The organism is Aeromonas sp. QDB03 (assembly GCF_027707985.1).
Taxonomy (GTDB): domain Bacteria; phylum Pseudomonadota; class Gammaproteobacteria; order Enterobacterales; family Aeromonadaceae; genus Aeromonas; species Aeromonas hydrophila.
The window spans coordinates 1-57,671 of the sequence record NZ_JAPCJG010000001.1 but is presented as its reverse complement, the minus strand read 5'-3'; the positions used below and the strand labels follow the sequence as shown (position 1 = coordinate 57,671).

The following is a 57,671-nucleotide window of genomic DNA, read 5'->3' as shown; positions in this document are numbered from 1 at the left end:
CATGGTGGCCTCCAGCCAGTCGGGACCAAAGGCGGTATAGACGATGTCGAGGTGGGCCATCAGGGTGTTGCGAGAGCTGGCGTTGAGCCCTTCAAGGCTCATGGGCTTGCGCCAGATAGGGCTGCTTTCTTGACTCATGGTGCGCGGACTCCTTGCGTGATCAACGGGTTATCGCTGTGCCGTAGCGGCAAACCAGCAGTGTCGGCGAAAAAGGAGCAAAAAAAAAGATGCCCACGCTGGGGCATCTTGCATCGAGGTTGACTCTCACCAGGGATAGGTCACCCCTGGCCACTCGGCCCAGGGCTGGTCGCGCCCCGGCAGGCGCGGCGCGGGCCACTGCCATACCTTGCCGAGCCAGGCGCGCAGTTCGGCCTCCAGTTCGGCATCGGTGAGCGGCGCCTCGGCCACCTTCCAGAAGAAGAGCTCCACCACCACCTCCGGCAACACCGAGGGGTAGAGGTAAACCCCGCCCCAGAACTCGGGCTCCCGCGCCGGGCTCCAGAGGCCATAGGCAAAGGAGCGTTTGGCCAGAAATTCGGAGTGCTGCCACTCCAGATCGGCCTCGTGCTGGCTCAGGCTGAAATTGGCGGAGGGCCACACATCGTCCGGGCGAAACAGCTGATGAAGCTGCTCGCGCTCGCGCAGCATGGCGACGAACTCCACCACCGCCTGGGTCGGATTGACCGGCAGCAGCAGGAAGTGTGGGTGCCGATAGGCTTGCGGCACCCGAAACCGCTTGGGCAGGGTCAGCATCAGAGCAGTTCCAGCAGGGCCTGCAGCGGATGCTTGAGTTTCTCCCCCTCCATCCGCTTGACCTGGCTGCGGCACGAATATCCGGTGGCCAGACAACGGGCTTGCGGCAGGCGAGCCAGGGGCTCGGCCCAGCTCAGGCCATAGATGCCCTTGGAGTTCTCCACCTGTTTGGCATCGTGACCATAGGTACCGGCCATACCGCAGCAGCCCACCGACACCGGTTGCAGGGTGGCACCGAAGCGGCGGAACAGGGAACTCCAGTCACCGTGAGTCGACGGCTTGGCGGTCTTCTCGGTGCAGTGGGCGAACAGATACCAGGGCTCGGCGCCGGCGTGCGCTTCTCGCACCGGCAACACTTCTGCCGGCAAGGAGAGCAGCCACTCCTGGGGCAGCAGCACCTGGAAGTCACCGCGGGCGGGACCGAGCGCCTTCACGTATTCGTCCCGATAGCAGAGCACCAGGGAGGGATCGACCCCCACCATGGGGATGCCGAGCGCCGCCACCTTGTTGAGGAACTGGGCGCTGCTGGCGGCGGTACGGGCAAAGGCGCGCAGGAAGCCCTTCACGTGTTGGGGCTTGCCGTTGGGCTTGAACGGCAGCAGATAGGGCTGCAGGCCGAGCTTGCTGGCGAGCTTCACCAGGTCACGCACCACGGGGGCGTCGTAGTAGCTGGTGAAGGGATCCTGCACGATGAGCACCACTTTTTGACGCTGCTCGGGGCTCATGGCCTCCAGGCCCGGCAGATCGAAATAGCGGGCGCGATGGTCACGCAGCTCCTCGGCCAGGGTCGGCACGCTCAATAGCGGCACGTCCACCATGCCGATGCTCTTCTCGGTCGCCTTCTGGGCCCACTCCTTCTCGAGGAAGAAGTTGACCAGTTTCGGCGCCTTGGCCAGCAAGGGGGCATAGCTTTCCACCGTGCCGACGAAGTAATCCTTGGGTCCACGCAGATAGCGGCTGTGATAGAGCTGCATGAAGCGAGCGCGGAAGGTGGGCACATCCACCTTGATGGGGCACTGGCTAGTGCAGGCTTTACACGCCAGGCACCCCTCCATCGCCTCCATCACCTCGTGGGAGAAGTCATACTCGCCGCGGGCGCGGGCCACCGTGTTGCGAAACTTGTCGACAATCTGCTTGAAGCGCAGACCACCGCTTTGCAGCGCCACCTCCTCACTCAGCGGATCGAAGCCCTGCTCTGCCAGCTGGCGCAGCCATTCGCGCATCAGGCCGGCTCGCCCCTTGGGAGAGTGACGGCGATCGCGGCTGATCTTGACCGAGGGGCACATGGGGGAGTCGGTCTCGAAGGTGAAGCACAGACCGTTGCCGTTGCAATCGAGGGCCCGGGTATAGCTGGTGCGCACCGCCAGCGGGATCTGGCGGTCGAACTTGCCGCGCTTGGGCCCGTCCACCGACACCAGCTCGGCGCCGCTGCCATAAGGCATGCAGATCTTGCCCGGGTTGATACGGTTGGCCGGGTCGAACGCCCCCTTGACCCGTTGCAGCTCCTCCCACAGCTCGCCGAAGAAGGCGGGGCTGTATTCGGAGCGAAAACCCTTGCCGTGCTCGCCCCACATCAGGCCACCATATTTGGCGGTGAGCGCCACCACCTGATCGGAGATGCGCCGCAGCAGCACCTCCTGCTCGGGATCGCACAAGTCCAGCGCCGGGCGCACGTGCAGCACCCCGGCATCGACGTGGCCGAACATGCCATAGTCAAGGCCGTGGGCATCCAGCAAGGCACGAAACTCCATGATGAAGTCCGCCAGGGATTCCGGCGGCACGGCGGTGTCTTCGGTGAAGGCCACCGGCTTCTTGCGCCCTTCGGCGTTGCCAAGCAGCCCCACCGACTTCTTGCGCATGGCGTAGATGGTCTCGATGCTGGCCAGGTGGTTGCACACCTGATAGCCGATGATCCCCGCCTCCCCCTTGGCCAGCAGGGCGTCGATGCGCCGGCACAGCTCGGCCACCTTGGCCTTGTGCTCATCCTCGTCGGTATCGGCAAACTCGACGATGTTGAGCCCCTGCAGATCCTTGCCCGGCACCTCCTGAATGAACTCTTTGACCGAATGCCAGATGATGTCGGCGCGAGCCAGCCCCAGCACCCGGGAGTCCACCGTCTCTACCGACAGCGCCTGGGCCTCGACCATAAAGGGGGCATTGCGCAGGGCCGACGGGAAGCTGTCGTACTTGACGTTGACCAGGGTGCGGTAGCGCGGGATGGGAGTGATGTTGAGCCTGGCTTCGGTGATAAAGCCCAAGGAGCCTTCCGAGCCGCACAGCACCCGGCTGACGTCCAGGGTATCGGTATCGGGCTGATAGAGATGCTTGAGATCGTAACCGGTCAGAAAGCGGTTGAGCCTGGGGAAGGTGGCCTCGATGTCGGCGCGGCGCTCGCGGCCGATGCGATAGAGGGTGCGATAGATCTCCCCTTCACGGTTATCCAGCGCCAGCTTGTCCGCCAGACGCTGACCGGTCACCGGCTCGGTGGCCATGAGATCGCCGTTTTCCAGCACGGCCTTGAGGCCGAGCACATGATCCGAGGTCTTGCCGTACACCAGCGACCCCTGTCCCGAGGCGTCGGTGTTGACCATGCCGCCCAAGGTGGCGCGGTTGGAAGTGGAGAGATCCGGCGAGAAGAAGTAGCCGTGGGGCTTCAAATAGGCGTTGAGCTGATCTTTAACCACCCCGGCCTGGGCCCGCACCCACCCCTCTTCCAGATTAATTTCCATGATCTGGTTCATATGGCGCGAGAGATCGACGATAATGCCGCCGCCCAAGGATTGACCATTGGTGCCGGTACCGCCGCCGCGAGGGAAGAAACTCAAGGTCGCGTACTCGGGCCCCTGAGCCAGCTTGAGCATCACCGCAATATCGTCCGCACTGCGCGGATAGAGAACCGCCTGAGGTACTACCTGATAGACGCTGTTATCCGTCGCCATCGCCAACCGGCTTGCATAAGACTTTTCGATATCACCACGAAATGCTGATCGCGCCAGCAACTCAAGAAACTGCAGGGTTGTAGGTGACAAACTGTCCTGGTAATCGAGTCTCGGGATCATGAATCCTTGTTCCCTTCCTTTGCTTGATGCCGGAACTCCGGCGACAACGACCGTTCGGGCCAGCCTCTTCGCGGGCCCCCGAACCAGTCCGCTCACATGTGAGCGGGCAGTATATCAGCTAGAAAACCGCTTGCGCGCGCAATCTTCACCATTTGAAAGGAGGACTTTTATGGCTCATTACAGCCATGTTATCAGTACGCTTATTCGCACCGAAAAACAGGCGCTGACCCTGTCGCTGTTTGGTTGCATCACCTTTGCCATTTTCGGGATCGGCTATGGCCTGTTCGTCGGTTCCAACGCCATCATGCTGGACGGCATCTTCACCCTGTTCAGCATGGGCATGACGGGGCTGGGGCTCATCACCGCCTACCTGGTTACCCGCCCTTCCGATGCCCGCTTTCAATACGGCTACGCCCACTTCGAGCCCATCGCCAACGTCATCAACGGCACCATCATTCTGCTGCTCTGCCTGGCGGCACTCTACAACGGCCTAACCACCCTGCTGGCGGGCGGACGGGAGATCGATCTCGGCCACGCCCTCATCTATGCCGTCGTCTCCACCTTCTTCTGCGGCATCATCTACCGGGTCGAGGCCGACGTGGCCGAGCGGGTCAACTCCGAGCTGGTGCGGGTGGACTCCAAGGAGTGGCTGGTCGACACCCTGCTCAGCACCACCCTGCTCATCGGCTTCGTGGTCGCCATCGGCCTCGATGCCATCGGCTACGGCCACTACAACCGCTACATAGACCCGGTGCTGGTCTCGCTGCTGGCCCTGTGCGCCACCCTCATTCCCATCAAGGTGCTCGGTCGCAACCTGCGAGAAGTGCTGAAGATCGCCCCCAAGGGGGATGTCTCCCGGCTGGTGGCCAGCGAAGTCGAGGCCCTGCGCCTGCGCCATGGCATCGAGTGCTACAGCCATCTGGCGAAAAGCGGTCGCCGCTTCGATCTCGAACTCAACATTCTGGTAGCACCCGGCCAGGAGTGGCCCGTCGAGCGCCAGGATGCCCTGCGCCAGGAGCTCTGGTCTCGCCTCGGCGATACCCTGGGGGATGCCTGGCTCTCGGTCTGCTTCACCCGCGAGAAACGCTGGCTGTAAGCCGCACGGCGGGGCTTGCCTGGCAAGCTCCGCCCGCTCCTGTCGCCCCGCTGGGCGAGCGCGCCTTTCCCGGAGCTTCCCGCCCCCTCTTGCCAAATACGGGATTCCCGTTATCATCAGGGCTCACTTTTAACCCGAGGTTTTATTGCCCATCATGGACAATCCCCGAAGTTGCCCTTCGTTTCTTCCCGTCAAAGCCTATCTTTATCTGCTTAATCAGCGCCTCTGAATAACGCCATTGCCTTGCTGTCACTGCGGCCATCGTACGCCGTGCTCACTCTCTGCTCTGTCTGTTTTTATTGAGGTCACTACATGGAATTGCTGCTGGATCCCCACATCTGGATCGGTCTGTTTACTCTGATCGTCCTGGAAATCGTGCTGGGGATCGACAACCTGGTCTTCATCGCCATCCTGGTGAAAAAGCTGCCCCCCGCCCAGCGAGACAAGGCCCGCGTCATCGGTCTGTCACTGGCCTTGCTGATGCGCCTGGGGCTCTTGAGCGTGATGTCCTGGCTGGTCACCCTGACCACCCCCATTTTGCACCTGTGGGATCACCCCTTCTCCGGTCGGGACCTGATCCTGATGGGGGGCGGCCTGTTCCTGCTGTTCAAGGCCACCTCCGAGCTGCATGAGCGGCTGGAAGCCAAGCCGCCCGAAGACGGGCCGGTCGGCGTCTACGCCAGCTTCGGCGTGGTGATCACCCAGATCCTGGTGCTGGATGCCATCTTCTCGCTGGACTCCATCATCACCGCCGTCGGCATGGTGGAACACCTGGGCGTCATGATGGCGGCAGTGACCATCGCCATGGTGGTGATGGTGCTCGCCTCCAAGCCGCTGACCCGCTTCGTCAACGCCCACCCCACCGTCGTGGTGCTCTGTCTGAGCTTCCTGCTGATGATCGGTTTTAGCCTGGTGGCGGAAGGGTTCGGCTTCCATATTCCGAAGGGTTACCTCTACGCGGCCATCGGCTTCTCGGTGCTGATCGAATTCTTCAATCAGCTCTCCCAGCGCAGTGCCGAACGCCACGAAGCCAAGCAGCCCCTGCGCGAGCGCACCACCGCCGCCATCTTCAAGCTGATGGGCAGCAAGGCGTATCAGGACCGGCCGGACGACGATCTGGACGCCCCCGCCGCCGAGCCGGTGAGCTTTGGCGAGGAGGAGCGCTACATGGTGACCGGGGTGCTGTCGCTGGCCGAACGCTCCATCCGCACCATCATGACCCCGCGCTCCGAGATGGCCTGGATCGACGTCAACGACTCCAATGACGAGATCCGCGCCCTGCTGCAGCAGGAGCCCCACAGCCTGTTCCCGGTCTGTGACGGCGATCTGGACGAGGTGATCGGGGTGGTCAAGGCGCGCGACCTGCTGTTTGCCCTCAACGAAGGGCAATCCTTGAGCGAGCTGGCCAAACAGAACGACCCCATCATAGTGCCGCAGACCATCAACGTGATTAAGCTGCTGGCGGAGCTGCGCCAGGCCAAGGGCAGCCTCATCCTGGTGGCCGACGAGTTCGGCGTGATCCAGGGGCTGGTGACCACCCACGACCTGCTGGAGGCCATCGTCGGCGAACTGCCCGATGAAGATGAAACGCCGGACATCGTCCGCGATGGAGAAGGCTGGCTCATCAACGGCAGCACCAACATCCACCACGTGGAGCAGGTGCTGGAACACGAAGGGCTGGTGAGCGAGAGCGACGAGTACGTGACCCTGGCCGGCATGCTGCTCTCCCACTTCGGCACCCTGCCCGCCCCGGGCCAGCAGCTGCAACTGCAGCAGCTCGGCTTCGAAGTGGTCGAGGTGAGCGAGCGGCGCATCGAGCGGGTGCGCGTCATGCCGCTGGAGGCCTGACGCCATTGCTTGAACCATGCTGAAAAAGGGGGCCTTGCGGGCCCCCTTTTTTATTCAGGCGCCTCCCCCCTGCCCCTCTCTCTTTTCACCATTGCTGCCATCAGCGCAATTCTTTTGTGCAATTACCCCTCTTTTTCGCAAGGGATGCCGGCACTAGAGTGAGCCCATCATCACCATGAGGAATTCACCATGCACCACGATCACCTGTTCTGCCCCCTGCGCCTCGGCCAGTTGCACCTCAACAATCGCATCGTCATGCCCCCCATGACCCGCTCCCGCGCCAGCCAGCCCGGTGACGTGGCCAATGCCATGATGGCCACCTATTACGCCCAGCGCGCCGGGGCCGGTCTCATCATCAGTGAAGGCACCCAGATTGACCCCATGGGCAAGGGCTACGCCTGGACGCCGGGGATCCACAGCGCCGAACAAGTGGCCGGCTGGAAGCAGGTGACCGACGCCGTGCACGCCAAGGGCGGCACCATGTTCGCCCAGCTCTGGCACGTGGGCCGGGTCACTCACCCTGACAACCTCGGCGGTGCCCAGCCCATCTCCTCCTCCGCCATTCAGGCAAAAGGGGTGCGGGTATTCGTCGACAACGGCAGCGATGCCCCCGGGTTCGTCGAAACCGTCACCCCGCGCGCCATGACCCAGGCCGATATCGACGCGGTAGTGGAGCAGTTCCGTCAGGCGGCTCGCAACGCCATGCTGGCCGGCTTTGACGGCATCGAGCTGCACGCCGCCAACGGCTACCTCATCAACCAGTTCCTCGACTCCGAGTCCAATACCCGCACCGACGGCTACGGCGGTTCCTTGGAGAACCGGCTGCGTTTCCTCAAAGAGGTGACCGAGGCAGTCTGCAGCGAGATCGGGGCCGACCGGGTCGGGGTGCGCCTCGCGCCGCTCACCACCCTCAACGGCACCGTGGATGCCAACCCGCAGGAGACCTACCTGGCCGCCGCCCGCCTGCTGGGCCGGCTCGACGTGGTCTACCTGCACATCGCCGAGGCGGACTGGGACGATGCCCCGCTGATGGCGGAAGGCTTCAAGCAGGGGCTGCGCGACGCCTTCCCCAACACCCTCATCTATGCCGGCAAGTACGACGGCGAACGTGCCCGGGCGGCGCTCGAGGCGGGCTGGGCCGACATGATAGGCTTCGGCCGCCCCTTCGTGGCCAACCCCGACCTGCCCGAGCGGCTGCGTCACGGCTATCCACTGGCCCCTCACGATCCGGCCACCCTGTTCGGTGGCGGCGAAAAAGGCTTGATTGACTACCCGACCTATCAGGCGGCCCCCCAGCCCCACACGGCCTGAGTCAAACCCGCCTAGTCATAACGAGACGCGCCCACCATCACTGGTGGGCGCGTTTTTTTGCCTGTCATGCTTGCCGGCGCCGCAGGCTAATGGAGGCTGACCCCGTAGCAGGCGGCGTAGCTTCTGATCTCCCGGGTCAGCCGCGCCTTGTCGGCCAGGCTAAGCCAGCTCGCCTCCACCGCGTTCAGTGACAAGCGGCAGAGCTGGTTCATGCTGGCCCCCAGCTCATGGGCCAGGGCGTGGAAGTTGGCATTCATGTAGCCGCCGAAATAGGCGGGATCGTCGGAGTTGATGGTGACGCACAGCCCCTGCTCCAGCAGCGCCAGCACGTTGTGGTGGGCCATCTTGTCAAACACCTTGAGGCGGGTGTTGGAGAGGGGGCAGACGGTGAGCGGCAGCCGGGTATCGGCCAGATAGCGCAGCAGATCGGGATCGTCGACGCAGCGCACCCCGTGATCGATGCGTCGCACCTCAAGCTCCCGGATGGCCTGCCAGATATACTGCGCCGGCCCCTCTTCGCCGGCGTGGGCCACCACCGGCAACCCCAGCTCGCGGCAGCGGGCAAAGACCCGGGCAAACTTGCTGGGCGGGTTGCCCTTCTCCCCCGAGTCGAGGCCGATGCCGTGAATGCGCGACAGGAAGGGAGTGGCCTCTGCCAACGTGGCAAAGGCATCCTCCTCGCTCAGGTGGCGCAGGAAGCTCATGATGAGCCGCCAGCTGATGCCAAACTCCCGCTCTCCGCGCTGCAGCGCCCGCTCGATGCCGCCCAGCACGGTGGCAAAGGGCACGCCGCGGGCGGTGTGGGTCTGGGGGTCGAAGAAGATCTCCACGTGCACCACCTTGTCGGCGGCGCAGCGTTCCAGATAGGCCCAGGTGAGGTCGAAGAAATCCTGCTCGGTGATGAGCACGCTGGCCCCCAGGTAGTAGAGATCGAGGAAAGATTGCAGACAATCGAACTCATAGGCGGCGCGCACGCTGGCCACGTCGGGCCAGGGCAGGGCCACGCCGTTACGCTGGCCCAGGGCAAACATCAGTTCCGGCTCGAGCGAGCCTTCGATATGGAGGTGCAACTCCAGCTTGGGCAGACCGGCAATAAAGTTATCCATGATGATGGCTCCATCGGTTCACAGACAGCGGGACCAGCCAGTGGCGGAGCGGATCCCTCCCCTCTGTCGTTCATTGTGCACCTATCTCTGTTTATGGGGGAGACTTGTCATCAAACAGACTTATAATGGCGTCACAAAAACAACATAACTATTTGAAGATCTTGAGAGTTGGCGCAACTTTCCGCCGCCTCTTGCGCCTACACAAGGAGTCCCCATGAAGAAAAACGTCATCTGCGACATCGACGGCGTCATCCTGCACAACAACGATCTGGTGCCCGGTGCCGACCGCTTCGTCCACCGCCTGCTGGAGCAGGGCAGCAAGCTGCTGTTTCTGACCAACTACCCGGCCCAGACCCAGAAAGATCTGCAAAACCGCTTCCGCTCCGCCGGGATCGAGGTGCCGGAGGAGTGCTTCTACACCTCCGCCATGGGCACCGCCGACTTTCTCAAGCGCCAGGACGGCAAGAAGGCCTATGTGATCGGCGAAGGGGCGCTGACCCACGAGCTCTACAAGGCCGGCTTCACCATCACCGACATCGACCCCGACTTCGTGGTGGTGGGCGAGACCCGCAACTACAACTGGACCATGATGCAGCTGGGGGCCAAGTTCGTCGATCAGGGGGCCCGCTTCATCGCCACCAACCCCGATACCCACGGCCCCATGATGCACCCGGCCTGCGGCGCCCTGTGCGCCCCCATCGAGCGGATGACCGGCAAGAAGCCGTTCTACGTCGGCAAGCCGAGCGCCTGGATCATCCGCGCGGCGCTCAACCGGATGGAGGCCCACTCCGACGACACCATCATCATCGGCGACAACCTGCGCACCGACATTCTGGCGGGCTTCCAGGCTGGCCTCGAGACAGTGCTGGTGCTCTCCGGGGTGAGCAAGGTGGCCGACATCGACCGCATGCCGTTTCGGCCGAACCACATCTTCGACTCAGTGGTGGATATCGACATCGTCTGATCCCTGCCGGCTGACGGGCCGGCCTGGCGCACGGCCCAGGTCGGCCTCGTTACCCCTGAAGGACGCGCAATGGAACCTGTCATGATCGCCGTGGCCTTTGGCTGCGGCATGCTGGTCAACCTCATCGGCCTGCCGCCCCTGCTGGGCTTTCTGGCGGCCGGTTTTCTGCTCAACGGCATGGGCTATCAGAACACCCCGGCCCTGAACGAAATTGCCGATCTGGGCGTCACCCTGCTGCTGTTCACCATCGGCCTCAAGCTCAACGTCAAGATCCTGATGCGGCGCGACGTCTGGGGCACCACCAGTTTGCACCTGCTGCTCTCCACCCTGCTGTTCACCGTGGTGCTGCTGGTGTGCAAGGGGCTCGGGCTGGCGCTGGCCATGTCGCTGGACTGGCGGCTGGCGCTGCTGCTGGGTTTTGCCCTCTCCTTCTCCAGTACCGTGTTTGCGGTCAAGGTGCTGGAGGAGCGCAGCGACATGAACGCCCTCTATGCCCGCCTCGCCGTCGGCGTGCTGGTGATGCAGGATCTGTTCGCGGTGGCCTTCCTGGCGGCCTCCAGCGGCCAGTGGCCCAGCATCTGGGCGCTCTGGATCCTGGGCCTGCCCCTGCTGCGCCCCTTGCTGCTGAAACTGCTGGAGCGGGCCGGTCACGGCGAGTTGCAGGTGCTGTTCGGGATCTTCCTGGCGCTGGTGGTGGGGGCCGCCGGCTTCGAGGTAGTGGGGCTCAAGCCCGATCTCGGGGCGCTGGTCATCGGCATGCTGATCGCCTCCCACCCCGCCTCTGCGGGGCTGGCCAAGTCGCTGTTCAACCTCAAAGATCTGTTTCTCATCTGCTTTTTTCTTACCATCGGCCTCAACGGCCTGCCGACCCACGACACCATGCTGCTGGCGCTGGCGTTGGTGCTGGCCCTGCCGCTCAAAAGTGCGCTCTACTATCTGGTCTACAGCGGCGCCCACCTGCGGGTGCGCACCGCCCTGCTCTCCACCCTGGCGCTCACCAACTTCTCGGAGTTCGGTCTCATCGTCGCGGCCATCGCCGCCAAGGCGGGCTGGATCTCCCACGAGTGGCTGGTCGCGCTCTCCCTGGCGCTGGCAGCCAGCTTCATGATCTCGGCCCCCCTCAACGGCCAGAGCGAGCGCATTTACCATCGGCTCGGCAACTGGCTGCGCGGCATGCAGGCCACCACCCTGCACCCGGAGGACAGGCCCATCGAGCTCGGCGATGCCGAGGTGATCATCCTCGGCATGGGGCGGATCGGTCAAGGCGCCTACTTCGAGCTGGAGAACAAGTACGGCACCGTGATCCTCGGGGTGGAGAACGACAGCGAGAAGCTGCCCACCCTGCGCGCCCAGGGCATGAACGTTATCGAGGGGGATGCCACCGATACCGACTTCTGGGACAAGGTGCTGCTCTCCAACCAGGTCAACCTGGTGCTGCTGGCCATGCCTCACCACTCGGGCAACCTCTACGCCATCGAGAAACTGCGCAGCCACGGCTTTGCCGGCAAGATTGCCGCCATCGTCCGCTTCGAGGACGACATCGCCTCCCTGAAAGAGCAAGGGGTGGATGCGGTGTTCAACGTCTACGACGAAGCGGGCAGCGGCTTCGCCCGCCACGTCATCAAACGGCTGCAGCCACGCTGACGGGGGGCTGCGGTCCCCTTGGCAAGGGAGGCGCTATCGTTTACGTTATGCGCAACCTCGTTTAATAAAACGAACAATCAAGGGGCCTGGATGGCCCCGTTTTTTTACCCTTGTGTGGGATCTCATTCCAAATGAAATGACGTCTCATATAGGTGCAATGACGTCTCATTGAGACTGCAACTGCACTTTACTTGTAAGCCGTAAATAAGGGGGCATATTGCCCACCTTTCTTATCAACCAGCACTTATTCGTCTGCAGTGAGTAGTTCAGCTTTTATCCATGTGTCCAAAGCATTTACTCGAATAAATTTAGTTGGGATTGAGTAAGGTGGGTGAATCATCCAGTAATACACATCACGGCTCACGTAGAGCTCTACATCTCTTGATATTGGTTGCTTTGATTGAGGCCAGCCGAGTAGGTCAAGCAACTTAGTGCGATGTTTCTCTAGAAATTTCCTACGCCGCTGGATTTTACTGAACTGTCCTGCTTTGTCATTCTCAGCTTTGCCAAATATCCGATCTCTTAGGCGACGACCATCCTTGAGTGTATATGTTGGTTGATTGTATTTACACTCTATCGTCACAATTATATTTTTATCTGGCCAGTATGCAAAAACATCAAAGTCGCCTACATCCTCGAATTTTTCACCCTTAAAGCGCCTAAAGAAATCAATGCCACGTATGACGAATGGGGTATGGCGAAGAAATATTTCTTCAGTTCGAAGTTCGAGTCTTTTCTCAATACTCTCTTTGATCTTGCGGATAACTGGTTCAACATTTGGCCAATTAAAATCAGCAGGGAGGTAGCCATCTCGTACAGCCGACATCCACAAATTCATTGCCCGGCTAGCTGTTTCAGCTCCCCAACGTAAATTTATTCCATGGCATATTAGAGGTCTAATAGTATATCTATGAATTCGCTTATTACGTTCCCAATATGGTATATCACCCTCATCAACTTCTCGGCCGGAAAGCCTGCGTACACCGATTTCAGATAGTGTGAGAAAGGAAACAATTCTTTCCGCTTCTGTAAGCTCAATACCTTCTATATTGCTAGCTATACTTTTGGCAATATCAGCTGGCGTCGCTGTGTAAGATAATGAAAGTTTATCACTGAAACCATGTCGCTGAGCTTGCGATAAAAAGGCTAGTGATGTTAGCATATTATATAAATCAAATCCTAAATCTGTTTTGAAAGCATTTTTTAGCGTTTCTGAAGACAGTAAATAATCCGATTCTCCTTCTACAGCATCCTCATCATTATCATCCACACCTAACCTTGACTTAGCATATTCCCGTGCAAATAATGCGTTCTTCTCATCGAAATCTCCGGAGTAAAAAACCTCGGGAACATAGGTTTCATCTATCTCAACGCCGCCAACATCAATACCATTGTGCAGAATATCGCTTGCACCGGCCAGTACCATGTACCAATCAACTAAACCAATTAACTGACGTAAGATATTATCTGTGATTTCATCTGCACCATTCGTTTTTGAGTTAACGGTCTTTTCTAGTAGATATCGATAGTGACGAGCTGTAGTGCCGAACTCTTTACGGGCATCTTCAACCGCATCTAACCGATCATATTCGACAGAATGAGCAAGGCTTTGACGAGCTCGTTGGATTTTCATTCTTTCCGCGATTAACAGAGCATCATGTTGTTCTATCAAGACTTTAATAAGTTGATTTCTGTCGAGTGACCCGAGACGATTTTCTATATGAAGCCGGAGACGAGTAGCCGCAGGATCAATCCTGGCCTTGGCTTCTGATAATTCATAGCGTCCAGGGATTAACCCAAGAGCCATAATTTCTGTAGCTAATTGTTTACGAGCCAGCTTGTTATCGGTAGGTGAAGGAATAATTGGATCTACATGCTCAGGGACATCAACATTGCGAGCCATGACTCTTAAATGAAATCGAGCAGGTTTGGATTCTAAGTGAGACAACCGGTTAGGTAAATCTCTAGGTAGATCAAGGCCACAAGTGGCATGGCATATTGTTAGCGTCTCTAGTAAACAACGAACTTCAAATGACCCATTTTTAGCTGAATTTAACCCAGAGAGCAATGCCTGGGCATTAACTCTCAAATGAAATGCATTTTTTTCTAGTTTTTTTACCGCAGTTACTATATGCGGAAATCCATCTAATGGAAGTGGCTCACTTTCCATATCAATCGTGCTTGATGGATCTAAGCTGCATATAAAGAGAACATGTGACTTTAATAAAAGAGGTATGTCTAAAAATAAATCTCTACAACGATAACTACAATCTGCAATAATTTGAATGAAGAGATCAATAAGACGAGCATCTTCAACAGATAAATTTTTGGAAAGCGTCATCAAAGATTGAAATGTACAAGAACCAATGGATGTTGAATATGCAATGGTTTTAGAATGTCTGGATAAAAGTCTTATTACACCTTCTGTCGAAGGCTCCAATCTCCAGCCAGAAGAGTTATCTGGAAATATTTTAGGGGCTTTTGACCAGAAGTCTGATAGTGTTTTGAAGCGCCAAGATGTTCCCCAGTGTGGATCTAGTCCAATAATTGTAGGAGATATAGCTCCATCAATAAGCACACCATGTGTATCTTTGAATGATGCGAATAGATCTGCAGCTCCACGAGAAAAGGGTGTGATAGAGCGTCCTTGTGCATCAACAAACTTCCAGTAACGATTTAATTCTTCGAGATCATCTAGGCTATCAAAAATGGTGATGAAATCTGCTAATGGCAACAACCGAGTAGGTTTAGATGGTGTTAGAATTGAGCCAAATGCAGTTCCTGCTTGGGTAACAACAAATATGATGTGAATTTCATCTGCTCTTGGTCCAGCCTCACCGCCTGATCGTCTTAGTGTTGGGCCATTGAAAAGGCGAAAATTTATTGGTGCACCAAGCTTCATATTTGCGTATGCGCTGTCTGCAACATCTGATAAACGATCAATCGATTCGTGATCGCATGCACAGATAAGGTATATCCCTGACTCGGCAGAGATTATGCAACTTATCGGAAGATCTGTGTAATCGGTATTACCAACTAATAGAGTTAAAGGACCCATTATTGTGTATTCAAACCGCTCTGCAATATACTGAGCAAGCTTTTTATGTGTGTGGGTAGTTACTCCGGTAATATTCTTCTTTGCCCAATGATCAATTATTAGCCCAGGGGCGCTACGGATTGACATTGGGAGCCAGTAACCCTCACATTCGACAGCAAGGAAGGGAAGCGCTTCTCCTTGCATAACTTGATCTGTAAATGAATCCCATGTCGGTGAGTTTTTAAGAATACCAAAGTGGGCATCTAACTCATTTCCCGCTTTAGCTCGCCATTCCGCAATGTCTTCACCAATTTGTTGAGCTGTGGCACTGAAGGCTAACCAGAAGTCTTGGGGGGGTGTCTCGACATGAGCACACTGAGCTTCAGCTATAGTGGTTAGGCCAATGGTTGGCATTGATTTTATGAGCTGAGCTTGCTGAGCTACAGCGAGATCCATGTGAGCTTGAGCTTTAGAGGATTGAGCATAAGTGATACGAAATGCTTCCACAAAATCGGGGGTACGTTCAATGCAACTTCCATAAAACATTGGAACGAATTCTTGGGAAAGAAAAGTTTTGGTTTGACCCCAGTCAGCCTCAGGGTGGAAATCCTCAAGCATTGGGAATTCTGGCCATACAGCATAGAGTTCCTCTGTAAAGGACTTGAATGCTTTGTAATTTTCTATCGGGATTCCTTCTTGAGGATCTTTTTTTATCTCTAGCAGAACACGCCAAGCAAAAATATGCTTTATAGGGCTGCCTGTATTAGCCGGCCAATTTTCTGAAGTGCTCAATGCGATAGCGACATCAAGAAGCTTATATTTAAGAAATAGCTCCCGTGTGTCTTCAAGGCACTGATTGAACGAGCGTCCATTATCCATTTCACCAGCTATCATTCCATAGAGTTTGGGAATATCACGCAGAAATAAATTATTTTCATCAACAAGACGTGATAGTCTGCGCTCCTTCTTTTCCCTAGATTTTTTCCCCACTTAATTTATTCCTTCTATATGGTCGTTAATGCCATCTTGCCAAAAAGCGCATGTACTGGGCTTTTAACGTCTGGGAATGGCATGACTTCTGTATTCGTTGGAGATTGTGTCACACCTATTGAAACATATTTTCATGTGTTAGTTCATCTAACAGAGAGGTTTAAAACCAATAGGAATATCAATCAAAGCATGCAATATTGATTGTCGATTTGCATAACATTGATTTCATTGGTTTTACTTGAAAAATAGAGAATTTCTTGTTTTGTGAGGTTTTTTTAAGTTCATCCCAACGTCTACGAGATTTCTCGTGTACACCAGTCCTCTGTAAGTGACTGTTTTTGCTTAGATAAGTGATCTCAATAGTTGTGAGATCCGACACCTTGCCAAGGAGGCACCATGAAGACCCTCAACGACTGGATCCTGCTCGACCGCCACGAGGCGGCCCCCACCCCGCTGATGCCCGCCCCCGAGCTCCTGCGCGCCGGCAATCCGCGCCAGACGGTATGGAACCACTACTCCGACCCGAGCCAGCAGTTTCACGTCGGCTTCTGGGCTTGCGAGCCCGGCCGCTGGGCCATCCACTACACCGAGCACGAATACTGCCAGCTGCTGGAGGGCGAGGCGGTGATCCACGACGGCCAGGGCGGCAGGCTGCCCCTCAAGCCCGGCGATCAGTTCGTCATCCCGGCCGGCTTTGTCGGGGAGTGGGAGACTCTCACCCCCTGCCGCAAGCTCTACGTGATCTTCGAGCCCGCCGCGGCTTGACGTCTGCGTCAACCTGGGCCCCTGCAACCCTCTTTTTTCAGGCCGACCGGGTTGACGTATACGGCATGATTTTCTGCGGTTTTCCCGCTTGCAAAAGGTTTTTGCACTAGGCATTGTGATTGGCGAGGAATGTAAATGGAATTTCGAGCCCGAACGTGGGGGGCTCATATAAAAATCAAGAGGATTACCGCCAATGTGTTCTATTTTCGGCATTCTGGACATCAAATCCGATGCGGCCGCGCTGCGCAAATCGGCGCTGGAGATGTCCAAGCGATTGCGCCACCGCGGTCCTGACTGGTCCGGCGTCTACAGCTCCGACAAAGCCATTCTGGTGCACGAGCGCCTGGCCATCGTCGATCCGGGCAACGGCGCCCAGCCGCTCTACAACCCCGAGCGCACCCACGTGCTGGCCGTCAACGGCGAGATCTACAACCACAAGGAGCTGGAGAAGAACCTCAAGGTCGACTTCCAGTTCCAGACCCACTCCGACTGTGAGGTGCTGCTGGCCCTCTACAAGGAGAAGGGCCCGGCGTTTCTGGATGATCTGAACGGCATCTTCGCCTTCATCCTCTATGACGCCGAGCAGGATGCCTACCTGATTGGTCGCGACCACATGGGGATCATCCCCCTCTATACCGGCCGCGACGAGCACGGCAACTTCTACGTCGCCTCCGAGATGAAAGCGCTGGTACCGGTCTGCAAGAGCGTCGAAACCTTCCCACCGGGACACTACCTGTGGAGCAAGGATGGTGAGCTTAAAACTTGGTACAAACGCGACTGGATGGAGTACGGCGCGGTCGAGCACAACGTCAGCGACAAGGCCGAGCTCAAAGCCGCGCTGGAAGCGGCGGTCAAGCGCCAGCTGATGTGCGACGTGCCCTACGGCGTGCTGCTCTCCGGCGGGCTGGATTCGTCCGTCATCTCCGCCATCACCAAGCTCTATGCCGCCCGTCGGGTTGAAGACGATGGCAAGAGCGAAGCCTGGTGGCCCCAGCTGCACTCCTTCGCCGTCGGCCTGGAAGGCTCGCCGGATCTCGCCGCCGCCCGCAAGGTGGCCGATCACCTCGGCACCATCCACCACCAGATCCACTTCACCGTGCAGGAGGGACTGGATGCCCTGCGGGACGTCATCTATCACCTCGAGACCTATGACGTCACCACCATCCGCGCCTCCACGCCCATGTACCTGATGGCCCGCTACATCAAGGCAATGGGGATCAAGATGGTGCTCTCCGGCGAAGGCTCCGACGAGCTGTTCGGCGGCTACCTCTACTTCCACAAGGCACCCAACGCTCGCGAGTTCCACGAAGAGAACGTGCGCAAGCTCGCCTCTTTGCACCTCTATGACTGCCTGCGCGCCAACAAGTCGATGGCCGCCTGGGGGGTGGAGGGTCGTGTGCCCTTCCTCGACAAGGAGTTCATGGACGTGGCTATGCGCCTGCAGCCTGCCGACAAGATGTGCGGCAAGGGCAAGATCGAGAAGCACATCCTGCGCGAAGCGTTCGAGGATCTGCTGCCCCACGAAGTGGCGTGGCGCCAGAAGGAGCAGTTCTCCGACGGCGTGGGCTATTCGTGGATCGACAGCCTCAAAGCCATGGTCGAGGAAGAGGTGACGGATCAGATGTTCGAGGCGGCGGCCTTCCGCTTCCCCATCAACACCCCGCTCACCAAGGAGGCCTACTTCTACCGCGCCATCTTTGACGAGCACTTCCCGCTGGAGTCCGCCGCCCGCACCGTGCCCTACGGCAAGTCGGTCGCCTGCTCCACCCCGACCGCGCTGGAGTGGGATGCCAAGTTCAAGGAGATGGCCGACCCCTCCGGCCGCGCCGTGATGGACGTCCACCAGCAGGGTTACTGATCTGCCGGCGACCTTCCTTGCCTGAATACCAAGCCCCTCCTGCGAGGGGCTTGGTTTTTTCCCGCCGACCCATTCCCGCTTTTTGCATAACAAGGGCCCATCTCGCCCTTGGCGGCCAGGCTCGCTCGTGTCACATTGTTGCGGCTTGGAAGCAACCACAACAACACAAGGAGCACGTGATGAACCGACTGCTATTGCCGCTGGTGCTTGGCACCGCCCTGTTTCATGGCGAGGCGTACAGCGCCGGCCACCTCTGGAGCCAGACCCTGCCCGATTACAGCCAGGGCTATGACGAGCAGCGGGACCCGGCACGCGATCTCGCCGCCGCCACCGCCAAGGCCAGTGCCGAGGGCAAGAAAGTCCTGCTGCTGGTGGGCGGCGAGTGGTGCAGTTGGTGCCAGGAGATGAACCACTTTCTGGACCAAAAACCCGATCTTGCCGGCCAGCTCAACCGCACCTTCGTGGTAGTCAAGGTAAACGTCAGCAAGCAGAACAAGAACGAATCCTTCCTCAACGGTTATCCCGAGTATCTGGGGGTGCCCCACTTCTACGTGCTGGATGCCAAGGGCAAGCTGCTGGAATCCTTCAACACCGGGCTGCTGGAGAAGGGTGACAGCTACGACGGGGAGAAATTCGGCAAGTTCATTGCCTTCTTCCAGCCCAAGACCACCCACGGCTGACTCGCCAATCGATGCAATCAGGGCTCAGCACGGCGGTGACGGTGCTGGGCCTCGATGGCCGTGCAAGCAGGGGGTGTAGGCCTGCGGCAAGCCGGCCATCCCCCCGACAAGGACGACAAGATGTTACGGATACTGGGCAAAGCCTCCTCCATCAATGTGCGCAAGGTGCTGTGGACCTGCGCCGAGCTGGATCTCCCGTTCGAGCTGGAGGAGTGGGGTGCCGGCTTCAAGCCGACGGACACCCCGGCGTTTCTTGCGCTCAACCCCAATGCCATGGTGCCGGTCATTCAGGATGACGACTTCACCCTGTGGGAGTCGAACACCATCATCCGCTATCTGGCGGCGCGCTACGGCGACAACGCGCTCTATCCCGTCGAGGCGAGAGCAAGGGCCCGGGTCGATCAATGGATTGACTGGCAGGCATCGGACTTGAACAGCGCCTGGCGCTACGCCTTCCTGTCGCTGGTGCGGCGCTCCCCCCAGCATCAAGACCATCAGGCCCTTCACGCAACTTGCCTGCAGTGGTCTCACTGCATGGGGATCCTGGAGAGACAGCTTCAAGCAGCGGGGGGATATGTGGCCGGCCCCCACTTCTCGCTGGCTGACATTCCCATCGGGCTGTCGGTCAACCGCTGGCTGGAGACGCCCTATGATCGTCCGCTGCTGCCGGCCGTGAACGACTACTACCAGCGCCTGGGCGAGCGGCCCGGCTTTCGGCGCCATGGATGCAACGGAACGCCCTGAGGCGAACGGGAAGGGAGGGTGTTGGCAGAGTGAACACGGCAGGCCGGGCCGGGATGACCGGGCCCGACCTGCCGTATGTCAGGGCTGGGCGTCCGGCTGCTGCTCTGGCGCGGCCTTGATAAACGCCTGCAGCTGCTCGCAGTTGGCGACGATGCGATTGATGGTGGGGTAGTCTTCCAGCGACATGTCGTAGCGGCGAGCGTTGTAGACCTGGGGCACCAGCATGCAGTCCGCCAGGGTCACCTCGTTGCCGACGCAATAGATGCCGGCGGTGGTCATCAGCAGTTGCTCCAGCGCGGCGAAGGTCTCGTCAATCCAGTGGCGATACCACTCGTCGCGGTGTGCCTTGCCCTGCCCCAGCGACTGCTCCAGATAGTTGAGCACCCGCAGGTTGTTGAGGGGGTGGATGTCGCAGGCGATCATGTTGACGATCTGGCGTACCCGGGCCCGCTCCTGCGGGGCCGATGGCATCAGCGGGTGGGCGGGATAGGTTTCGTCGAGGTACTCCATGATGGCCACCGACTGACCCACCTGCACCTCGCCATCCACCAGAAACGGCACCAGCCCCTGGGGGTTGAGCCGACGGTAGGCCTTCTCGCGCTGCTCGCCCTGCCGCAGATTGACCGGATGCTGCTCATAATCGAGCCCCTTGAGCTGCATCACGATCCGTACCCGATAACTTGCCGATGAACGCCAATATCCAAACAACTGCAACATAATCTGTCCCTGTGTTGGCAGGTGCAAGGGCACCTGCCGCTCACCAGCCGGCCTCGTATCCATGCTGGCCCCTCACTTCGTCTGACTGGCCCCCGCCGGCGTGACCCGCTGCAAAATGGTGCCAAACAGACTCATCCCGTTGCGATCCTGCATCGCGATGGACACTGTATCACCAAAGCGCAGAAAGGGTGTAGTGGCTTGACCTGACTCGATAATTTCCAGCATTCGCAGCTCGGCGAGGCAGGATGAGCCGCGGCTTCTGTCGTAGTTGGAGACGGTACCCGAACCGATGATGCAGCCCGCCCCGAGCGGCCGGGTCTTGGCGGCGTGGGCGATCAGCTCATAAAAGTTGAAGGTCATGTCCACCCCGGCATCGGGGGCCCCGAACAGGGCGCCGTTGAGGTGGGTTTCGAGGGGCAGATGCACTTTGCCGTCGCGCCAGTCATCCCCCAGCTCGTCCGGGGTGATGGCCAGCGGCGAGAAGCTGCTGGAGGGCTTGGACTGGAAGAAGCCAAAGCCCTTGGCCAGCTCCCCCGGGATGAGGTTGCGCAGGCTCACGTCGTTGACCAGCATCAGCAGCTTGATGTGGCCAGCGGCCGCCTGCGGGCTGGTGCCCATCGGCACGTCGTCGGTGATGACGGCGATCTCCGACTCGAAATCGATGCCCCACTCCTCCGACCCCATCGGGATGGTGCCACGGGGCGGCAGGAAGCTGTCCGAGCCCCCCTGATAGATCAGGGGATCGTGCCAGAAGCTCTCTGGCATCTCGGCGCCGCGGGCCTTGCGCACCAGCTCCACGTGGTTGACATAGGCGCTGCCGTCGGCCCACTGGTAGGCGCGCGGCAGCGGGGAGAGACAGGCCGTCTCGTCGAACGGGAAGGCGTCGGCGCAGGCACCATCGTTGAGCTGCTGATAGACGGCGGTCAGTTTGGGCGCAAGCTCGGCCCACTCGTCGAGGGCCGCCTGCAGGGTGGCGGCCAGCTGCGGCACGCGCACCGCGCGGCTCAGATCGCGACTCACCACCACCAGGGCGCCGTCCCGTTTGCCATTGTTCAGGGTTGCCAGTTTCATAGGGATTCCTCTTATTTGCCGTTCGTGGCTGGCGTGAGTTCCGGGCGCAACCAGCTGGTGACGTAACGCGGGTTCTCCACCCCGTCACACAGGCTGCCGACGTTGAGCGCATCGCGGGTATCGAGCATCACCGCCACCTCGTCGGTGAACTTCTTGGCGTAGGCCTGACCCGCCGCAAACGCCTTGGGATGGGGGCCGTGGGTAAAACCGGCGGGGTGGAAGGTGACCATGCCCCGCTCGATGTTGTCCCGACTGAAGAAATCCCCGGCGTGGTAGAAGAGCACCTCGTCGTAGTCGTCGTTGCTGTGGTAGAAGGGCACCTTGAGGGCGCCGGGATCGCTCTCGATGGGGCGCGGCACGAAGGTGCAGACCACGAACCGGCTCGCCACAAAGGTGGAGTGCGCCGACGGCGGCAGGTGGTAGCGGTGGCTCATCAGCGGGCGGATATCCCGCCAGTTGAGGCGTACCACGCACAAGTCCCCGTGCCACCCTTGCGCATCCAGCGGGTTGAACGGCCAGGTGATGACCGACACCTGGTTGTGACGCTTGACCTGCAGCGACCAGGGATTCTCATCCTGCTGGGCCAGGAAGCGCTCGTTGATGGCCGGCACGTCCAACGCCGCCGGATCGAAGATGGCGTGATTGCCCACCAACCCCTTGTCCGGCAGCTGGTAGCTGTCGTTGGTCGCCTCGATCATCAGGATGAACAGGGGCGCCGTCGGCTCGATGCGCCACATGGTGCCGCGGGGGATCACCAGGTAGTCGCCATCGCGCAAGGTTAGGTGACCGTAATCGCAGTAGAACTCACCGCTTCCCTCGTGGATGAACAGGAGCTCGTCGCCATCGGCGTTGCGCACCAGAAACGGCATGGGCTCATGCAGGCGCCAGATGCGGTAGCGGCAGTGGGGGTTGCTGAGAATATCCGGCATCACCCAGGGGGAGAGGGAGCTCACCTCCTCGCCGAGGGCGTTGAGATCAAACAGGCGTGGGCGCAGCGGCCCCTCCCAGTTGACCCAGTCGGTGGGGGCATGCTTGTGGTGCATGTGAGTGGCCGGCCCGAAAAAGCCGGAGCGGCCCAGTTCGCGCTCATAGATGGCCTGCTCGGGCAGGTCGGCATGAGCCTGGCGGGAGTGTGTCCCCTCCCGGTGGGGAAAGTTAATCCAGTTGCGCATCACCAACCTCCCTTGCTTGACAACCAACCCGCCCGTGGCGGTTCCCGTTACGCATCATTGAGCACCCCGCGGCGGATCTGATCCAGCTCGATGGATTCGAAGAGTGCCTGGAAGTTGCCCTCACCAAAGCCTTCGTTGCCCTTGCGCTGGATGATCTCGAAGAACACCGGGCCAATGACGGTGTCGGTGAAGATCTGCAGCAGGATGCCGTCCTTGGTGGGGGAGCCGTCGATGAGGATGCGCAGCTCTTTGAGCGCCGCCAGATCCTCCTGGTGCCCCTCGACCCGGCTGTCCACCTTCTCGTAGTAGGTGTCCGGGGTCGGCATAAAGCCGGTGCCACGGCCACGCAGGGTACGGATGGTGTGGTAGATGTCGCTCGACGCCATGGCGATGTGCTGGATCCCCTCCCCCTTGTACTGACGCAGGTACTCCTCGATCTGGGACTTGTCGTCGGAGGATTCATTGATGGGAATGCGAATTTTGCCACAGGGGGCCGTCATGGCACGGGAATGGAGCCCGGTCAGCTTGCCCTCGATGTCGAAGTAGCGGATCTCGCGAAAGTTGCCGATCCGCTCGTAGAAATTGGACCAGACATCCATGTTGCCGCGCTGCACGTTGTGGGTCAGGTGGTCAATCTCGTACAGCCCGGCATCCACCTCGGCCATGCGTGCCTGCCAGTCGGGATAGAAGACGAAGTCCACGTCATAGATGGAGCCCTTGTCGCCGTAGCGATCGACAAAGGAGAGGGTGCTCTCGCCGATGCCGTAGATGGCGGGGATGTTGAGCTCCATGGGGCCAATCTTGCCGACGAAAGGCTTGGCACCCTTGCCGATGGCGTACTGCTGGGCCTTGCCTGCATCGCTCACCCGAAACGCCATGCCGCAGACGCTCGGCCCGTGCAGGCTGGCAAACTGCTCGGCCTGGGAGTGGGGCTCAGCATTGACCACGAAGTTGATGTCCCCCTGGCGGTAGAGCCAGCACTGCTTGTGTTTGTGCTGCGCCACCTCGGCAAAGCCCAGTGAGACGAACAGCGCCTTGAGGGCAGCAATCCCTTTGGCATCCGGCGCCGTGTACTCGACGAATTCGAAACCATCGGTGCCGAGCGGATTGATGGTGTGAGTACGGGCAGAAGAAGTGGTCGTCATGATGCGCTCCTTGCGATTGACTGATAACGAAGAGGGTCATACCGGGGGCTGCGGGCAGCCGCACCAGCATTGTTAACAACTTGTTTCATTAGAGGTGGCGGCGCGGCGGAAGAGAAGAGGCGGCGTTCAGATAGTTTGCCGGGGGGGATGGCCAAAAAATGTAAATAGATTGTGACATTCAGGCCGCAGCCTTGTGGCGCGCTCGGTGGCGCCCCGCAAGGCTGTCAGCTTTGCCTTACAGGGACCAGTATCTGGGCTCGATGCGGGGCAATGCCTGCCGCGCCTGTTGCAGCCGCGCCGGGGTGGGATTGATGAGCCAGGCCGCCTGCCCCTCTGCCAGCAGCGGCAAGTCGTGCAGGCTGTCGCTCAGGGCCAGGGTGGCGCCGAGGGCGTGGCTCCCGGGCAGGATCTTGTGGCGGCCGTGGCAGTAAAAACGCGGCATCAGGCCGCCGAGGCGATAGTGCATCCGCGACCCCAGAATGCGATGGGGCAGATGGCCGGGCAGTTGCTGATGCAGCTGGCCCCGCACCAGGGCGCGAGGGCTGGCGGAGAGCACCCAGCAGCGCTGCCCTTCGGCCAGCAGCAGGGCGCGCGCCTCACGAAACAGTCCAGGCCGGGTACGGCAATAGGCCCGCACCAGGCGTCGCCACCCCAGCGGCGACAGCCCGAGGGTGATGGCCCACCAGATCAGTGAAATGCCGCGCCGGCGCTGGCTTGGCAGCAGATAGACCAGCCCGCCCAGCGCCATCACCGGCCACAGCAGCAGCGGCCAGATGCGACGACGCAGGATGAAACGCAGCAGCCCGGCATGGCTGTCATCCGGCGCCAGGGTGTCGTCAAAATCCGCCAGGATCCAGCCGCTGGCGGGCAGATCCGGCACGCCTGGTACTGTTGCCCCCTTCATTCGGCCAGCCCCGCGATGGCGGCGTGCAACTCAGGCAGCACAAACAGCGTGCCTTCGTCCGGCGGGCAGACGAAGTCGAACGCCTCCCCCGCCAGGGTGAACGCGAGGCGCCAGGCGTGCAGATAGCCGCGATCGGCCGCCGTGCCGCCGTAGCGCTCATCGCCGAGGATCGGCGCCCCAACGCTTTTGAGGGCGACCCGGATCTGGTGGGTCTTGCCGGTTCTGGGCTTGATCCGGTAGAGCCGCAAGCCCTCGCGCACCGAGACGGAGTCGAACCAGCTGATGGCCGGGTTGTCCTGGCTGCGCGCCAGCATCCAGCTGCCACCCCGTCCCTTCTGCATGTCCCCCTTCACCCAACCCTGCTTCTTCTTGGGCTTGCGATCGGAGAGGGCCAGATACTGCTTGCTCACTTCCCGCGCGGCAAAGGCCATGCTGAGGGCCCGGTTGGCCTCGGTGGTGCGCGCCAAGAGCACCAGCCCGGAGGTCATCTTGTCGAGCCGATGCACCGGATAGAGCAGCAGACCGGTGTCGGCCTTGACCCGACTGACCAGGCCCGGATGGAGCAGGCCGGCCTCGTCGGTCTCGTCATGCATGCCGAGCCCGGGCCCCTTGTTGATAACCATGAAATCTTTGTGCTGCGCTAGTATCCGGTACATCAATAACCCTTTAGAATGTTTTTAATTACAAGAACATGACCCTGCGGGGTCGCACCCCATGAACACTCAAAACAAGACTCGCACGGATGAAGAGATACCTGCTTTGGCTGCTGCTGATTGGCATCAGTCATGCTGTTCCCCTGCGGGCCAGCGAATCCACCCTTGAAGCGCCGGAGCGGGTCGTACTCCAGCTGCGCTGGCTGCATCAGCCCCAGTTCGTTGGCTATCACATGGCCAAGGCCAAGGGCTTTTATGCCAGTGCCGGGCTGGACGTCGAGATACGGCCCGGCGGCAAGGACATCAGCCCGGTAGAAGAGGTGCTGAGCGGGCGGGCCGACTTCGGGGTCGGCAACACCGAGGTGCTCACCAGCTACGCCAGCGGCCAGCCGCTGTTGGCGCTTGCCAGCGTCTATCAGCACTCCCCGTCCATCTTTCTCGCTCGCCGTGACAGCGGCATTCTCACCGTTGACGACATGCGTGGCAAACGGATCATGATGTTTTCGGCCCATCAGGACGCCGAACTGCTGGCCACTCTCTTCTATCAGGGGCTCAATGAGCACCAGCTCATTCCGCTGCCCACCTCGGTCAACATCGAGGATCTCATCGAGGGCCGGGTCGATATCTTCAACGCCTACCTCAGCAACGAGCCCTTCTATCTGGAGGAGCGCGGCATCCCCGTCTCCGTCATCAATCCGCGCAACTACGGCATCGATTTCTACAGCGACATCCTGTTCACCACCCAGGCACAGGAGCGCGCCCATCCGGATCGAGTAGCCCGGTTTCGGGCCGCAAGCCTGGCGGGCTGGCGCTACGCCCTCGCCCACCCGCAGGAGGCCATCGCCCTGCTGCGCAAGGAGTATGGCGTCAACCGCAGTCAGGCCCACATGGAGTACGAGCTGCAGGTGAGCAAGGAGATGATCCAGCCGCTCTATGTGGAGATCGGGTATATGAATTCCGATCGCATGGCCCACATCATGCAACAGCTGGTCGAGATCGGGCTGGTGTCCAAACCGGTCTCCTTGCACGAGTTTCTCTATCAGGCCCCTTCCGAGCAGTGGATCTTCTGGCGTCCCTGGTTCCTGCTGAGCCTGGCGGCCTGCGTGCTGATCCTGCTGCTGGCCCTCTATCTATTGATGTGCAATCAGCGGCTCAATCGCGAAATCGCCCTGCGCCGCCAGCGGGAGGAGGAGATCTGGCAGCTCGCCCGCCGCGACCCCCTCACCGGCCTGCCCAACCGGCTGAGCCTGATGGAGCGGCTCGATGCCCAAATCAAGGGCCCGGCCCCCGGCTGCCTGCTGTTTTGCGATCTCGACGACTTCAAGCAGGTCAACGACAACTTCGGCCACAGCCACGGCGATGCCCTCCTCTGCCAGCTGGCTGAGCGGATCAGCCGCAGCCTCGGGCCACAGCACTTCTTCGCCAGGCTGGCCGGCGACGAATTCGTGCTGCTGTTGCCGGGCCATGATCAGGCGCAGGCCGACGCCATCGCCGAGCAGATCAGGGTCACCATGCAGTCGCCATTCGAGGTGGAAGGAGTTCCGCTGGCGGTCGGCATCAGCGTCGGCATCAGCCAGTACCAGCCGGGCTGGCGCCCCGAGCAGTGGCTGATCCAGGCCGATCGCGCCATGTACCAGGACAAGGGGGCTCCGCTGGCAGCGCCCCCAGGCTGACCCCAAGCCCCATACAACAACAAGGCCACCCGCGGGTGGCCTTGTTGTTGTATGGATGGCAGCGGCGACTAGCCGAAGGTCTGCCCCAGGGACTTGAGCTGTCTGGCCTTGGTCAGCAGGATCTCGCTCGACTCGTCCACATCGTGCATCTTGCTGCTGTTGGCATGGGAGTGCTGAGAGATGAGGTTGACGTTCTGGCTGATGTTCTCCACCACCGCCTGCTGCTCCTCCGCCGCCGCCGAGATCTGGGCCGAGAAGTCCATCACCAGCTCGATCTCCGTCAATACCTGATGCAGGCTGTCTGACCCCATCCGGGTCATCGCTACGCAGGCCTGAGTCTGTTGCAGGTTGTTCTGCATCATCCCCTTCCAGCCGTTCAGGGTGCGCTGGATCTGGCCGATGCTGCTCTGGATCTGTTCGGTCGCCTTGTGGGTGCGGGTAGACAGGGTGCGTACCTCGTCCGCCACCACCGCAAAGCCGCGCCCCTGTTCGCCGGCCCGGGCCGCCTCGATGGCGGCGTTGAGTGCCAGCAGGTTGGTCTGATCGGCAATGCCCTGAATTTCCCCCATCAACACCCCGATTCGATCCGACTCGCTGGCCAGCGCCACCGCCGAGGCAAAGGCGTGCTCCGCCTCCTTCGCCAGATCGGTGATCTTGTGCTCGGTCTCGATCAACTGCTGATCCGTGTGCTGGCAGTGGGCCTTGGCCTCGGCAATCTGGCTGTTGGTATCCTGGATGTTGCGGGCGATCTCCTGGGCCGTGCTCGCCATCTCGGTGATGGCGGCCGCCATCTGCTGGGTCTGGGCATCCTGCTCGGCGATGTCCGAGCTCGCCTCGCTGGAGGCGCTCTTCAGGTGCACCGCCAGATCCTGCAGGGCGTGAGTGGCATCATCCACCCGGCCGAGCACGGTGCGGATGCGGGCCTGCAGCAGCTTGATGTGAAAGTCGGCAATGGCACTTGGCTCCTGGCCAGAGTAGATGAGCCGGGTCAGGCTGTCGTACTCGCCGGCCAGTTGCTGCAGGTAACGGGGAGTGGTGATGAGCTCGTGGCGATAGAGCAGCCCCAGCAAGATCAGCGGCAGCGCCATGTAAAGCGCGGCCCAGCCACCCAGTTGCACGGTGCCGAGCCAGCCCAGCGCCAGCAACCCGGCCACCGCGACCCCGTGGCGCAGCCGCGCCAGCGAAATCCTGGGCTTGCCACCGCCCTGCTCCGCCGCCCGCAGCCGCGCATAGGTGCGGGCTGCGATCTGCTTCATCTGCGGATCGGCACGGCAGCGCACCGACTGATAGCCGCTGATCTTGCCCTGCTCGAAGATGGGGGTGACGTAGGCATCCACCCAGTAATAACGACCATCCTGGCAACGGTTCTTCACCATGCCGCGCCATGGCTGGCCCTGCTTGAGTTTGCCCCACAAGTCGGCAAATGCCGCCTTGGGCATGTCGGGATGGCGCACCATGTTGTGGTGCTGCCCCACCAGCTCGGCCTGGCTGTAACCGGCGACCCGGCAGAAGTTGTCATTGGCGTAGGTGATCACGCCCCGCAGATCCGTGGTGGACACCAGCTGTTCATCAGCTGCGAAATCCACTTCCTGATCAACAAGATGGCCTTTTTGTTCGCGCATGTAGCCCCCACTCTTACGTTGTTGCTCAGTAGAGTGTTGGGAAGCAATCAGCACCTGTAAAGGTCAATGCAAAAAGATTCTGACGGGGCGAAAACGGATCGGGTCGGCAGGAAATAATCATTGATTTAAATCAATATTTCCTGCCGACCCGCGATATTTATTACAGTGAAAGATGGCTGGCAATGGTCTTGAACAGCACCGGATAGTCATCCTCGAAATGGTGTGAACCGGGCAGGGTCACCGTGGTCACGTTGGGCTGCTGCAGACGGGGACAGAGCCGCACCGGTGAATCGTCATCCGCCCCCTGCACGCAGAGCATCGGCAGGGTGTGGATGGCGTTGACCTCGGGCTGGGTGGGATAGCTGCCCGCCTTGTCGTGGGTCACCATGTCGCTGACGTGGATCTCGAAGTCGGAGGCGGTCGAGGGTGAGAGCATCACGGCCCCGATCAGGCTCTTGCGATAAGGCTCGGGCAACCGGTTGATGACGAAGGGCACGATTTCGGCACCAAAGGAGAAGCCCACCAACAGCCAGCGCTGACGCCCCCAGCGGGACTGGTAATCATCCAGGATCCGCACCAGATCGGCGGTGACCTGCTGTGGATCCTTCTTCTTCCAGTAGTAGGTGAGCGAGCTCCAGCCCACCACCGGCATGCCGTGCTGCTGCAGCTGGGCGCTGAGCCCCTTGTCCAGCGCGGCCCAGCCGCCATCACCGCTCATGAACACCACCATGGGGGCACTTGAGGCTTGCGCCACCGGCAGCTCCACCAGCCCCAACTCCTCTTTCACCGGCGCGGCAGAGAGCGAAAAGGCGCAGCACGCCAGCAGCAATAACAGGATTTTCATGGCCGACTCCTATTTTTTGATGAGCCCGAACGGGCCTCGACTGATCAGAGATATCAGGTTGGTCAGCACCCTCGGCAGCACCAGCTTGCTGGTACAGAGCAGGTAGCGCGGCTCCCAGTCCGGCGAGAACTTCTCCTTGTAGCGTCTGAGCCCCTGGAAATTGTAGAAACGGCTGCCCCGGGTGAAGATGGTGTTGCCAAGCCGGGTCCAGTAGCCGCTCAGGGGGTGATCGTTGAAACCGGACATGGGCGCCATGCCGAGGTTGAAGCTGGCGTAGCCCTCGGCCTTGCCCCACAGCAGCAGCTCGACGAACAGGAAGTCCATGATGGGCGCCGTGCCCGTGTCCAGGCTGTAGCGCATCAGATCGATGGAGAGGCTCTCCTTGTTATGGCTGACCCAGAGGTTGGCAAAACCGACGATCTGCCCCTCGTGACGCACCAGCGCAGCCGGGCTCAGGCTGAGGTAGGCGGGCTCAAAGCTGCCCACCGAGAAGCCCTTCTCCTTGCCCTGTTTGCTCTGCAGCCAGGTGTCCGACACCTCTTTGAGGCGCGGCAACAGTGCAGGCACGCATTCAGGCGCCACCACCTCGAACGACAACCCCTCCCGCTTGCCCTTGGCATGGCTCTGGCGCAGGTTGCGCAGCCGGCTGCCGGCCAGCTCGAAGGCTGCCAGATCGACAATGGCCTCCTCCCCCAACTTGAACGGGATCAGGCCCAGCTCCAGATAGAGCGGCAGATAGCGGGCCGACACCTGGTAGAACACCGGGCTGGCATCGTGCTGATCGCACAGCTCACGAAACTGCCAGAGCAGCTCCTCGATAAGCTCAGGCTGACCGATGGGATCCCCCATCACGATCCAGCCATTGCCCTCAACGCCGTACATCAAAAACGCCTCGCCGCCGGGATGAAACAGCAGCGACTTGTCGCCAAGCTGGGCCAGGTAGCCATGACCACCTCCCTCCCGCAGCACCAGGGCATGGGCGCGAGCCAGCTCCTCTGTTTCCGGCTTGCGCCCGGAGACCCGCAGCGGTGCCAGCAGCTGGGCTACCCCGACCACGGCCAGCACGGCCACCACGCTGCCCATGGCCCGCAGCCCGCGGGAGGCGGCGCCATGGGGCGAGAAGTGGAACCAGAGGGCGTGGTCATACTCCACCTGGCGGTAGGAGAAGAGCAGCAGCCAGAGCGCCCCCAGCAGCACGGCCCCCACCGAGATGAGCCAGCCCGGGGTGAACTGGGCGTGCAGCAGGGAGCCCTTGCGATAGAACAGTGAGCGGCAGGGAGTGATGATGAGCAGGAACAGCCCGAGCAGCAGGGCCGACTCCCAGTCGAACCCCTTGAGCAGGGAGAAGATCATCCCCAGCCCCAGCAGCAGCTGGGTGATGCGAAACGCCGCATCGTGGCGCCGGTAGAGGCTGCGGGCCAGCAGGATCAGCAGCACGCCGCTGACGCTGCCAAGCACATGGGAGAGCTCCAGCAGGTGCAACGGCAATACCTGCAGGAACATCTCGATGCGCCCGCGCATGGTGGGGATCATCCCCGAGCAAAGCAGCAGGCTGCCCGCCGCGAACGCCCCCAGACTGATCAGCGCCGGCAGGAACTCGCGTACCGCGGTCATGATGCCCTGCAACCGGCTCCAGCGCGCCTTCTGCTGCAGCAGCTCCTGGCTGGTGAACAGCAGCAGGGCGCACAGGAAAGGCAGCACATAGTAGATGCAGCGATAGAGCAGCAGGGAGGCCAAGAGCTTGTCCACCGGCAGGTATTTGGCCAGCAGCAGGCTCATGCTCGCCTCGAACACCCCGATCCCGCCGGGCACATGGGCCAGCACCCCGAGGAAGCTGGCCAGCACGAAGGCACTGAGCAGCACCGGATAGGAGACGCTGTCCGCCGGCAACAGCACATAGAGCACGGCGGCAGCAGCCATCCAGTCCAGCAGCGCCACCAGCAGTTGCAGCAGCCGGGTTCTGAATACCGGCAACACCAGCTCGTGGCCGCGCCAGACCAGCGCGGGCTTTGGCCAGAACAGGTAGCCAAGCACCGCCAAGAGTGCCAGAGCGCCCGCCACGTTGAGCAGCTGATCGGCCCACAGCGGCCAGTCCGGCAGCAAGGTGGTGGCCTGCCCCACCAGCAGGGCCGTGCCCCCCCATGCCAGCAGGCCGAGGAAGAAGGTCACCGAGCAGAAGACGATGATCCTGGCCACCTCCCCGGTGCCGAGCCCCAGCGACGAGTAGATGCGATAGCGCACCGACGAGCCGGTCAGCAGGGCGAAACCCAGGGTGTTGGAGAAGGTGTAGGCGATGAACGAGGTGACCCCCACCTGCTGCCAGGGCAGCCGCTTGCCGAGGGCGTGCACCGCCAGCATGTCGTAGCAGCAGAGGCAGGCATAGCTGAGCAGGGTCAGCAACAGGGCCCCACCCAGCAGCGGCAGCGGCAAAGACCAGATGGCCAGCCGAATGTCGTGCCAGTGCCAGAGGTGAGTCAGACGATAGAGCACGGCCAGCGCCGCCCCCAACAACAACAAGCTACATAACGGGCCTAACCAGATAAACAGATGACGCCGCATTGCCGATCCCTACCGACGCGAGGCCATGGCCATGCGCGTCACGTTGCTGAACATGGCCACCCGCAGCGAGAAACGCAGACTGCACTCCTTCGCGCCTTGGCCTTCAAATAGATGTTTTATGGGCCGTGGGCGGCGAACGGTCGGCACTGATGACATGGCCAATTTGGCCCTGGCTGCCCGGAAAATGCCCCCGCCCAGCATGGCATCCCACTTTATATCGACTTTTTTGCAAAAGACGAGCCTTGCCCCCGAAATAAAATTACTCAGCTGCCGGCAGATTAATTCGCCGCTTACCCTGGCGGTCAGCTCCGCCACATCCCGCTGGCGCGCAGCACAATTAATGAGCAGTGACATCATACACCAGATAACGGGGTTTACCCGACCCATCTGGTCAGGCTGGCAAGCCGCTCACGGGTCATCATCAGGCTACGCCCAAATAAAAAGGGGAGCCAGGCTCCCCTTTATCTCAATATGGCGTTACTGCACGCTGCGACACTGGCTGAAGATATCCAGCTGCTGGTCATATACCGCCGTATTCACATCCCAGATCCCCAGCATGGACGAGAACAGGTTGTCGTGGGAATAACGGGTATTGGCTGCCTTCTGCTGCAGACAATCGAGATTCATTCCCTTCTCTTTGGAGAAACCGGGCGACATCCACACCTGCATGGGCACCCGGGTCTGATCATCCGGCGCAAACTTGTAAGGGGTACCGTGCAGATAGAGCCCCAATGCCCCCAGTGACTCGCCATGGTCGGAAATATAGATCAGCGCCGTGTTGTATTTGTCTTCATATTTTTTCAGCCGTTCGATCATGCTGGCAATCACAAAATCGGTGTAGCGAATAGTGTTGTCGTAGGTATTCTCCAACTCCTGATCGGTGCAGTTTTCGATATCGCTGCGCTGGCAATCCGGCAGGAAATGGCGATGCGACCCCGGATAACGCTTGTAATAGGTCGGGCCATGGCTGCCGATGAGGTGGAAGCCCACCAGCTTGTCCCCCTTCATGCCGGCCAGCTCGTCGTCCAGCCCCTCCAGCACCACCTCGTCATAGCAGGTGTTCTTGTCGCAGAACTTGGGGTGATCCTTGGGCTTGACCACCATGTTCGGTACCCGATCGCACACGCCCTTGCAGCCGCCGTCATTCTCCTTCCAGAAGATGGAGATACCGCTCTTTTGCAGCACATCCAGCAGCCCTTCGCTGTTGCGGGCCTGGTTGCCGTCGAACTGGTTGCGCCCCATGTTGGAGAACATGCAGGGTACCGAGACCGCCGTTGCCGTACCGCAGGAGCGCACGTCGTTGAAGGAGATGATCCCCGCCTGCTTGCTGGTGAAGGGGTTGGTCTCCTTGTGATAGCCGTTCATGGAGAAGTTCTTGCCGCGCGCCGTCTCCCCCACCACCAGGAACATCATGGTCGGCTTCTCCTTGCCGGCCACCCGCTTGGCGTCATCGCCCATGCGCTGGAACGGTACCGGCTCCGCCAGATAGCGTTTGTAGAGATACTTGGTGGTGCTGTACATGTAGTTGGCCGGCGTGATCTCACGGTTCAGGGTCTGGTTGTTGCGCCCGACCGAGGCATAGTCCTGATAGTAGACTGCGGCGATGAGCCCCAATACCGCCAGCGAGGCCAGCATGGAGAGCCCGCGCTGCAACAGGCCCTGATACCATTTGGCCGGATACTCTATCTTGACGAAAAACAGCAGTACTGCCGGCAGCACTCCGGCCAGCAATACCCAGACCACGATGGGTACGCTCAGGTAGGAGTAAGCCTCGCTCTGGTTGGTCTCAAAGATGTTCTGGATCATGTCGCCATCAAACAGCACCTTGTATTTCATCATGGTGTAGCTGGCAATGGCACCGGTGATAAACAGAAAAGCAAAGAAAGGCTTGATGAAATAACGCACAGAAAATGGCATGAATACAAAGTTCAATGCCGCTACCAATACGATGGGAATGGAGATGGCAAACCCGATTTTAAAATGCTCAAGCTGCGTCAATATCTCATAAAAATGCAGCAGGACTGGCCAGTTGAGCAAGAAGGCAAAGATAAATGCCAACAACAAAATAAATGGAACAATTCTTATTCTAAGAAAAGAAGGCATGCATATCTCCCTGTTACGCTTCTTTATTACACGTCGAAATAGCCGAACCAGAGTCGACACGCCGATATTTGGCGCCGGATAGTAACAGCGTGCTGAAAACACCAAATATACTATTTTCAAATATCTTCAATAATGTGATGTATATCAACAATCATCAGCAAACTGACAGCCTAGCCGACGATACTTAAGGAAAAATTAAGATACCCGTGTTATGCAGTCGCTCAAAAAACAGCCATTAATATACGACTCACCTCCCCGCCTGGCGCTCGCACCACTCTTTTTCAAGACGGCCGCTCGTCCTTAAGTTTTGCTTAAGACTGCTCGGCGAGGCTGTTCCCTGACGAGTCCTCGTCACACGACAGATGCGAGAGAGGGTTAACATGCACAACAGCAACAGCGCAGCAATCAGCAAGGTGCCAGAGATCACCCTGGCGTTCTGGGTCATCAAGATTCTGGCGACCACCCTGGGGGAGACGGGGGGTGACGCCGTCTCCATGTCGATGGAACTCGGTTATCTGGTGAGCACGGCCATCTTTGCCGTGATCTTTTTCGTGTCGGTCAGCGCGCAGATCGCGGCAACCTCCTATAACCCCCTCCTTTACTGGACCACCATCATCGCCACCACCACGGTCGGCACCACCCTGGCAGACTTTGCCGATCGCTCGCTCGGGCTGGGCTATGCCGGTGGTTCCACCCTGCTGCTGGCCTTGCTGATGGGCTCCTTCCTGCTCTGGTATCGGCTGCAGGGCAGCATCTCCACCGGCAGCATTACCACCCCGCGCACCGAGCTGTTCTACTGGGTCACCATCATGTTCTCCCAGACGCTGGGCACCGCACTGGGTGACTGGACCGCAGACGAGGCCGGCTTTGGTTATGCAGGCAGCGCCGTGCTGTTCGGCGGCATGCTGGCCGCCATCGTCGCTACCTACTACCTGACCCGGGTGTCGCGGACCCTGCTGTTCTGGGCCGCCTTCATTCTGACCAGGCCGCTGGGAGCCGTGGTGGGGGATTTTCTGGACAAGCCGCTCAGCAAGGGCGGGCTGGAGCTGAGTCGTTACTCCGCCTCCTTCACCCTGCTGGCCGCCATCGCAGCGCTGGTGCTGATCTCGACCCTGCGCAACCGGCAACCGGTTCGGGCTGAGCTCGATATTGAACAGTAATCACGTAGCCAGCCAGCCCGGCCGCCTCTGGGTCGCCGGGCTGACTATGCTCTGTGGGAATTGATGCAAGGCAAGGCTCCCCCCGATGACGACAGGCAACAGACAAGACCCGGCCCCCCCCTCCCGCCAGATCCCGCGCGGGGTCTGGGTGCTGGGCTTCGTCAGCCTGCTGATGGACATCTCGTCCGAGATGATCCACAGCCTGCTGCCCCTGTTCATGGTGACGGTGCTCGGCAGCAGCGCCCTCACCATCGGGCTCATCGAAGGGATGGCGGAGGCCACGGCACTGATGGTCAAGGTCTTCTCCGGCACCTTGAGCGACTATCTGGGGAGACGAAAGGGGCTGGCTTTGCTGGGTTACGGGCTGGGAGCCCTGACCAAGCCGCTGTTCGCCATCGCCACTGGCAGCGGGTTGATACTGACCGCCCGCCTGCTGGACAGAATTGGCAAAGGCATTCGGGGCGCCCCCCGCGATGCCCTGGTGGCCGACCTCACCCCCCTTGAGCTGCGCGGCGCCGCCTTTGGCCTGCGCCAGTCCCTCGACACGGTCGGTGCCCTGCTGGGGCCACTGCTGGCCGTCGGATTGATGCTGCTCTGGCACGATGATTTTCGCGCCATCTTCTGGCTGGCGGTCATTCCCGGGCTGGCCTCGGTCACCCTGCTCGCCATCGGCCTGCGTGAACCCAAAGAGAGCGATGGGCGCGAGCGCCGCAACCCCCTGCGACGCGACAACCTGCGCCGGCTGGGTAAACCCTATCGCTGGGCGCTGCTGATCGGCGCCCTGTTTACCCTGGCCCGCTTCAGCGAAGCCTTTCTGGTGCTGCGTGCCCAGCAAAGCGGCATGGCGCTGGCACTGGTACCGCTGGTCATGGTGGCGATGAATCTGATCTATGCCCTCAGCGCCTACCCGTTCGGCCGCCTCTCGGATCGCATGAGTCACCGCACCCTGCTGATCTGGGGGTTGCTGGTGCTGATTGCCGCCGATCTGGTGCTGGCGGCCAGCACCCACTGGAGCGTGCTGCTGGCAGGGATGATGCTGTGGGGCATTCACATGGGAATGACCCAGGGGCTGCTGGCTGCCATGGTGGCCGCCACGGCCCCGGCGGATCTGCGCGGCAGCGCGTTTGGCTTCTTCAACCTCGTCTGCGGCCTCGCCATGTTGCTGGCCAGCCTGCTGGCCGGCCTGCTATGGGACAATCTGGGCCCCGCCTTCACCTTCTACGCCGGCGCCGCCTGCTGCCTGCTCACCCTGCTGGTACTCAGCAAATACCAGCCGCCGCCATCCACCACGACGCCATGACCCGAAAACACCGGCGGCCGGATAGCAAAAAGCCCCCGGCAACCAAGTTGGTTGCCGGGGGCTTTTCTGAAGATGGCGGAGGAGGTGGGATTTGAACCCACGGATGGTCGCCCATCGCCGGTTTTCAAGACCGGTGCATTCAGCCGCTCTGCCACCCCTCCGAACGGCGTGCATACTACGTCAGCCCCTTGTTCATATGCAATACATATTTGATTTGGGATAGTAGGGGGCAACAGGCTGGGGTGGGGCTTGAAATCAGCGCTCGTCATCCCGACATTCAGTGCATACAATGCGTTAACGAGGCGGATTGCCGCCTCACCCCGGAAATCAAGAGGACACCCAAGATGGATACCCGTTCTATCTATACCGGCACCCAGAGTGCCGCGCGCGATACCAACAAGGTACTGCGCAACACCTATATGCTGCTCTCCCTCACTCTTGGCTTCTCTGCCGTGGTGGCCGGGGTAGCCACCGTGATGAACATGCCGCCCCTGCACTGGGCCATCTTCCTCATCGGCGTCTACGGTCTGATGTTCCTGACCGAGAAGAATCGCGAAAACGGCATGGGGCTGGTGTTCACCTTCGCCCTGACCGGTCTGCTGGGCTACAGCCTGGGCCCCATCATCAACATGTACATGAACAACGGCGGCGGCGAGATCGTGATGACCGCCCTTGGCGGCACCGCGCTCACCTTCTTCGGTTTGTCGGCCTATGCCCTGACCACCAAGCGTGACCTCTCCTTCATCGGCGGCATGCTGTTCGTCGGTTTCTGGGTCCTGCTGGTGGCCATGATCGCCAACATCTTCCTGCAGATGAGCGCCCTGAGCCTGGCCCTGTCCGCCATGTTCATGCTGTTCTCCTCCGGCGCCATCCTGCTGACCACCCAGCAGATCGTGCGCGGCGGCGAGACCAACTATATCTCCGCCACCGTCACCCTGTACGTCTCCATCTACAACATCTTCCTGAGCCTGCTGAGTCTGCTTGGCGGCAACCGCAACTAATCAAACACCCCGCTTCGGCGGGGTTTTTATTGGCGCCTGTTTCTGTCAGGATAAGTTGTAAATCAAGGATATGAAGCGAAGTGGCCCTGATCCAAATCAGGGCCGTTTCGTTGTTGACCGGTTATGCTCTGGTTTTCGTTTCGCTCAAGGGTTGCGTTCTCCCATGCCCACGGATTTCTCTGGCCTGTTGCGCCGTTTGCTGACTGACAGTCATATCTATTTCGCCCTCAAGGTACTGCTGGCCATCATGGGGCTGCTTGCCTTCACTCTGGCGACCGGCGACATCCAGCTCACCGTGCTGCTCTCCCTTGGAGTGGTGGCCGGTGCCATCGCCGAGACCGACGACAGTCTGTGGGGCCGGGTCAAGAACCTCGCCATGACCCTGCTCTGCTTCCTGTTTGCCTCCCTGTGCGTGCAGTACCTCTTCCCCACACCTTGGCTGTTTGCCCTGGGACTGGCAGGTTCCACCTTTATCTTCGTGATGGTGGGGGCGCTCGGTCAGCGCTACGCCACCATCAGCTTCGGCTCCCTGCTCATCGCCATCTACACCATGCTGGGGGCCGCCAAGGCACCGGATCTCTTCTATCAGCCGCTGGCCCTCGGCGCCGGGGCACTCTGGTATGGCCTGGTGTCGCTGATCTGGCTCTGGCTGCTGCCCTACAAGACCCTGCACGAGCAGCTGGCCCAGAGCTACTTTGCCCTCTCCCGCTATCTGCTGGAAAAATCCCGCTTCTTCCCGGCCGACGAGCACGGCGCCCAGGCCATTCGTCACAACCTGGCCCAGCTCAACATCAACCTGGTCAACGCCCTGACGCTCACCAAGTCGGCACTCAACGCCCGCCTCAGCACCCGTCACCGGGCCTCCCCCGAGCTGGCCAGCCTGCTGCGCCTCTACCTGCTGGCTCTGGAGATCCACGAGCGGGCCACTTCCAGCCACTACCCCTACAGCAAGCTGGAGGCCGAGCTTAAACAGGGCATCGTGCTTGACGGCTTTCAGGAGGTGTTCCTGCAGCTCTCCGAGGCGTGTCAGCGGCTCGGCTACGCCATCCTGGTGCACAAGCCCTATGCCCACAACAAGCGCATCCACTGGACGCTGGAGGCCCTCGGCGATCAGCTGGAGTTCACCCACCTCAAGCAGCACTACCCGAAAACCCTGCTGACGCCGATGAAGTTCCTGCGCCGCAATCTGGCCAGCATCAACCAGCTGCTGCAAAGCGCCGAGGAGCTGCAAAATCCCGAGCAGGCGCCGCAGAACCTGCCCCCCCTGGCCCGCCCTGCCCGCCTGCCGTTGCTGACCCAGCTCAAACAGCATCTCACCCCCAACTCCATGGTGTTTCGCCATGCCCTGCGGCTGTCGCTCGGGCTGGTGGTGGGCTATGGCATCCTGCAGGCGTTCCACCTGGACAAGGGCTACTGGATCCTGCTGACCGTGCTGTTCGTCTGTCAGCCGAGCTACAGCGCCACCCGCCGCCGGCTGGTGCAGCGCATGCTCGGCACCTTCGCCGGCCTGCTGGTGGGGATCCCGGTGCTCTGGCTCTTCCCCGAATTGCACGTGCAGCTGGTGGTGATGGGGCTGGCCGCCTTCCTCTTTTTCACCCAGGTGCGCAGCAACTACAGCGCCGCGGTCTGCTTCATCACCCTCTACGTGTTGATGGCATTCAACCTGCTGGACGGTATCGGTTTCGCCATCCTGGGGCCGCGCATGCTCGATACCTTCCTCGGCTGCCTGCTCTCCTACGCCCTGGTGGCTTGGCTGTGGCCGGACTGGCAGTACAAGCGGCTGCCAACCCTGATCGCCAACTCGCTTTCGGCCAACGCCCGCTATCTCTCGGCGGTGCTCGCCAGCCTGCAGCAGCAGCGGGATGAGTCCATCGACTACCGAGTAGCGCGCAAGAGCGCCCATCTGGCGGACAGCGAGCTGGCCATGGCCTGGCAGAGCATGCTGGTGGAGCCGCAAAAGCGCCGTCGTTTTCTCGACCTCTGCTTCACCCTCACCTGGCGCAACCACGCCCTGCTCTCCTACATCTCGGCGCTGGGCGCCCATCGCGACAAGCTGGAGGCCATCGGCGAGCTGGACGAGATCAGCCGTCATCTGAGCCACACTCTGGAGCGGGCTGCCGGCCATCTGGCGGGAGAGATGCCGGAGCAGATCGAGGGGCAGTGCCCGGTCATCACCCCCGACAGCAGCGAGGAGCAGCTGATGCTGACCCAGCAGCTCAACCTCATCAGCCAGCTGGCCGATGAGTTGCTCACCCTGGCCAACGAGAGCCGGTTGCTCACCCGGGAACAAGGCGCTACCATGCCCGCCCAATCCTGACAGGCCACAAGGAGCCCACCATGTCCGAGCATCACCAGCTGGAATTCAACGGCCAACTCATCGACACCGATGCCAAGGGTTATCTGCTCAACAGCAACGACTGGAGCGAAGCGCTGGCACTGGTACTGGCCGAGCAGGAAGGCATCGTGCTGGAGGAGCCACACTGGGAAGTGGTGCGCTTTGTGCGCGCCTTCTATCTGGAGTTCAATACCTCTCCCGCCATCCGCGCCCTGGTCAAGGCGATGGAGAAGCAGTACGGCCCCGAAAAGGGCAACAGCCGCTACCTCTACAAGCTGTTCCCGGAAGGCCCCGCAAAGCAGGCCACCAAGATTGGCGGCCTGCCCAAACCGGTGAAATGCATCTAAAAAAATACCGCGCCCATCCAAGATGCAGCGCGGTATTTTTTTATCTTGTCGACCCTCTTAGGGGTTGTAAGCCACAACGGAACCACTCAAGCCGGTCATCTGGCCGATGCGGCTCTGCATGCCCTGCAGCTTGGCCTTGGAGACATCCGGCCCGATGAAGACCCGGTTGAGCTGACCCTGGACAGGCGTACGCGGCGAGGTGTGCGCCGAGTAGCCCGCAGCCCGCAGCTTGCCCACCAGCGCATTGACGCTGTCGACGTTCTTGAAGGCGCCGAGCTGCAGGATCCAGCTGCCCTGGGCCGGTGCAGCAGCGGCAGGAGCCGGGGCTGTTGTCGCGGTCGGTTGTCCCATCTTGCTGGCGATGAGATCGTCCATCGACTTGATCTGGCCCGCCTGTGGCTTGTTCTCAACCGGTTTTTGCACCTCGACCGGCTTGGGTGGCACCACCTTGGGTTTGGGCTGCTCCACCGGTTTCTTGGCGATCACCTCAGGCTTGGGCTGGGGCTTGACCACAGGCGGAGTGACGGGCTGGGTCACCGGCTTGGCGGCCGGTTGTTGCACCGGCGGCTGGCCCTGCTTGGCCCCCAGGGTTACCGGCTCAGATACCTCTTCCACCTGCCACTGCTCGGCAGCAGAGGCCTGCTGCTGGCTGGCCAGGTGCTCCGCTGGCAGGGTACTGGCGGCCGATACCTGTAAGGCGGGCTTGGCGGGCTCCAGCTCAGGGCGCAGCGGGATCTTGGCAAACGCCTCTTCCTTCTGCTCCAGCTTGTGGCCGTCCATCAAATCCGGCAGAAAAATGACAACCAGGGCCACCAGGATGACGGTGCCCACCAGACGGTTTTGAAACTTAGAGGCCAAGTTGAATCCTACCTTTACGTAACTCAATATGCGATTCGGCTCCCCGCCAGAGGGCCGGGGAGACGGGGTGTGGCCTATACGGCGGCACCCGCCAGAATGTCGGCAACAGTGTAAAACGAACCAAACACAATGACCATATCATCAGGACTCGATGCGGCCAACGCCGCAGCATAAGCCTGCCCCACGCTGTCAAAGGTGGTCGCCGGCCCCCGCTTGCTGCCAAGGGCGGTCGCCAGCTGGGCCGCGCTCGCCGCCCGCGGGCCGGTCAGGCTGGCCAGATACCATTCGCCGATGAGACCATCGAGCTCGGCGAGCGATCCCGCCATGTCCTTGTCCTTGAGCATGCCCACCACGGCGCGGCGCACGCCGGTGCAGGGCATTTTGCGCAGCTGGGCTGCCAGATAGGCGGCCGAATGGGGATTGTGGGCCACATCGACGATGACCAGCGGCGCGCTTTGCAGTTGCTGCATCCTCCCAGCCAACCGGGCATTGGCCAGCCCTTGCCGAATAGCCTCTTCCGGCAGCGGCAGGCCGAGGGACTCCAGCGCCGCCAGCACGGTGACCGCGTTCATCAGCGGCAGGGCCGGCTTGGGCAGGTCGCGCCACTGATGAAGACCGTGATAATCCCAACCGGTGGCGTGCTCATCGCCACGAAAATCAATGCCGACCTGACGCAGGCAGGCACCGAGGCGGGCAGCCTCGCTGGCGATGGTGACGGGCGGATTGGGCTCACCGCTGATGGCGGGTTTGCCGGCGCGATACACCCCCGCCTTCTCCACTGCCACCGCCTCGCGGGTATCCCCGAGCCAGTCGCAGTGATCGAGCGCAATGGAGGTGATCATGGCGACATCGGATTTCACCACATTGGTGGCATCGAGCCGACCACCCAGCCCCACTTCCAGCAGCAGCACATCCGGCGCGGCGCGCCGGAACAGCCACAAGCCCGCCAGGGTGGCGAACTCGAAGAAGGTAAGGGCAATCTCGCCGCGGGCCGCTTCCACCTCGGCAAAGGCGGTACAGTGATCGCTGTCGGCCAGTTCGGCCCCGTTGATCCGCACCCGCTCGGTGAAGCGCAGCAGATGGGGAGAGGAGTAGACGCCGACCTGGTAGCCTGCTTCCATCAGTATGCTGGCCGCCATGGCGCAGCTGGAGCCCTTGCCGTTAGTGCCCGCCACAGTGATCACCTTGAACGGCAGTTGGGTTAAGCCCATGCGGCGGGCCACGGCGCCGACCCGATCCAGCCCCATATCGATGTTGACCGGGTGGATCTGCTCCAAATAAGAAAGCCAGTCGACCAGCGACCGGCTTTGGGATTGTTGCATGTTGGAACTCATCTTCACTCTTCGATGACGTGAGTATTCAGCATTTTGGCGAGCAGGCTGGCCAGACGGTTGCGCATCTCGCGGCGATCGATGATGAGGTCGATGGCGCCCTTCTCCAGCAGGAACTCGGAGCGCTGGAAACCTTCCGGCAGCTTCTCGCGCACGGTCTGCTCGATGACGCGCGGGCCGGCAAAGCCGATCAGTGCCTTGGGCTCGCCCACGTTGATGTCACCCAGCATGGCCAGACTGGCGGAAACGCCACCCATGGTGGGGTCGGTCAGCACGGAGATATAGGGCAGGCCGGCCTTGGAGAGTCGGTCCAGCGCCGCACTGGTCTTGGCCATCTGCATCAGGGAGAACAACGCCTCCTGCATGCGGGCACCACCCGAGGTGGAGAAACAGACCAGACCGCGACCTTCCTTGATGCTCTCCTCGACGGCACGCACGAAGCGGGCACCCACCACGGAGGACATGGAGCCACCGATGAAGGAGAACTCGAATGAACAGGCGACGACCGGCACCCCCTTGAGGGTCCCCTTCATCACCACCAGCGCATCTTTTTCTCCCGTCTCTTTCTGGGCGGCAGACAAACGATCCTTGTAGCGCTTGGAATCCTTGAATTTCAAGACATCCTGCGGCTCCAGCTCGGCACCGATCTCGGTGCGGCCCTGCTCGTCGAGAAAACTCTCGAGACGGGCACGGGCGCTGATGCGCATATGATGATCACACTTGGGGCACACTTCGAGATTGCGCTCCAACTCTGCCCGGTAGAGCACCTGTTCACAAGCACTGCACTTGGTCCACACCCCTTCCGGAATGTTGTGACGACGAGGTGTAGTGATCTTGCTCTTGGGAAGGATCTTCTCAAGCCAGCTCATGGAATTCCTTAATGCTTTTGTGCCTGACAAAACGCATCGAGCCTAGATTGTTCAATGACTTAATAGCTCGATGGCAATAAATGACGGATCATTAAACCACAAATTTTCGGGGCCAGTTACTAAAAACTGGTCGTACCCGGTGCCGAGTCCGGCAGCCACAACGGCCCCAGCGGCATCCGCGGCAACCCCAGCTCCGCCGGGTAATCCACGTCCACCAGATAGAGTCCCCCCGCCTTGGCGGTCGGGCCCGCCAGGTTGCGATCCCGGGCTGCCAGCACCTCGGCAATCCACTCCACCGACTGGAGCCCCTGCCCCACCAGCAGCAAGGAGCCGGTGATGTTGCGCACCATGTGGTGCAGGAAGGCGTTGGCCTTGATGTCGAGCACGATGTAGGGGCCGGAGCGGCTGACACAGAGGTGAGTCACATTGCGCCACGGGGTGTTGGACTGGCAGGCGACGGCCCGGAAGGTACTGAAGTCGTGCTCCCCGAGCAGGCTCTGGCCCGCCTGGTGCATCAGCGTCGCGTCGATGGTTTCGTGGTAGTGACTGACGCCGCTGCCGAGGATGGCCGGCCGGTAGTTGTGGTTGTAGATGACGTAGCGGTAGCGACGGGCGGTGGCGCTGAAGCGGGCATGAAACCCCTCGTCCACCTGCTTGACCCAGCGCACGGCGATGTCCGGCGGCAGGTTGGAGTTGAGGCCCAGGGTCCAGGCCCCTTCGGCGCGGTTCGCATCGGTATCGAAGTGGATCACCTGGCCGGTGGCGTGGACACCGGCATCGGTGCGCCCTGCGCACTGGATGGAGACGGGGTGATTGGCGATCCGGCTTAGGGCCTTTTCCAGCTCCTCCTGTACGCTGATCACTTCGCGCTGACGCTGCCAGCCGAAATACCGGCTGCCGTCGTATTCAATACCTAGGGCAATTCGCATGGATAAACTTGTCTTCTGATGAAAAGGGGCGGTAAACGAAACGGGGCGGATTATACGCGTCTCGCCTCAAAAATCCCAAATAGCAACGTCCAGGCCGGACCAGGCGCCAAAACACAGGAGCCAAAAACAAGGGGCAGCCCATCGGCTGCCCCTGCTTTCACCACTATGCGCTGGCTCTCTAGCCAAGGCGCTTGAGCAGCTTCTCGGCTTCGGCCCGTTGATGCTCTGAGCCCTGCTCCGCCGCTTCTTGCAGCAGTTCGCGGGCGCTATCCTTGTCGTCGATCTCGAGGTAGGCACGAGCCAGATCCAGCTTGGCCCCGACCCCGCCATCGTCGGCATCCACGTCAAACCCGGTGGACTCCGGCAGCACCTCGGGGAAGCCATCCAGCCCCACGTCCAGCGAGAAGCCCTGATAGGGTTCCTGCTCGGTGGTGGTGGCGTCTGCCTCGGCCAGCAGCTTGTCGATCTCCACATAGCCGCTCTCCTGGGCCTGTTCCCGTGGCTTCACCTCGCCCGGATGGGACTCCACCTCGGCGAAGGCATCCTCGAAATCGGCCAGTGCCAGCTCGTTGGGATCCCACTCCAGATCCGCAGCGGCCTCCTGTTTCCCCTTGCTCGGCTCGGGCTCCAGCCCCAGCTCCGCCAGCAACTCATCAGCGCTGGCGTCGGCCGGGGCACTGGCCGCCTTGTCGGCGTCAGGCTCAGCAAAGGCGGTCTCAAAGTCGCTCAAATCGAAGGAGGCGAGATCCTCGTCGCTGACCATGGGGTCGGCATCGGGCTCGTCCAGCGCCAGATCGGCTTCCAGGTCTGCGTCCAGCTCAGCGAACAGGGCTGCCTGCAGCTCCTCTTCGCTCATGATCTCGTTGTCAGCCTTGGGCTTGGGATTGAATTCGCTGGCAAGATCCAGATCCGGCTCGGTGTCGAGGGTGATGGACTCGTCATGGGCCAGATCCAGCTCGGGCACCAGATCCGGATCCCGGATGGCGGCCTTGGCGGACGGGGCCGGCTCGGCATCGAAGCTGGCCAGGTCCATCTCGCCATCGTCGCTGAACACCAGGTCGGCCGGCGCGGCAGGCTCTTCCACCGCCATGTAGCCATCCGGCGTATTGAGATCCGGACGCGGTCGTACCGGCTCGTCGTCGGTGATGCCGACCGTCATCAGCTCGTCAAATTCGCTGCTCTCCTGATCCATCACCATGGCGGTGGATTCGGACAGGCTCTTCTCCTGCTCTTCCAGCTCGCGGCGAGCACGCGCCCGCAGCCACAGGGTCACCAGCGCCAGCACCAGCAGCACCGGCAACAGGATGATCATGGCCAGGTTGAGCGGCGAGGAGAGCAGGTCCATCAGCCAGTTCTGCTTGGGCTCGGGGGCCGGCGCCACCGGCGGAACCGGCTTGGCCTTGAGCTCGGCAATCTCTTTTTGCAGCGCGGTCTGATCCTGCAGCTGGGCCTTGAGGGTCTCCACCTCTTCGGTCAGTGATTGCAGCCGCAGTTTGAGCCTGTGGTTCATCTCGGTGACCTGGCCGAGCTGGGCGTTGGCATCTTCCAGCGCTAGCGCCATCTCGGTGGAAGGCTTGCCGACCGGTTGATTGACATCGGCCGGCAACGGCGCCGGTGCGCTGGCCGTGGCGGCGCTGGTGGCAGCCGCCTGGCTGGCTACCGACTCGGGAGCCTTGGCAACCGCCTTCACCTCGGTGGCCGGCTGGGGTGTCTCCACCTTGGGTGCCGGGGCCGGAATGGGCGCCGCCTTGGCGGGCGCGGCCTTGGCTACCTCGGGTTTGGCCGGCTCGGCCGCCTTGGTCGGGGCCGCTTTAACGGCCACCGGCTTGGCCGGCTGGGTATGCTTGCTCGCCAGGTATTTCGGGCTCAGCCCTTTCCAGCTGGCGTTGTCACTGCGGAATTTGGCGCGGGCCTCGGCATCGGTGATGACGCTGGCCTCGGCGGTGGTGGGCAGCTGGATGCGCGAGCCCACCAGAATGTGGTTGATGTTGCCATCGGCGAAACTGCGGGGGTTTTTCTCGTAGATCGCCACCATGGTCTGGTAGACGCTGACACTGCTGGAGGGACGGTACTTGCTCGCCAGGCTCCAGAGGGTATCGGTGGGACGAATGGGGCCATAACTGCCGGCATTGCTCGCAACCTGCCGCACGATCGGCTGGGCCGTGGCTCGGCTGGGTTGGGACGTGGCGCGGGGAGCGGCGACGGGTTGTGCCAGCGGCTGGGAATTGACGGCGGGTGGAGCCGGCTCGTCCGGGCCTTTGAGCTCAACAAAAAAAGGCTCCCGCGCCGAGTCTTCAGCCTGGGCCGTGCCCAGCAGACCCAATGCGAGTAGCGTTGCCAATGTTATGCGGGAATGTCCCATATTCGTTCCTTCGTATGACGGCCCTATCACATTGAAAAATCTGGATAGTTACCCCAAAACAGTCGGTTCAATATAAATCAGGCTCAGGTTGCAAGCCAGCAGTCCGACACATTTAGCACCCAACTTGCCCCTGAGTGTAGGAAAAAACTTAATCAGTTGATATCGCGAAAAATTCTCGGGGCTGCAGAGTGCGCCCCCGGTCACATCCACCCCATGGGTTCACAGGCTGGAAGCCTGGCGGATTTCCTTCCCCGCCAGACCAATGGACCCGGCGATCAGAGGTAATCGCGCACCAGCAGTTCGGCAATCTGCACGCTGTTGGTCGCCGCGCCCTTACGAACGTTATCGGCCACGATCCACATATTTATACCGCAGGGGTGAGAAATATCCTGGCGAACCCGGCCCACCAGAACCGCATCCTTGCCGGTTGCGTCGCGCACCGGGGTCGGATAGTCGTTCTCGTCGTCAAACAGGGTGACCCCCGGCGCATTGCGCAGCAGCTCTTTTACCTGTTCGGCGTCGAGCGGCTGGTGCAGCTCGACGTGGACCGCCTCGGCATGACCGTAGAACACCGGCACCCGCACGCAGGTGGGGTTCACGGCGATGCTGGCATCCCCCAGGATCTTCTGGGTCTCCCACACCATCTTCATCTCTTCCCGGGTGTAGCCGTTGTCGGTGAAGCTGTCGATCTGCGGGATCAGGTTGAAGGCGATCTGCTGCGGGTAGAGGCTCGGCTCCACCGGACGACCGTTGAGCAGATGGGCGGTCTGGCCAGCCAGCTCGCTCACCCCCTCCTTGCCGGAGCCGGAGACGGACTGATAGGTCGCCACGTTGATGCGGGAGATACCTACTTCATCATGCAACGGCTTGAGCGCCACCAGCATCTGGATGGTGGAGCAGTTGGGGTTGGCGATGATGTTGCGGTTGCGAAAATCGGCCAGCGCATCCGGGTTCACTTCCGGAATGACCAGCGGGATGTCTTCGTCGTAACGGAAGCAGGAGGTGTTGTCGATGACGATGCAGCCGTGCTCGGCGGCAATCGGCGCCCACTTGGCAGAGACCTCGGCCCCGGCGGAGAAGAGGGCGATCTGCACCTGGCTCCAGTCAAACTCCTCCACATCCAGGATCTCGACGTTCTTGCCGGCAAAACGCACCGTGTCGCCGGCGCTGCGGCTGGAGGCCAGCGGATAGAGGGTGGCGATCGGGAAGGCACGCTCTTCCAGGATCTCGATCATCGCCTCGCCCACGGCGCCGCTGGCGCCCAATACCGCTACGTTGAATTGCTGACTCACTGCTGTTCTCTCCTATGATGGTGCCGGTGACGCGCGCTGGCATCACCGCTGGCAGGCGGACCTGCCTGATAGCGGGTCTGGCGTCGGCCAGACCGGGTGTGGGCGGGACAAGGCTCCCGCCCCTTCAAGTATGTAAAGTGTTCAGTCTGGCTGGCAGACAAACCCGAGCCTGGCCAGGGCATCGCTGGCAAACGGCCCTTTCAGCTGCAGGGAAGAGAGCTCGCGCCGCTCAGGATAGTGTTTGCGCTGCTCATCGAAGCTGCCCGCCACACCGAGTCGGTTGCGAAAACGGGCGTCATCGCGGCGCACGTCATAAATAAGGTGGACCAGTTGCTTGATCAAGGCCTGATCCGCCGGCTGGCCCGGCATCACCTCGCGCACCTCGGGGATGGGCAGCAAGCTTTGCAGATCCTGGCGCGGCGTGCGCCCCAGTTGCCGGCAGAGTGCCTCATAGAGCATCCAGGTGCCACGGGCCTTGCCTTCTAGGCTGTAACCCGCGATGTGCGGGGTCGCTAGCTCAGTGTGGGGCACCAGGGCCTGCAGCGGCTCCGGCTCCCCTTCCCACACGTCCATCACCAGCCGCAGCGGCGCCTGGCTCTGCTGGCGCGCCAGCAAGGCCTGGTTGTCCCACACCTCGCCACGGGAGGCGTTGATGAGGATCTGCCCGGCCGGGCGGGCGGCAATCAGCGCCGCATCCAGCAGGTGGAAGGTGGCGTCCGGCCCCTGGTGGGTGATGGGAACGTGGAAGCTGACGATGTCGGCCTCAAGGGCCTGCTGGTAGTCGACAAACTGCGCCACCTCGTTGGCCTCGGTGGCGCGAGCACGGGGCGGATCGCAGCGCAGCACCCGCATGCCGAGCGCCTCGGCCTTGCCTGCCACACACTCGCCGGTGTTGCCGGCACCGATGACCGCGAGGCTCATCTCGCTCAAGTTGAGCTCATGACGCTCGGCCAGCACCAGCAGGGCGGAGAGCACATAGTCGCCGACCGAATATTTGTTGCAGCCGGGGGCGCTGAAGAAAGGAATGCCCCGCTCGGCCAGCAACCCCTTGTCCACGTGATCGGTGCCGATGGTGGCGGTGCCGACGAAGCTCAGTCGTGGGCTGCTGGCCAGCAGCGCGGCGTCCACCCGGGTAACGGAGCGCACCAGCAGCACGTCGGCCTCTTGCAGATCCGCCGCCTGCATCTGCCTGCCGGGCAGCGGGATGACCTCGCCAAATTCGGCAAACAGCTCACGGGCATGGGGCATATTTTCATCAACGACGATCTTCATCGGGCTCTCTCACTTCGCTAGCGGCCACAAGCGCGCCATTCTAGCCCAAACAGACCGAAGTTTCAGATGCTTATTCATCCATGAGCGGCGGCCGCTGCGACTTTCTGGCGGGAACCTGCGCGCTGCTGATTCATCTCTGCTCAACCGAGTGGTGCAACCTGCACAAGCAACCTCGGGTGTTCCCCCTCGCCACCAGCCGGATTGCACTCGGCAGGTCGGCCATCACCACACTCATTTGTAACCCCGTGTTACAGCGAGCAGGGCGCGACTTGACCGACCGGACTGGGCTGGCACAATGGCGCCTCTTTTTTTGCTGCCCATGAATGGGCACCTTGCCGAGCCCCGTTATGCCGACTCACGCCTCTTCCCTGCCGCGCCGCCAGGTGCTGTGTTTCAGTGCCGCCCTGATCCTGCCGCTGCTCCTGCTGGCCTGCCTGCCCTGGCAACCGTTCATGAGCCAGGCCCTGCACTCGGACTGGCTCTGGTGGCCCTACGCCCTCACCCGCATGGTGGATGTGCCCGGCATCGGCGTCAGCATCCTGGCCCTGCTGCTGCTGACCCGACACAAGCTGACGCTGAGCCTGCCGGCGCTGCTGGCCCTCGGCGGCGCCCTGTTTGCCGTGCTTGCCGGCGACTGGCTCATCAAGAGCCTGATCAAGCATCTGACCGAGGAGCCCCGCCCCTACCTGCTCTGGCTGGAGAGCCAGCAGCTGATCCCCGCCATCCAGCAGTTCTACGACGGCAAGGTGGAGGTGCGCAGCGAGCAGGTCCATGCCGCCAGCCAGCTGCTGGCGCTGCCCGAGTGGCTCGCCAACCACTGGCAGGCGGAGGTGAACTACGCCTTCCCCTCCGGCCACAGCATCGCCGCCATGAGCCTGGCCCAGTTCTTCGGCCTGATCTGGCTGGCGCGCGCCCCAGCCGGCGCCTGGCTGCTGCCGCTGTGGGCCATCGGTGTCGGCCTGTCGCGCATGCTGATCGGCATGCACTGGCCGCTGGATGTGCTGGCAAGCGCCCTGCTCGGCAGCCTCACCGCGCTGTTCGCCGCCCGCTGGTGGCTGCGCCATTACTGACATCTGTACGACACAAAAAACGGGCACCCGCAGGTGCCCGTTTTTGTTCAAAGCCTGTGACGCTGGCCACTCAGTTGCTGGCACTCGCTCCCTGCCACCCTTCTGGGTATTTGTAATCGACGAAGCGCTTGGCGGCATAAGCCTTGAAGGCAGCCGAGTTGTAGGCCGCAGCCACGTCTTTGGCAAAGGGCTTGTCCGCATCGGCACTTTTTACCACCACCCAGTTGATGAAGTCGTAGCTGCGCTCAAGGAACAGGCCTGAGCTAAAGGGAATGCCGCTTGAGGCGGCAAAGTTGCCGTTGATGACCGAGAAGTCCACGTCTTCGCGCGAGCGGGGCAGCTGGGCCGCCTCCAGCAGCACCAGCTTGAGGTTGTGCGGGTTTTTCACCACGTCGAACTCGCTCGCCTTGAGTGGGTTGATCCCCTCCTTCAGGGTCAGCCAGCCCAGATCCTGCAGCATCAGCAGCGCCCGCGCCTGATTGGTGGGGTCGTTCGGAATGGCCACCGTGCTCCCCTCCTTCACCGCCTTCAGATCTCCCAGCTTGCCGGCATAGAGGCCCATGGGGCCGGTCGGTACCTGGGTGATGGGGGCGAGCGACAGCCCCCGATCCTTGGCAAAGCTCTCCAGGTATGGCTTGTGCTGGAAACAGTTCACATCGAGCGAGCCGTCGGCCAGCGCGATATTGGGGGTCACGTAGTCGGTGAACTCCACCAGTTTGACCTGATAGCCCTTGGCTTCGAGCTGCGGCTTGATGGAGTCGGTCACCATGTCGGCAAAATCCCCTACCGTGGTACCGATGACGATCTCCTGTTTGGCCGGATCGGCAGCCAGCGCGGCCAATGGCAGAGTACCGGCCAGCAGGGCCAGGGCGGAAAGGGCGGAAAGGGCGGAAAGGGCAAAGAAGGAACGACGCTGCATAAAAACTCCCTGTAAACATCTCAACGGCTGGCGCGATGGCAGAGTCGTGCTTGAACCACTGCAACCATCTAGCCATCCAAACGGCTAATTAACCACACCATAACAGAGCCGTTTCGCTTCGCCAAGCAACAAAACCGGGCAAGCTTTACCGGATGGCAGTGAAGCCCGGCTCTCAACTCTGCCGGGTACCCATGACAAGAAATCTTTGATAAACCACACAGTTATTGCTTGACCCCCTCCCCAAGCGGGCCTCAAGTGACTTATTGTGGTTATTCGGTACCATTTTGCGTCAGGGTGCCAGGTTCGCTTTGTCAGGCTCACCCTATGGAAGAAGGCGCGCACTGACAGCGTCATTCAGGCACGGCAGCGGCGATGTGAACACCAGCCCCTTATGCTCGCAGTTAAACAGAGGAGAACAAAGGAGATAGTTTTATTCAGCCAGCCAAGGAGTTGCCGTGATCGATCACGTTGAAATCAAGACAATGCATTTTGACGACTGCAAGCACTTCTACCAAACCGTGCTCCACCCACTGCATATGGAACTCAAGTGGGCAGATGACACCGCTGCCGGTTTTGGCCTGATCGGTCGTGACAAGGTGAGCTTTTTGATCGAGAAATTCGACCGACCCCCCCCCTGCCATCTTGCCTTCAGCGCCACGACATCAGCACAAGTCGATGCTTTTCACTTGGCAGGTATTCAAGCGGGCTTTCGCTGTAACGGACAACCGGGACCTCGCGTTCACTATTCCCCTGATTATTACGCCGCATTTTTGCTTGACCCAGATGGGAACAATGTAGAGGCCGTGGTACATATTTAATTATTATAAATGTCGATGTTGCGCAGACCTAAGTAGCTTAACCAGAAGATAACGTTATAAATAGGGACAAGGAATATGTCAAAAGCGATTCAAGGATTTGAGTATTCAATTAAAGATGCCGAAGAGCTGCTAGCCCATTTCGATGGTATTAATGCCAATCCCCCACCACCCAGCAGTGAAGTTTTAAAACGCGCAGGTCTGGTAATGGCGCTCACTGCTTGGGAAACCTATGTGGAAGATCGGCTGGTTGAGGAAATGCATAAAAAATTAGCCATAGTACAGGGCAGTTACTTGGGTGATTTTATCCTGAAGAAACTGCATGCAGATTTAAAGTCATTTCATAATCCAACCTCAGATAAAACGAAAAAAATATTTATGGATTATCTTGGATTTGATGTCACAGAGGGGTGGCGCTGGTCGAACTACGAGCCAGATAAAGCGCGCTCAACACTCAATCAATGGATTAAAAAACGTGGTGAAGCTGCGCATCGTTCAAAGCCTATCAGCACTGGCGTACTAGCTCCCCATCTTATAAAACGCGACGAGTTGGAAAAAGTTATCCGATTTATCAGAGACCTGGTTAAATCTACCGACTGTTATATAAATGAAAAAATTGATCTGCACCACGCTGCAGTTTTTGAACGCCAAAACCAGCTATCAACCTGATTGAGGAGCCAATGAATGGAGTGGCTAGTTGCATTAATTATTTTTGTCGTGATAGGTGCCATTTTTGGAAAGCCATCATCTTGCAGTATCTGTGGTCAGTCTATAAAAAAGACATATTATAAATGGACTATCAGTGGAAAAAAGCAAACTCTTTGCCCTAAATGCAATTCACAGATGGAGCGGAAAGTTAGCAAAGAGGCGTTTAACCGTCGCTTTGGTTAATGTTCCGCCTCCGGTTAACGGGCCGATGTTGAGTATTTCAACTGGTGGCCCAGCGGGTTTAACTGTCACAACATTTACAATTTGAATTACTTTATTTTTGACCAGTGCCGGTATCGCCGGTAGGTTTAGACCCTATCGACAGAGCACTGTGACTCATGTTTTATGCGTCACCTTGTCAGTCGCGAACGACATGGAGAGTTCGCTAAATCACCAGCAGGGAGCAAGACCACGCCATATTCAAGGAGTATTCATGACCCCCAAACAACATCTGCTCGCCAAGGCCATCTTTGTCGTTGCGACCATGCTCTCCCTCGCCATGATTGCGTTCGTTGCCTGGGCCGTCGTCACGGTCAGCCCGCTCCATCCGGCTGACATGGCACCATCGCAGAGTCTCAGCCTTGGCCTGGCAACAGCCATCGCCCTGTTTGTGCTCGCCTTCAACTATGTGGCCTACCGCGGGCTCACCGAACAGGTGACGGCCTTCAAGGTGGTCTTCTGGTGCTTCGTCGCCCTGCAGTTGTTCGCCTTTCCGATCGGTACCGTCATCGCGCTGACCCTCATCTATCTGTGGAACCAGTCGCGCGCATCCCTCGCCCGCCCACTCGGCGCCACTGTCTCACTCTGATACGGGAGAGTATCCATGCTGACCACCACGAACACCGGCCTGCTGGTCGTCGATATTCAGGGCAAACTGGCCCGTCTGGTCGAGGGGAGCGACGCCCTGATCGCCCACACCGCCAGACTGGTGGCGGGGGCCAGACTGCTGGGCCTGCCGGTTGTCTGGCTGGAGCAGAACCCGGACAAGCTCGGGGCCACCGTGCCCGAGCTGCAGTTGATGCAGGCAGGCGATCTTGTGCTGCCCAAGCACAGCTTCGGCGCCCTGGGGGAACCGGCGCTGGCCGACGCCCTCGCCCGCCAGGGCGTCAGCCACTGGCTGGTGTGCGGCATCGAGGCCCATATCTGCGTCTACCAGACGGTGCAGGGACTGCTGGACGCGGGCAGCCAGGTGTCGCTGGTGGTGGATGTGGTGTCGTCGCGCAGCGCCGCCAACCGGGAGCTCGCCATCCACAAGCTGGCGGCGCACGGGGCCGAACTCACCTCGGTGGAGATGTGCCTCTACGAGCTGCTGGGTGACTGCCGCCATCCGGCGTTTCGCGCCATTCTGGCGTTGATCAAATAGCTCTCCTGCCGACCGGCTACTCCATTCGACACGGCGCCATTACTAGCGCTGATCAAATAGCCTCCCCCTGTCGACCAGCGACTTCATCCCACACGGCGCCAGTGGCGCCCTGTGGCTTGCCTGTAGTCACCCTCACTCTGCTTTCGATCTCGGCGGCCCCCCGCCAGCGTGGTACGCCTCCCATTTCGCACCACTCCGCCCGCCCCCTTTCGCACCTGCTTGTCCCGCCAAACGTTAACGAACAGTTACTAATAGGTTGATCTACAAAGATAAATATCAACACCAGCCAGCTGAGAAAAGTTCTCAATACACCACACAAAAGGATTCACAGGAACCCCAAGATGGTCTGTAAAATATTTGTTGTGGGATTTTTTTGAGCCTTATCTCAGAATCAAAACGAGTGCTTTTTGACTCTGTTTTTCCCGTGTATAGATGCCAGTCGCACCCAGGACGGTGCGATATAAGATGGAGTTTATTAATGAGAAAAACATCGTTAGCGTTGGCAATCTCGGCCCTGCTCTCGGCCCTGCCCATCGCTTCAGTTCAGGCGAGTGAGAGTTGCACCCCATTGACCGGCAAGGAAGCCGGCCTCGATACCGGCCGCAGCAGCGCAGCGCGCTGCCTGCCCGGCATCAACCCGCTGCAGGATCAGCAGTGGCACCTGCTCAACAGCGGCCAGAATGCCTTCAGCCCCCGCGGCGGCGTGGCAGGCAACGACCTCAACCTCTGGTGGGCACACCGTACCGGCGTGCAGGGTCAGGGCATCAACGTGGCCGTGGTGGATGACGGCCTAGCCATCGCCCACCCGGACTTGGCCGACAATGTGCGCCCCGGCTCGAAAAACGTGGTGACCGGCAGCAGCGACCCCACTCCGACCGATCCGGACAGTGCCCATGGCACCTCCGTCTCTGGCCTGATCGGGGCGGTCGACAACCACATCGGCACCCTGGGGGTGGCCCCCCGCGTCCAGCTGCAGGGGTTCAACCTGCTGGATGAGCGCAGCAAGCAGCTGCAGAAAGACTGGATCTATGCGCTGGGCGGCAGCACCGCCACCGCCGACAACCGGGTCTTCAACCAGAGCTACGGCATGAGCCTGGTGGATCCGCAAAGCGCCAGCGGGCTGGATCAGGTTCAGCTCGATCGCCTGTTCGAGCAGCAAACCCAGCAGGCACAGGGCGCAGCCTATATCAAGGCGGCAGGCAACGGCTTCAACCGCATCGCCGCGGGTGACTACATGTTCAGCCGCACCGGCGCCCTGCCCAAGCTGCCGTTCGAGAACAGCAACATAGACCCCTCCAACAGCAACTTCTGGAACCTGGTGGTGAGCGCCATCAACGCCGATGGAGTGCGTTCCTCCTACTCCAGCGTCGGCAGCAACGTCTTCCTGAGCGCCCCCGGCGGGGAGTACGGTACCGATGCGCCGGCCATGGTGACCACGGATCTGCCCGGCTGCGACATGGGCTACAACCGCACCGACGATCCCAGCACCAACCTGTTGCACAACAACCCGCAACTGGATGCCACCTGCGACTACAACGGCGTGATGAACGGCACCTCCTCGGCCACCCCCAACACCTCGGGCGCCATGGCGCTGCTGATGTCCGCCTACCCGGATCTGTCGGTGCGGGATCTGCGCGATCTGCTGGCCCGCAACGCCACCCGCATTGATGCCGGCCAGCAGCCGGTCCAGGTCAGTGTATAGGCTCTAGTGGATTGATCATTAAGACAGACCCCGGAAATAAGTGGAATCGCTAGGGCATAAGTGGAATCGGGATCTGAGGAGTGGCGCGGCTTTGGTGGCGATCGCAGCCTGGAAAATGGCGGGCTTGTCGGCGAGTATATTAGAAATCACTGAAATGATCACTGTTCCTAAAAGTGGCCGAAAATCGCTACCGAAGTGATCACGCGCTGTTTTTTAAATTGGCCTTTAAACCGGCTTTAAACTCCCCTCTCAGAACGGCGCGGCCCCTGCTGCCATCTGGCCTTGATAGAGCAGCTCTGAACGCCAGCAAAGCCGTCTGTGGCAAGGCGGGATGGTCTTTTATGGTGCGCAGAAAAAACCGCAGCGGTCTTTTTGGTAATGGCATGGGATTATTGCAAGTAACTATATGTTTTTAAACACATAATATCACGCCATAAAGCCGTGGTGCGGCTCGAAGAAAAATTCGCAAGATGGCGTGATTGCGAATTTTTCTATCAACCTGTTGGCTCGATTTTAGTTCCTTTGTTATGACCATGAATGGGAACTGAGTTTCCATTCATGGCAATCATGTTCCTTTTGGTGTAAAAGCCATATAAATCAATTACTTTAACATCGTTTTTGCTTTTGATTTGCTCGTAGCCAAAGGAACTGAGGAGACCTCATGAGTTTCCTTTCCAGCTTTTCGCATGAGCACTTATATTTTCCGATTGCACTTACACCACGTCCGTTTTATTGATGGCGAATCGGAAATCATTTCCGATTCAATCTTGCGATTTCCGAATCAAGTTATCATGCTGATTTTACTTGATTTTACAAGCAAGTCACTTAATGCAAGATTATATTAAATCGGACGTAAGTGTTGATGTGGATTTCCGATTTGGTGGACTCGCATGGGTGGCAAATTCTAGTGAATTGATCATTGTGGTTGACAGGTAAAACCGCTCAAGATAGCCTTGAAATGTGCCAGCAAAAAACTGGTGCCGGGACTACGACCCCCGTATAATCAGAGGCGCACAACACGCCTATAGCGTGTTTTTTTGTGCAAAATTCTAGCCTTGTTATGGTGGGCTGGATGGGGCCAGCGCAAGCTGGGCCGTTTCCTTTGAGCGGTGGTCGTAACCCTGTTCAGCTCACCACCAGCGAGATTACGACCCTCCTGATGGTGATAGTCCTACTATCAAAGGAGGCCCGCCATGGCCGGATCATCATCTGATCTCCATTCTGTTAGCCAAATCTGGTTGACTGCTAGCAAAGTTCTGGAACTAAACTTTTCCCATTTCCCCAAGACTAGGATGGGTGTTCAAAAGTATTTCAAACGTCAGCTTCGCAATAAACCCAGTGCAGTACGTTGCAAAGGGTCTGGAAAGGGTGGCCCTCTCGAATACAGAGCTGATCTGCTGCCTATCCATGCTCAGAAAGCGCTGCTTGATCTGCTACCTGACAGCCCTATCGAATCACCAGCCCAATCCCCTGTCGATTTCTTCGAACAATTGCGAGAAGCCTCTGGTTTCAAACTGTTTTCATCCCCTGCCGAAATGGCCGAAGATGGCCTTAATCTGTTGTCTGTTCTGAGTCGGTTACTTGCCTCTGATAGTCATTACCTACGGGCTGAACTGAGCGAAGCATTGTTCTTGGCCGAGGGCCTGATCCGCGCTGGCCATGCCCTGAGCAAGACTGAGGGAGGTGCCGCATGATGGCCCGTCACGCTACCGCCGTTTCG

General features: G+C 60.2%; 45 protein-coding genes, 1 tRNA gene and 1 pseudogene (1 of these 47 running past the window's edge). 22 read left to right on the top strand and 25 right to left on the bottom strand.

Annotated features, from left to right (window positions below; translation table 11 throughout):
• The 3 genes from PG900_RS00235 to ydiJ all read right to left on the bottom strand — a co-directional run.
• Window positions 1-138, bottom strand: the start of a protein-coding gene (locus tag PG900_RS00235; protein WP_118880949.1) for a hotdog fold thioesterase. Its footprint begins 324 nt before the window's first position; the window shows 138 of its 462 coding nt (coding positions 1-138); its start codon is at window positions 136-138; the stop codon falls past the left edge of the window.
• A gap of 126 nt (window positions 139-264) precedes the next feature.
• On the bottom strand, window positions 265-753 hold the full coding sequence (locus PG900_RS00230; RefSeq protein ID WP_203133522.1) for a hypothetical protein: 489 nt from the start codon (window positions 751-753) through the stop codon (window positions 265-267).
• Window positions 753-3,812 carry a D-2-hydroxyglutarate dehydrogenase YdiJ gene (gene ydiJ / locus PG900_RS00225; RefSeq protein ID WP_270830657.1) on the bottom strand — a complete coding sequence of 1,020 codons (3,060 nt, stop codon included), beginning with the start codon at window positions 3,810-3,812 and terminating at the stop codon, window positions 753-755. Before ydiJ ends, PG900_RS00230 begins: the two co-directional genes overlap by 1 nt.
• A gap of 169 nt (window positions 3,813-3,981) precedes the next feature.
• Here ydiJ and PG900_RS00220 point away from each other — a divergent pair, with 169 nt between their 5' ends.
• The 3 genes from PG900_RS00220 to PG900_RS00210 all read left to right on the top strand — a co-directional run bounded on the left by PG900_RS00220 (window position 3,982) and on the right by PG900_RS00210 (window position 8,067).
• Window positions 3,982-4,908 (top strand): cation diffusion facilitator family transporter, encoded by a 927-nt coding sequence (locus tag PG900_RS00220; protein ID WP_011706465.1) that lies wholly within the window; start codon window positions 3,982-3,984, stop codon window positions 4,906-4,908.
• Window positions 4,909-5,220: 312 nt separating this feature from the next.
• Window positions 5,221-6,756, top strand: coding sequence for a TerC family protein (locus tag PG900_RS00215; RefSeq protein ID WP_270830656.1), 1,536 nt, complete (start codon window positions 5,221-5,223; stop codon window positions 6,754-6,756).
• Between the two features lie 189 nt (window positions 6,757-6,945).
• The gene (locus PG900_RS00210; protein WP_016351117.1) at window positions 6,946-8,067 is read left to right on the top strand and encodes an alkene reductase; all 1,122 of its coding nucleotides are present in this window, start codon (window positions 6,946-6,948) and stop codon (window positions 8,065-8,067) included.
• 86 nt (window positions 8,068-8,153) lie between these two features.
• Here PG900_RS00210 and PG900_RS00205 read toward each other — a convergent pair whose 3' ends face one another.
• Window positions 8,154-9,173 (bottom strand): adenosine deaminase, encoded by a 1,020-nt coding sequence (locus PG900_RS00205; protein WP_270830655.1) that lies wholly within the window; start codon window positions 9,171-9,173, stop codon window positions 8,154-8,156.
• Between the two features lie 214 nt (window positions 9,174-9,387).
• Between PG900_RS00205 and PG900_RS00200 the strand changes: the two genes are divergently transcribed.
• Both PG900_RS00200 and PG900_RS00195 read left to right on the top strand, forming a co-directional pair.
• Window positions 9,388-10,137, top strand: a complete 750-nt coding sequence (locus PG900_RS00200) for an HAD-IIA family hydrolase (protein WP_011706469.1) — start codon at window positions 9,388-9,390, stop codon at window positions 10,135-10,137.
• Window positions 10,138-10,206: 69 nt separating this feature from the next.
• Window positions 10,207-11,781, top strand: coding sequence for a cation:proton antiporter family protein (locus PG900_RS00195; RefSeq protein ID WP_270830654.1), 1,575 nt, complete (start codon window positions 10,207-10,209; stop codon window positions 11,779-11,781).
• A 244-nt stretch (window positions 11,782-12,025) separates the two neighbouring features.
• Here PG900_RS00195 and PG900_RS00190 read toward each other — a convergent pair whose 3' ends face one another.
• A complete protein-coding gene (locus PG900_RS00190; protein ID WP_270830653.1) occupies window positions 12,026-15,808 on the bottom strand; it encodes a hypothetical protein in 3,783 nt (1,260 codons plus the stop codon).
• 396 nt (window positions 15,809-16,204) lie between these two features.
• Here PG900_RS00190 and PG900_RS00185 point away from each other — a divergent pair, with 396 nt between their 5' ends.
• From PG900_RS00185 to PG900_RS00170, 4 genes are all read left to right on the top strand, one after another.
• A complete protein-coding gene (locus PG900_RS00185) occupies window positions 16,205-16,573 on the top strand; it encodes a cupin domain-containing protein (RefSeq protein ID WP_270830652.1) in 369 nt (122 codons plus the stop codon).
• A 193-nt stretch (window positions 16,574-16,766) separates the two neighbouring features.
• Window positions 16,767-18,431, top strand: coding sequence for an asparagine synthase B (gene asnB / locus PG900_RS00180; protein WP_270830651.1), 1,665 nt, complete (start codon window positions 16,767-16,769; stop codon window positions 18,429-18,431).
• A 179-nt stretch (window positions 18,432-18,610) separates the two neighbouring features.
• Window positions 18,611-19,111, top strand: coding sequence for a thioredoxin family protein (locus PG900_RS00175; protein ID WP_166463911.1), 501 nt, complete (start codon window positions 18,611-18,613; stop codon window positions 19,109-19,111).
• 120 nt (window positions 19,112-19,231) lie between these two features.
• Entirely contained in the window at window positions 19,232-19,855 is a 624-nt protein-coding gene (locus PG900_RS00170) for a glutathione S-transferase family protein (RefSeq protein WP_264098546.1), read from the top strand.
• A 78-nt stretch (window positions 19,856-19,933) separates the two neighbouring features.
• On the opposite strand, the gene maiA is transcribed toward PG900_RS00170, so the two are convergent.
• The 6 genes from maiA to PG900_RS00140 all read right to left on the bottom strand — a co-directional run bounded on the left by maiA (window position 19,934) and on the right by PG900_RS00140 (window position 25,520).
• Window positions 19,934-20,572 carry a maleylacetoacetate isomerase gene (maiA, locus tag PG900_RS00165; protein WP_043119137.1) on the bottom strand — a complete coding sequence of 213 codons (639 nt, stop codon included), beginning with the start codon at window positions 20,570-20,572 and terminating at the stop codon, window positions 19,934-19,936.
• Between the two features lie 72 nt (window positions 20,573-20,644).
• On the bottom strand, window positions 20,645-21,643 hold the full coding sequence (locus PG900_RS00160) for a fumarylacetoacetate hydrolase family protein (protein ID WP_029302746.1): 999 nt from the start codon (window positions 21,641-21,643) through the stop codon (window positions 20,645-20,647).
• Between the two features lie 11 nt (window positions 21,644-21,654).
• On the bottom strand, window positions 21,655-22,815 hold the full coding sequence (locus PG900_RS00155; RefSeq protein ID WP_011706477.1) for a homogentisate 1,2-dioxygenase: 1,161 nt from the start codon (window positions 22,813-22,815) through the stop codon (window positions 21,655-21,657).
• A 47-nt stretch (window positions 22,816-22,862) separates the two neighbouring features.
• Window positions 22,863-23,960 carry a 4-hydroxyphenylpyruvate dioxygenase gene (gene hppD, locus PG900_RS00150; RefSeq protein WP_017408053.1) on the bottom strand — a complete coding sequence of 366 codons (1,098 nt, stop codon included), beginning with the start codon at window positions 23,958-23,960 and terminating at the stop codon, window positions 22,863-22,865.
• Window positions 23,961-24,195: 235 nt separating this feature from the next.
• The gene (locus PG900_RS00145; protein ID WP_270830650.1) at window positions 24,196-24,864 is read right to left on the bottom strand and encodes an HAD family hydrolase; all 669 of its coding nucleotides are present in this window, start codon (window positions 24,862-24,864) and stop codon (window positions 24,196-24,198) included.
• The gene (locus tag PG900_RS00140) at window positions 24,861-25,520 is read right to left on the bottom strand and encodes a TIGR01621 family pseudouridine synthase (RefSeq protein ID WP_042066717.1); all 660 of its coding nucleotides are present in this window, start codon (window positions 25,518-25,520) and stop codon (window positions 24,861-24,863) included. The genes PG900_RS00145 and PG900_RS00140 overlap by 4 nt, the downstream gene beginning before the upstream one ends.
• A gap of 86 nt (window positions 25,521-25,606) precedes the next feature.
• Here PG900_RS00140 and PG900_RS00135 point away from each other — a divergent pair, with 86 nt between their 5' ends.
• On the top strand, window positions 25,607-27,190 hold the full coding sequence (locus PG900_RS00135) for a GGDEF domain-containing protein (protein WP_270830649.1): 1,584 nt from the start codon (window positions 25,607-25,609) through the stop codon (window positions 27,188-27,190).
• Between the two features lie 68 nt (window positions 27,191-27,258).
• On the opposite strand, the gene PG900_RS00130 is transcribed toward PG900_RS00135, so the two are convergent.
• From PG900_RS00130 to PG900_RS00110, 5 genes are all read right to left on the bottom strand, one after another.
• Window positions 27,259-28,812, bottom strand: a complete 1,554-nt coding sequence (locus PG900_RS00130; RefSeq protein ID WP_270830648.1) for a methyl-accepting chemotaxis protein — start codon at window positions 28,810-28,812, stop codon at window positions 27,259-27,261.
• Window positions 28,813-28,972: 160 nt separating this feature from the next.
• Entirely contained in the window at window positions 28,973-29,656 is a 684-nt protein-coding gene (locus PG900_RS00125) for an AcvB/VirJ family lysyl-phosphatidylglycerol hydrolase (protein WP_270830647.1), read from the bottom strand.
• Between the two features lie 9 nt (window positions 29,657-29,665).
• The gene (mprF, locus tag PG900_RS00120; RefSeq protein WP_270830646.1) at window positions 29,666-32,215 is read right to left on the bottom strand and encodes a bifunctional lysylphosphatidylglycerol flippase/synthetase MprF; all 2,550 of its coding nucleotides are present in this window, start codon (window positions 32,213-32,215) and stop codon (window positions 29,666-29,668) included.
• Between the two features lie 9 nt (window positions 32,216-32,224).
• Window positions 32,225-32,569 (bottom strand): hypothetical protein, encoded by a 345-nt coding sequence (locus PG900_RS00115; protein WP_270830645.1) that lies wholly within the window; start codon window positions 32,567-32,569, stop codon window positions 32,225-32,227.
• 123 nt (window positions 32,570-32,692) lie between these two features.
• Complete coding sequence (locus tag PG900_RS00110) at window positions 32,693-34,318, bottom strand: MCR-3-related phosphoethanolamine--lipid A transferase (RefSeq protein WP_223951351.1); 1,626 nt, start codon at window positions 34,316-34,318, stop codon at window positions 32,693-32,695.
• A 380-nt stretch (window positions 34,319-34,698) separates the two neighbouring features.
• On the opposite strand from PG900_RS00110, the gene PG900_RS00105 reads away from it, so the two are divergent.
• Both PG900_RS00105 and PG900_RS00100 read left to right on the top strand, forming a co-directional pair.
• Window positions 34,699-35,478 (top strand): COG4705 family protein, encoded by a 780-nt coding sequence (locus PG900_RS00105; protein ID WP_011706486.1) that lies wholly within the window; start codon window positions 34,699-34,701, stop codon window positions 35,476-35,478.
• Window positions 35,479-35,563: 85 nt separating this feature from the next.
• Window positions 35,564-36,778, top strand: a complete 1,215-nt coding sequence (locus tag PG900_RS00100) for an MFS transporter (protein WP_270830644.1) — start codon at window positions 35,564-35,566, stop codon at window positions 36,776-36,778.
• A gap of 73 nt (window positions 36,779-36,851) precedes the next feature.
• Here the strand turns inward: PG900_RS00100 and PG900_RS00095 are convergent.
• Window positions 36,852-36,939, bottom strand: a tRNA-Ser gene (locus PG900_RS00095).
• Window positions 36,940-37,122: 183 nt separating this feature from the next.
• Here PG900_RS00095 and PG900_RS00090 point away from each other — a divergent pair.
• The 3 genes from PG900_RS00090 to PG900_RS00080 all read left to right on the top strand — a co-directional run bounded on the left by PG900_RS00090 (window position 37,123) and on the right by PG900_RS00080 (window position 40,461).
• Window positions 37,123-37,779, top strand: coding sequence for a Bax inhibitor-1/YccA family protein (locus tag PG900_RS00090; protein WP_016351136.1), 657 nt, complete (start codon window positions 37,123-37,125; stop codon window positions 37,777-37,779).
• Between the two features lie 163 nt (window positions 37,780-37,942).
• A complete protein-coding gene (gene yccS / locus PG900_RS00085) occupies window positions 37,943-40,096 on the top strand; it encodes a YccS family putative transporter (protein ID WP_194758722.1) in 2,154 nt (717 codons plus the stop codon).
• A 20-nt stretch (window positions 40,097-40,116) separates the two neighbouring features.
• Window positions 40,117-40,461, top strand: coding sequence for a TusE/DsrC/DsvC family sulfur relay protein (locus tag PG900_RS00080; RefSeq protein ID WP_017407983.1), 345 nt, complete (start codon window positions 40,117-40,119; stop codon window positions 40,459-40,461).
• A 57-nt stretch (window positions 40,462-40,518) separates the two neighbouring features.
• Here PG900_RS00080 and dedD read toward each other — a convergent pair whose 3' ends face one another.
• From dedD to PG900_RS00045, 7 genes are all read right to left on the bottom strand, one after another.
• The gene (gene dedD, locus PG900_RS00075; protein WP_076361032.1) at window positions 40,519-41,319 is read right to left on the bottom strand and encodes a cell division protein DedD; all 801 of its coding nucleotides are present in this window, start codon (window positions 41,317-41,319) and stop codon (window positions 40,519-40,521) included.
• Window positions 41,320-41,393: 74 nt separating this feature from the next.
• Entirely contained in the window at window positions 41,394-42,653 is a 1,260-nt protein-coding gene (folC, locus tag PG900_RS00070; RefSeq protein WP_270830643.1) for a bifunctional tetrahydrofolate synthase/dihydrofolate synthase, read from the bottom strand.
• Between the two features lie 2 nt (window positions 42,654-42,655).
• Window positions 42,656-43,519 carry an acetyl-CoA carboxylase, carboxyltransferase subunit beta gene (gene accD / locus PG900_RS00065; protein WP_011706493.1) on the bottom strand — a complete coding sequence of 288 codons (864 nt, stop codon included), beginning with the start codon at window positions 43,517-43,519 and terminating at the stop codon, window positions 42,656-42,658.
• Window positions 43,520-43,638: 119 nt separating this feature from the next.
• Window positions 43,639-44,448: a tRNA pseudouridine(38-40) synthase TruA gene (gene truA / locus PG900_RS00060; RefSeq protein ID WP_270830642.1), complete on the bottom strand. Its 810-nt coding sequence runs from the start codon at window positions 44,446-44,448 to the stop codon at window positions 43,639-43,641.
• A 178-nt stretch (window positions 44,449-44,626) separates the two neighbouring features.
• Window positions 44,627-46,810, bottom strand: a complete 2,184-nt coding sequence (locus PG900_RS00055; RefSeq protein WP_207137802.1) for a FimV/HubP family polar landmark protein — start codon at window positions 46,808-46,810, stop codon at window positions 44,627-44,629.
• A 275-nt stretch (window positions 46,811-47,085) separates the two neighbouring features.
• Window positions 47,086-48,102: an aspartate-semialdehyde dehydrogenase gene (locus tag PG900_RS00050; protein ID WP_270830641.1), complete on the bottom strand. Its 1,017-nt coding sequence runs from the start codon at window positions 48,100-48,102 to the stop codon at window positions 47,086-47,088.
• Between the two features lie 141 nt (window positions 48,103-48,243).
• Window positions 48,244-49,374: a 4-phosphoerythronate dehydrogenase gene (locus tag PG900_RS00045; RefSeq protein ID WP_146060993.1), complete on the bottom strand. Its 1,131-nt coding sequence runs from the start codon at window positions 49,372-49,374 to the stop codon at window positions 48,244-48,246.
• Between the two features lie 347 nt (window positions 49,375-49,721).
• On the opposite strand from PG900_RS00045, the gene PG900_RS00040 reads away from it, so the two are divergent.
• Window positions 49,722-50,444, top strand: coding sequence for a phosphatase PAP2 family protein (locus PG900_RS00040; RefSeq protein WP_270830640.1), 723 nt, complete (start codon window positions 49,722-49,724; stop codon window positions 50,442-50,444).
• Between the two features lie 70 nt (window positions 50,445-50,514).
• On the opposite strand, the gene PG900_RS00035 is transcribed toward PG900_RS00040, so the two are convergent.
• The gene (locus tag PG900_RS00035) at window positions 50,515-51,363 is read right to left on the bottom strand and encodes a MetQ/NlpA family ABC transporter substrate-binding protein (RefSeq protein ID WP_270830639.1); all 849 of its coding nucleotides are present in this window, start codon (window positions 51,361-51,363) and stop codon (window positions 50,515-50,517) included.
• Between the two features lie 455 nt (window positions 51,364-51,818).
• Between PG900_RS00035 and PG900_RS00030 the strand changes: the two genes are divergently transcribed.
• From PG900_RS00030 to PG900_RS00005, 6 genes and pseudogenes are all read left to right on the top strand, one after another.
• Complete coding sequence (locus PG900_RS00030; RefSeq protein WP_264098689.1) at window positions 51,819-52,181, top strand: VOC family protein; 363 nt, start codon at window positions 51,819-51,821, stop codon at window positions 52,179-52,181.
• Between the two features lie 75 nt (window positions 52,182-52,256).
• The gene (locus PG900_RS00025; RefSeq protein ID WP_044800289.1) at window positions 52,257-52,847 is read left to right on the top strand and encodes a HEPN domain-containing protein; all 591 of its coding nucleotides are present in this window, start codon (window positions 52,257-52,259) and stop codon (window positions 52,845-52,847) included.
• Between the two features lie 472 nt (window positions 52,848-53,319).
• On the top strand, window positions 53,320-53,694 hold the full coding sequence (locus PG900_RS00020) for a hypothetical protein (RefSeq protein ID WP_118880927.1): 375 nt from the start codon (window positions 53,320-53,322) through the stop codon (window positions 53,692-53,694).
• Between the two features lie 15 nt (window positions 53,695-53,709).
• Window positions 53,710-54,249, top strand: coding sequence for an isochorismatase family protein (locus PG900_RS00015; RefSeq protein ID WP_264098691.1), 540 nt, complete (start codon window positions 53,710-53,712; stop codon window positions 54,247-54,249).
• Between the two features lie 478 nt (window positions 54,250-54,727).
• Window positions 54,728-55,945 (top strand): annotated as a pseudogene (gene asp, locus PG900_RS00010) (serine protease Asp); the annotation flags it as partial.
• A 1,199-nt stretch (window positions 55,946-57,144) separates the two neighbouring features.
• Window positions 57,145-57,645 carry a hypothetical protein gene (locus PG900_RS00005; RefSeq protein ID WP_270830638.1) on the top strand — a complete coding sequence of 167 codons (501 nt, stop codon included), beginning with the start codon at window positions 57,145-57,147 and terminating at the stop codon, window positions 57,643-57,645.
• Window positions 57,646-57,671 lie beyond the last annotated feature (26 nt).

Bases quoted from the DNA above. Each gene is read 5' to 3' on its own strand.
- PG900_RS00230 (WP_203133522.1), bottom strand. From the start codon at position 753: ATGCTGACCCTGCCCAAGCGGTTTCGGGTGCCGCAAGCCTATCGGCAC.
- ydiJ (WP_270830657.1), bottom strand. From the start codon at position 3,812: ATGATCCCGAGACTCGATTACCAGGACAGTTTGTCACCTACAACCCTG.
- PG900_RS00220 (WP_011706465.1), top strand. From the start codon at position 3,982: ATGGCTCATTACAGCCATGTTATCAGTACGCTTATTCGCACCGAAAAA.
- PG900_RS00215 (WP_270830656.1), top strand. From the start codon at position 5,221: ATGGAATTGCTGCTGGATCCCCACATCTGGATCGGTCTGTTTACTCTG.
- PG900_RS00210 (WP_016351117.1), top strand. From the start codon at position 6,946: ATGCACCACGATCACCTGTTCTGCCCCCTGCGCCTCGGCCAGTTGCAC.
- PG900_RS00205 (WP_270830655.1), bottom strand. From the start codon at position 9,173: ATGGATAACTTTATTGCCGGTCTGCCCAAGCTGGAGTTGCACCTCCAT.
- PG900_RS00200 (WP_011706469.1), top strand. From the start codon at position 9,388: ATGAAGAAAAACGTCATCTGCGACATCGACGGCGTCATCCTGCACAAC.
- PG900_RS00195 (WP_270830654.1), top strand. From the start codon at position 10,207: ATGGAACCTGTCATGATCGCCGTGGCCTTTGGCTGCGGCATGCTGGTC.
- PG900_RS00185 (WP_270830652.1), top strand. From the start codon at position 16,205: ATGAAGACCCTCAACGACTGGATCCTGCTCGACCGCCACGAGGCGGCC.
- asnB (WP_270830651.1), top strand. From the start codon at position 16,767: ATGTGTTCTATTTTCGGCATTCTGGACATCAAATCCGATGCGGCCGCG.
- PG900_RS00175 (WP_166463911.1), top strand. From the start codon at position 18,611: ATGAACCGACTGCTATTGCCGCTGGTGCTTGGCACCGCCCTGTTTCAT.
- PG900_RS00170 (WP_264098546.1), top strand. From the start codon at position 19,232: ATGTTACGGATACTGGGCAAAGCCTCCTCCATCAATGTGCGCAAGGTG.
- maiA (WP_043119137.1), bottom strand. From the start codon at position 20,572: ATGTTGCAGTTGTTTGGATATTGGCGTTCATCGGCAAGTTATCGGGTA.
- PG900_RS00160 (WP_029302746.1), bottom strand. From the start codon at position 21,643: ATGAAACTGGCAACCCTGAACAATGGCAAACGGGACGGCGCCCTGGTG.
- PG900_RS00155 (WP_011706477.1), bottom strand. From the start codon at position 22,815: ATGCGCAACTGGATTAACTTTCCCCACCGGGAGGGGACACACTCCCGC.
- hppD (WP_017408053.1), bottom strand. From the start codon at position 23,960: ATGACGACCACTTCTTCTGCCCGTACTCACACCATCAATCCGCTCGGC.
- PG900_RS00145 (WP_270830650.1), bottom strand. From the start codon at position 24,864: ATGAAGGGGGCAACAGTACCAGGCGTGCCGGATCTGCCCGCCAGCGGC.
- PG900_RS00140 (WP_042066717.1), bottom strand. From the start codon at position 25,520: ATGTACCGGATACTAGCGCAGCACAAAGATTTCATGGTTATCAACAAG.
- PG900_RS00135 (WP_270830649.1), top strand. From the start codon at position 25,607: ATGAAGAGATACCTGCTTTGGCTGCTGCTGATTGGCATCAGTCATGCT.
- PG900_RS00130 (WP_270830648.1), bottom strand. From the start codon at position 28,812: ATGCGCGAACAAAAAGGCCATCTTGTTGATCAGGAAGTGGATTTCGCA.
- PG900_RS00125 (WP_270830647.1), bottom strand. From the start codon at position 29,656: ATGAAAATCCTGTTATTGCTGCTGGCGTGCTGCGCCTTTTCGCTCTCT.
- mprF (WP_270830646.1), bottom strand. From the start codon at position 32,215: ATGCGGCGTCATCTGTTTATCTGGTTAGGCCCGTTATGTAGCTTGTTG.
- PG900_RS00115 (WP_270830645.1), bottom strand. From the start codon at position 32,569: ATGTCACTGCTCATTAATTGTGCTGCGCGCCAGCGGGATGTGGCGGAG.
- PG900_RS00110 (WP_223951351.1), bottom strand. From the start codon at position 34,318: ATGCCTTCTTTTCTTAGAATAAGAATTGTTCCATTTATTTTGTTGTTG.
- PG900_RS00105 (WP_011706486.1), top strand. From the start codon at position 34,699: ATGCACAACAGCAACAGCGCAGCAATCAGCAAGGTGCCAGAGATCACC.
- PG900_RS00100 (WP_270830644.1), top strand. From the start codon at position 35,564: ATGACGACAGGCAACAGACAAGACCCGGCCCCCCCCTCCCGCCAGATC.
- PG900_RS00090 (WP_016351136.1), top strand. From the start codon at position 37,123: ATGGATACCCGTTCTATCTATACCGGCACCCAGAGTGCCGCGCGCGAT.
- yccS (WP_194758722.1), top strand. From the start codon at position 37,943: ATGCCCACGGATTTCTCTGGCCTGTTGCGCCGTTTGCTGACTGACAGT.
- PG900_RS00080 (WP_017407983.1), top strand. From the start codon at position 40,117: ATGTCCGAGCATCACCAGCTGGAATTCAACGGCCAACTCATCGACACC.
- folC (WP_270830643.1), bottom strand. From the start codon at position 42,653: ATGAGTTCCAACATGCAACAATCCCAAAGCCGGTCGCTGGTCGACTGG.
- accD (WP_011706493.1), bottom strand. From the start codon at position 43,519: ATGAGCTGGCTTGAGAAGATCCTTCCCAAGAGCAAGATCACTACACCT.
- truA (WP_270830642.1), bottom strand. From the start codon at position 44,448: ATGCGAATTGCCCTAGGTATTGAATACGACGGCAGCCGGTATTTCGGC.
- PG900_RS00055 (WP_207137802.1), bottom strand. From the start codon at position 46,810: ATGGGACATTCCCGCATAACATTGGCAACGCTACTCGCATTGGGTCTG.
- PG900_RS00045 (WP_146060993.1), bottom strand. From the start codon at position 49,374: ATGAAGATCGTCGTTGATGAAAATATGCCCCATGCCCGTGAGCTGTTT.
- PG900_RS00040 (WP_270830640.1), top strand. From the start codon at position 49,722: ATGCCGACTCACGCCTCTTCCCTGCCGCGCCGCCAGGTGCTGTGTTTC.
- PG900_RS00035 (WP_270830639.1), bottom strand. From the start codon at position 51,363: ATGCAGCGTCGTTCCTTCTTTGCCCTTTCCGCCCTTTCCGCCCTTTCC.
- PG900_RS00025 (WP_044800289.1), top strand. From the start codon at position 52,257: ATGTCAAAAGCGATTCAAGGATTTGAGTATTCAATTAAAGATGCCGAA.
- PG900_RS00020 (WP_118880927.1), top strand. From the start codon at position 53,320: ATGACCCCCAAACAACATCTGCTCGCCAAGGCCATCTTTGTCGTTGCG.
- PG900_RS00015 (WP_264098691.1), top strand. From the start codon at position 53,710: ATGCTGACCACCACGAACACCGGCCTGCTGGTCGTCGATATTCAGGGC.
- PG900_RS00005 (WP_270830638.1), top strand. From the start codon at position 57,145: ATGGCCGGATCATCATCTGATCTCCATTCTGTTAGCCAAATCTGGTTG.